Genomic DNA, 57,671 nt, shown 5'->3' with positions numbered 1-57,671 from the left:
CTTGATAGTTGGGTTTTGCCATTCCCCATTTTTAAAATCACATTCAAATAAATGATCAGTAAAAACAGAACCAAAATTTATGTTGTCAAAATCTACTTCGTTAATTTTTGTATTAGGTGCTTTTATAATTTCAATTTTGTTGGCTTGAGTTGTACTCATAATAATATGTTTTTTATTTTTTTGAATGTATAAATGAAGCTTAAGTATAAAATTTCACTTTATGATGAACTAAACTTTGATTTCTGCAAAATTAAATAAAAATGGACAAAAAACTTGCTAAAACTTTAATAATTGTTACTATTGAATAGGATTTTCATATATTCAAAAAAAAACTAAAAAAAAGACAATCATTTCTATGAAATATGCAATAAATCAAAGTTTTTTAAGGTTTTGTATGCTGTTTTTTGAGTAATTTTGGTTACTCATTGATTTGGATTCAATAAAAATATTTTAAGAAAAATTGAAAAGAGAAATTATACAAACCCAAGATGGTTCTACAACGATTCATTTGGAAGAATGGAATGAGAGTTATCATTCTAAACACGGAGCGATTCAAGAAGCCAAACACGTTTTTATCAAAAATGGACTTTCATTATTTAAAGATAAAACACTTTCTATTTTAGAAATAGGTTTTGGCACAGGACTCAATGCTTTTATTAGTTTTTTAGAAGCTCAAACAATGGGACAAACCATTAATTATGTTGGAGTAGAGGCTTATCCGGTTGCTGCTGAAGAAATTCTATCTATGAATTATGTAGATGAATTAAATGCTCAGCATCAATTGGCTGTATTTGAGCAGATGCATCAAAGCAATTGGGGTGAAAAAATAGAGTTAAGCGATCGTTTTTCGTTAACTAAACGAAAACAATTTTTTCAAGATATTGATGATGTGGTACAATTTGATTTGATTTATTTTGATGCTTTTGGTTATAGAGTACAGCCCGAGTTATGGAGTACTGAAATTTTTAAAAAAATGTATGACGCTTTAAAAGAAAACGGAGTTTTAGTAACTTATGCAGCCAGGGGAGTAGTAAAACGAAGTATGATTGAGGTAGGATTTAGAGTTGAAAAACTGGAAGGTCCTCCGGGAAAAAGAGAAATGTTTAGAGCTTTTAAGTAAAAAATTAGGAATGCATTATTTTTTAAGTCTGTAAATAATAATAATTGAAAAATAACGTTAAAGTGTAAAATGTGTTTTTAAAATTTGTATTTTTACAAAGCATTGAGAAAAAGATGTTTAACCTTAAACTATTGATACATTATGTCAAAAATTATGTTTGATTATACCAAATCGATATTAGAAAGAGTTAGTTTTGATCCTGTTCTTTTTTGTAAAGAACTAGAAAAAGCCATAAAAGCACTCTTGCCTTATGAATTACAGCAGTTAAAAGAGTGGTTAACATCTTTTATAATAGAAAAACCAGAGTTAAAACTTTCATTGTTAATTGTAAATATCTAAAGAAAAGGAATCTAAAAATAGATTCCTTTTTTATGCAATAAACATTTTTTCTATTATAAAAAGTGAAATGTTAAAATATATCAATTTGTAAGTTAAATTTTTTTAAATTTTTCAAAAAATGTATTTGAGCAGATTTATGTGTTTTTTAACGGTTTTTAAGTTGTAAGTTAAAATTTATTTTTTGTATATTACACTACTTTTATTTAGAATAACTTTAATACTATTAGATATGCCAAGAATGATATACGATTACACAAAGTCAATATTGGAAAGAGTTAGTTTTGCACCTGATCTATTTGTAAAAGAACTTAAAAAAGCGGTTAGGAATCTATTGCCACACGAAATAGAGCATCTTAGAAGTTGGCTTTTGTTTTTTACCAAAGAAAAACCCGAATTGCAAAAGTGTCTTTTTGTAGTAGAAAGAAATTAATCTAAAAAACAGAGTCAAGAAACTAAAAAATCTTGACTCTATTTTTTTTGAAGAGGGCTTATTATTTGAACGTTTTGAAAAACAATTGCTCCTTTAATTACTCCGGCTATAGTACTTCTTAAAGCTTCAATAATCTGTATTTTTAATTCACTTTTTGGAAAAATAAGACTTACTTCCCGGGCTGGTTTTGGTTCTACAAAATGGCGTAATTTAATTTTGTCAGATTCTTTTAAATCTAAAGTATGTAAATAAGGTAAAAGTGTGGTTCCTAAGCCTTCATCGGCAAGTTTTATTAATGTTTCAAAACTACCGCTTTCTATTTGAAAATGATTTCCTTCGTGTCTTGTATTGTTTTTACAAAGATTTAAAATTCCATCTCTAAAACAATGTCCGTCTTGTAGTAATAAAATTTCATCAAGATTTAAGTCGGATACTTCAATCTCCTTTTTTTGAAAGTTCTGATGGCTTTCAGGAATGTAAGCTACAAATGGCTCGAAGTATAAAACAATTTCCTTGATTTTTTCTTCCATCAATGGTGTAGCAGCAATTGCAGCATCTAAATGACCATTGTTAAGTTTGGCAATAATCTCTTGAGTGTTTAACTCTTCGATAATGAGTTTTACTTTAGGATGTTTTTTTATGAAATTATTTAAAAACATCGGCAACAAAGTAGGCATAATAGTAGGGATGATACCAAGTCTAAATTCGCCACCAATAAACCCTTTTTGTTGTTCTACGATGTCTTGAATTCTATCGGCTTCGTTGACAATATTTTTGGCTTGGTTAACAATTTTTTGACCAATATCAGTTAATTGAATGGGTTTTTTAGTTCTGTCGAAGATTTGAATACTAAGTTCGTCTTCAATTTTTTGAATTTGCATACTCAATGTAGGCTGTGTTACAAAACATTTTTCGGCAGCGAGAGTGAAGTTCTTGTGTTCGGCTACCGCCAATACATATTTAAGTTGTGTGATTGTCATAAATAGAGAATTTTGATGCAAATATAAAAACAATCAATTTAAGTTATGACTGAAAATGTAAAGAATTAAGAGTAGTAGGGGTGTTTTTATCGATATTCCTGTTTTGCTAATTATGTTAAAATTTTAAAAAAAATGCTGACGACTTGCATTTAATTTGTTTTTTTAAGTTTAATTTTACCGCTATGAAATTAATAGCACGATTTTTTTTATTTCTTTTCATAGCTTTTTTATCGACTCCTACCATTATAAAGTTGATAGAAAAGTCGACTGACACTTCTATGTTTTATAGTATGTCAGAGGAAGAGCTTGCAAAAAAAGAAGTGAAGAATTTAGTTTATATTGTTGCTTCTAATTCTACTTTTGAAATAAAAACAACTGCTGTTAGAAGTTTAATCCTTTCTGAAAATTTGTCGAAACACGATAATGTTTCACGAACTATATTTACTCCTCCTCCCGATAGGGCATAATACATTCAATTAGACTTTTTAGAGATTTTGACCGCAATTTTATGTATGGTCAAGGTTTACATGTAATTTATTGTAGTATTATGACAAGAAAAATTAATCTTTTTGCCAACCTTAAATCTGATTTTGCATCTGGTTTAGTGGTTTTCTTGGTGGCGTTACCATTGTGTTTAGGTATAGCAATGGCTTCTGGTGCACCGCTGTTTTCGGGTATTATTTCAGGTATTATTGGAGGAATTGTAGTTGGGTATTTGAGTCAATCACATATTAGTGTTTCCGGACCAGCTGCTGGATTAACGGCTATTGTTTTAACGGCAATAACTGATTTGGGTGCTTTTGATATCTTTTTATCGGCAGTTTTTATTGCGGGTTTAATTCAACTAGCATTAGGTTTTATTAAAGCAGGAAGTATATCAAATTATTTTCCAACGAATGTTATCGAAGGGATGCTTGCAGGTATTGGAATTATAATTATTCTAAAGCAACTTCCACATGCCTTTGGATATGATGCTGATTTCGAGGGGGATCAGTCTTTTTCTCAAGTTGATGGTGATAATACATTATCGTCATTGTTTCAAGTGTTTAATCATTTTCAATTAGGGGCAATAATTGTAACCTTAGTTTCTTTGGTAATACTTATTTCTTGGGATAAAGTTGCTTTTTTCAAGAAATTCAAATTGGTTCCCGGGGCTTTAATTGCCGTAATTTTTGGAATTGTTTTAAATGAAATTTTCATCAGCACAGGAAGTTCTCTGGCTATTGCTAAAGATCATTTGGTTTCCTTACCAGTGCCTACATCAATAGATGAATTTAAGGCAATTATTGTAGTACCTAATTTTGCAGGATTTACAAATCCGCAAGTTTGGACTGTGGGAATTACAATTGCCATTGTTGCTTCTATCGAAACATTATTGTGTATTGAGGCATCAGACAGATTAGATCCACAAAAAAGATATACTAATACCAATGTTGAATTAAAAGCACAAGGTATAGGGAATATTGTAAGCTCACTTTTAGGAGGTTTACCAATGACATCAGTAGTAGTTCGTTCTTCTGCCAATAGTAATGCAGGAGCTAAGTCTAAAATGTCAACTATTATTCATGGAGTATTATTGTTGTTGAGCGTTTTGATTATACCAGTGGTATTAAATAAAATTCCATTGGCAACTTTAGCAACGATTCTAATTTTAGTAGGTTACAAATTAGCAAAACCATCAACAATTAAACATTTCTGGGAAAAAGGAAAGTATCAGTTTGTTCCTTTTATAGCAACTATGATTGCTGTTGTTGCTACTGACTTGTTAAAAGGAGTAATGCTAGGAATTGTTATCAGTGTTATTTTTGTTTTGAAAGGAAATCTAAAAAGAGCGTATACTTTCAAGAAAGATGAATATGCTGATGGAGATATTATTCACATTGATTTAGCACAAGAAGTTTCTTTTCTGAATAAGGCTGCTATTAAGAGTACGTTGAGTTCTATTCCTGAAAATTCCAGTGTGGTTATTACTGCTCATGATACGGTATATATTGCTCATGATATTTTAGATTTAATCAAAGAATTTAAGTCAACAAGAGCTGTAGATGATAACATCAAGGTGAAATTGAAAGGCTTTAAAAAGGCGTATCAATTAGAGAACACTGACGAAGTACCTAATCATGTAACGATTGAACATTATTATGATGTTGCCAAGCGAGTAATGGTAAAAAAAGAGGTTTTTTAAAAAGCTATTATAAAAAACATAAGTTTGTATTCCTTTGTAGAATATGACAAAAAATTAAAAATAAAGTTAAACACAATAACATTAAATTAAGATGGTTGATTTTTATAAAAAAATATTAGATAATAATAAAGAATGGGTAGAAAGATCATTAGAAAAAGACCCTAATTATTTTGCTGATTTAGCAAAGGGACAAACACCACCCTTGTTATGGATAGGATGTTCAGACAGTCGTGTACCGGCAAATGAAATAATTGGTGCTAAGCCCGGAGAGGTTTTTGTACACAGAAACATTGCTAATATGGTAGTTCATTCGGATATGAATATGCTAAGTGTTTTGGATTATGCGGTTAATGTTTTAAAAGTAAAGCACGTAATTGTTTGTGGACATTATGGTTGCGGTGGTGTAAAAGCAGCAATGGGAAATCAATCTATAGGTATTATTGATAACTGGATTAGACACATTAAAGATGTGTACCGTATGCATAATATTTATCTGGATTCCATACAAGATGAAACAGAACGTTTTAATGCTTTTGTTGAAATTAATGCTAAAGAACAAGTTTTTGACTTGGCTAAAACATCTATCGTACAAAACGCCTGGAAAAACGGACAGGATTTAACTTTACACGGTTGGGTTTACGGTCTAAATTCAGGATTTGTAACTGATTTGGAGGTCAATATCAGTTCTAATCTTGAACTGGACGAAGTATATCAGTTGAGTTTATAAAAAAAGAAAATCGCCCTTGAGGCGATTTTTTTTTATTCATTATCCAGGTTTTCATTGAAAGCAGATGGGAGCAGGGTAGGGATAAATTTAATTAAAATAGGAAGTAATAAACTTCCTCCCGGAAGTAAAAAAATGGTTAGAGAAGGGATTGTTTTACAAATGTCTAATAACTGTTTTTTTACTTTCTTTTTTTCTTTTTCATCCAAATCTCTTCGGGTGGAATAAGCTAATAAAACCATTAATTCCTTACTTTGAATAATTTCCTTAAGTAATCTGTTTTTATTGCGGGTAACCAATGTAATAACACTTTGTGTGGTTTGATCGTAAAAATGTTTTACAGGATTTGAATAATTAAAATACGGAATTTCTTTTCGATATTTAGTTATAAAAGCATCCGTGTTGTGAATACTTTCCGTTACAAAATCAGCTGGTATTTTAAGGTTTTGGGCTAATTTATGTAAAAAGTAAATTTCTTCATTTTCAATTTCTCCATCGCTCCACAATGCCATTCCGGCCATGTCAATCAAATAATATTTTTCCAAATTAGAACTGAAATAGTCCAAATTGAGTTCGTCTATATTTTGAGTGTTAATTTTAGAAAATTTGCTGTAACGCACAGAAGCTTCAAAGAGTTTGATTAATAAATCGTCATAATTAGATTTATTGGTCTTGATTTTTAATCCTAAGGTAACCACGCTAATTACGGCTTCTTCGATTTTTTTTAAATATTTCTCCGGAATTTTTCCATGGATTAAATATTGTCTAAAAGCTAAAATATCTATGAAAAGCAGTGCATTAGTTACAATATGAGAAAAGTTTTTATTGATAATGTCCACATTAGTTTGAACTCTGGTATCAATAATTTTTTCCAGATTTAAAGAAGGAGAGCCATTTGGCAAGACTTTTTTAAATAAATTGAAGCCTTGAGGGTGCATATCATCATAAAAATCCAGACACTTTTTAATAAAAGCATTCGGATCAACGTCATGAGTTGTTAATCCATAAATGACATACAAGGTATTTAATAAGGAAACTTTAGGTATTTCATTTTGAACCCAGCCCTTAGTATCAACAAATGAGGGGGTTTCAAACGAAATAATATGACCGTAGATAAAACCTGTTGCTCTAATTTTTTTATAAAATAGATCATCATCCAAGAAAACATGCTGTTTCGTGAATTCTTGCTTGATAAAGAATTTATCAATCCAACCGGATGCAGAAGGGTTAATCATAGTTTTATTTTCATGCTACAAAGCTATGTTATTTTATAGTTTTGATGTTATCTAAAAATAAAAAAACCATCTCAATTTTGTTAAATTAAGATGGTTTCAAAATTTGTTATTGTAAGTTTATTTTATGATTGCTGTACAAGCTACTCTTGCTCCAGCATTTCCTGCTGGTTGAGAAGTAAAATCATCCGTTCCGTCATGAACAATCAATCCTTTGCCCAAGATGTCTTTGGTTTGATCTCCACAACCTATACACCATTCGTCAGTAGTTATTTTAATAGTTCCATTTCCTTTTTCGTTAGCTGTGAAATTACCAATATCGCCTTTGTGATATTCGCCAATTCCCCATTTCCCATGTTTTTTAAAGGTTGGATTCCAATGTCCTCCAGCCGAACTTCCATCAGCAGCTGAACAGTCTGATTTTTCATGGATGTGAATAGCGTGAATTCCTGGTTTTAATCCGGATAATTTTGCTTCGAATGTTACGTTTCCGTTCTTTTCAATAAAGGTAGCTGTTCCGGCAACACTACTGTTGCTTTTGGATTCGAATGCAATATCTAATTTTTTAGTGTCAGCTGATTTATTTTGAGGTTTACATCCAATAAAAAGAGTCGTTATACCTAGTGTAAGAAGAATAAATTTTTTCATGATTTTGTAGAATAGGTTTGAAACTATAAAAATAGCACAAAAAGTGCGAAAATCATATTAGTATTTCTATTTTGATTTTTCCCCGATAAAATGGTTTGTTGGCGATTTAAATAGGACATTAAAAGAAGTTAAACTGCCGTATATTCGGGTGATGTATTGTTGTAATTCGATTTTTTCGATTTCTTCTATTTTACTCGAATTTATTTTTTGTTCCATTACACGTAATCGGTCTCTGACCATTACTATTTTATGGAAAAAAGTGTCAATCGGAATTTCTTTTGATGCTAAACCTGCTTGACCAGGTTCTAGAATTATTTTTCCGCCTTTCCATTTATCTCCAATTGGAACAATTTCAGAAACATCAGACCATTTTTTTAGAAGATCACGTAAACTTTTCTCTACTTCAGAAAAACTTACGGTATCGACTTCGTTTTCAGTAGATTCAATAATTTCAAAACTATCATCTAATGCTATTGTTTCTAATCCGTTTTCTATAAATGTAACCCAATAGTCCGTTGATGAAACATTGGTAATTACTCCTTTTCCGTATTCAGGATGTTCAATTCGGGATCCTATTCCTAATATTTTCATGTGATTTTGTTTTTATCTAAAATAGGAACAATTTTTGTTATTTCAAAAGAATAAACTTCGTTTAATTGAAGGTTCTTATTTAGTTAATAGTCTTATATTTATAGAAGTTTATGTTTTGTAAATCAGCACTTATCGTATTAAATAAATAAAATTAGAAATTATGAAAACACATAAAATAGTTGTTTTGCTTTTGCTTTGTTGTTCTTTTTTCATGGGTTTTTCCCAAGAAAAAACTAAAAAACAATTGAGAGCAGAAAAAAGATTAGAAAAGGAACGAGAAGTAGAAAAATTGATTGACGCTAAAGAGTTTCAATTTGTAGCTCAAAATTCAAATTCACAAACTTTTAGAATGGTTGATTTGACCTCTAATCCCAATTTTGTAAAATTCAAAGCTGATTTTATTAAAAGTGAAATGCCTTTTTTTGGAAGAGGTTACAGCGGATTAGCTTATGGAGGTAGTGATACAGGACTTAAGTTTGAAGGAAAACCAGAAAAATTTGTAATAAATAAAGGGAAAAAAGGATATCAAATTGATGCGTCAGTCAAGGGGCAACAGGATTTTTTTGATATGACACTTTCTGTCTCTTTTGATGGCAGTGCAACATTATCAGTTACCAGCAATAATAGGAATCCTATTAGTTATTTTGGAGAAATAATGCCAATAAAAGTAGAAAAGAAAGAATGATTTTTTTTAAATTTAAAAACCGTCTCGTTTTATGACGAGACGGTTTTTTTATGTTTAATTCGAAAGCAATTTTTTTAAAAGCAGTATTTGTTTTCGGCAATAATTTTAGCGCTAATAGTCCTTCTGATTTCAACAATATTAGGCATATTAGTGTATTTGGTATAACGTCTCAGTCCCATTAACATCATGCGTTGTTCATCGCCTTCGGCAAAAGAAATAATGCTTTCTTTTCCTTTTTGAGTGACAATATCTACTGCTTTGTATAAATACAATTTAGCCATTGCTATTTGCTCTTTAATATTCGCTTCTCCTTGTTTTTTAGCTAATTTCTCCGTTCTTAAAATGGTAGATTCAGCCATGTAAATTTCGATTAAAATATCAGCAGAAGCAATCAATAATTGTTGGTGTTCGTCTAAATCAGGACCGTATTTTTGAACTGCACCACCAGCAACCATCAAGAATGCTTTTTTCAATTTGCTGATCATTTCTTTTTCTTCAGAAAATAATTCAGAATAGTCAGGTGTGTCAAATGATGGAATACCCATTAAATCTTCCTGCACTTTTGAAGCTGGGCCTAATAAATCCACATGACCTTTCATGGCTTTTTTGATTAGCATTCCTACTGAAAGCATTCGGTTGATTTCGTTAGTTCCTTCGTAAATTCTGGTAATTCTCGCATCACGCCAGGCACTTTCCATAGGAGTATCTTCTGAGAATCCCATTCCCCCAAAAATTTGAATACCTTCGTCAGAACAATTCTGAATGTCTTCAGAAACAGCTACTTTTAAGATAGCACATTCTATAGCAAATTCTTCTACGCCTTTTAGTTCAGCTTCTTGATGCGGAGCACCTTCGTCTTCGCGAATGGAAATCCGTTCTTCGATACTTTTGGCGGCTCTGTAAACGGCACTTTCTCCAGCATAACAGCTAGTAGCCATTTCGGCTAATTTGTATCGAATGGCACCAAATTTCGAAATAGGAACATTAAATTGCACTCTTTCATTCGAATATTTAGCAGATCCGGTAATGATTCTTCGTTGTGAATCTAAGCAGGCTGCAGCCAATTTAATTCGACCAACATTCAGTGCATTCATTGCTATTTTAAAACCATTTCCTCTTTCCGAAAGCATATTTTCTACAGGAACTTTAGTTTCATTAAAAAACACCTGTCTTGTTGATGAAGCACGGATTCCTAATTTATGTTCTTCTTCATTGGTAGAAATACCGTTTTCAGGATTGTTTTCGACAATAAAACCAGTAATGTTTTTATCGTCTTCAATTCGGGCAAAAACAATGAAAAGCGAACAAAATCCGGCGTTGGTAATCCACATTTTTTGCCCTGTAATTTTGTAATGCGTTCCATCTTCAGATAAAACGGCTTTTGTTTTGCCAGAATTAGCATCACTTCCTGCTCCAGGTTCGGTAAGGCAGTAAGCGCCAAACCATTCGCCAGAAGCTAGTTTTGGAACGTATTTTTGTTTTTGTTCTTCTGTTCCGTATAAAGTAATAGGCAATGTTCCAATTCCGGTATGTGCACCAAAGGCACTGGAAAATGAACCAGTTGCACCTGAAATGTAATCACAAACCAAAACGGTATCGACAAATCCCATTCCCATTCCGCCATAGGCTTCCGGAACAGAAATGCTCAAAAGTCCGAGTTCAGCAGCTTTGTGCATACATTCAACAGTAAAAGCAAAGTCTCTTTTTTCAAAGCGGTCTTTGTTAGGCCAAAGTTCTTTGTCAACAAATTCTTTGACCATGTCGCGCATCATTCTTTGTTCTTCAGAGAAATCTTCTGGAATAAAAATGTCTTCGCATTTCGTTTCTTTTACGAGGAATTGTCCTCCTCTTGTTTTGTCGTCCATGATTTATTTTTTTTAATGAGAAAATAGAATAAAGAGTATAGAATAGAGAAAATAGACTCTATTTTAGTCCATTTTGAAAACCCATAGTCATTCTTTGAAATTCTTCTACTTTTTTTTCTAATTGATTAAATGTTTGTTCGTTAATGTATTTTCGATGCTTTGCTACTATTAATTGAGTGTTTAATTCAAATGAAGAACCTAGAGAAATATCTATAAAATGGCTAAAAGACTTATCAGTTCTAGATGAACCTTCCGCAATATTACTAGGAATAGAAACGGAACATCGGCCTAATTGAGAACTTAAATCATATCTTTCGTGTTTTGGAAATTCTAAAAGAATGTCAGAAACATCATTTGCGATTTCTATTCCAAGTTGCCAAATTTTCAAGTTTTTATAGTTATGACGCATTTCTCTTTTTTAAGTCTATACTCTTTCTTCTCTGTTCTATTTTCTTCTAAAGTAATTCAAAAATCCCCGCTGCTCCTTGTCCTGTCCCCACGCACATAGTTACCATTCCGTATTTATTGCCACGGCGTTTCATTTCGTCAAACAATTGAACAGATAATTTTGCTCCCGTACAACCTAATGGATGCCCTAAAGCAATTGCGCCTCCGTTTACATTTACAATATCAGGATTCAAATCTAATTCTCTAATTACGGCTAAGGATTGTGAAGCAAAGGCTTCGTTTAATTCGATTAAATCAATGTCTTTTAATTGTAATCCCGCTTGTTTTAAAGCTTTTGGAATGGCTTTTACAGGGCCAATTCCCATAATTCTTGGTTCTACCCCAGCTGATGCGTAATTTACTAATCGTGCTATAGGTGTTAGGTTTAATTCTTTAACGAGTTCTTCGCTCATGATTAAAACAAAGGCGGCACCATCGCTCATTTGAGATGAAGTTCCTGCTGTTACACTTCCGTCAGCGGCAAAAACGGGTCTTAATTTAGCTAAGGCTTCAAGCGAAGTATCGGCTCTAGGGCCTTCATCTTTATTAACTACATAAGATTTTGTTTCTTTTTTACCATTGGCGTTGACAAAAGTTTGTTCGATAGTAATAGGAACAATTTGGTTATCAAATTTGCCTTCAGCCTGTGCTTTCAATGCTTTTTGATGCGAATGATAGCCGAATAAATCCTGATCTTCTCTGGAAATATTAAATTGTTTTGCTACGGCTTCGGCTGTTAGTCCCATTCCCCAGTAATAATCTTCGTGTCCTGCTTTGGCAACGGCATAATCGGGTGTAGGTCTGTAGCCGCCCATTGGAATAAAACTCATGCTTTCGGCACCACCGGCAATAATACAATCGGCCATTCCCGATTGGATTCGGGCAGTTGCCATTCCGATGGTTTCTATACCTGAGGCACAATATCGGTTTACTGTAACTCCAGGAACATCATTAATTTCTAATCCCATTAATGAGATTAGGCGTCCAAAATTCAAACCTTGTTCAGCTTCTGGCATGGCATTTCCTACCATGACATCATCAATGCGTTTTTTGTCGAAATCAGGCAATTCATTCATCATGTGTTGAATGGTTTCTGCTGCCAATTCATCAGGACGTTTGAAACGGAATACACCTTTTGGGGCTTTGCCCACGGCTGTTCGGTATGCTTTTACTATATAGGCTGTTTTCATAAGTATTGTATTAAGATTGGAGAATCAAGTATTAAGATTTTCCAATGTTTGTGTTTATTTTTTCTTTTAGAGATTTTTGAAATGAAAAATTCATATTTGAAACTTCTACTAATTGATTAATAGTTGGCTGTATAAGTTCTTCGTTAACAAGTTTAAGTCTTTTAGCAAGTATTAATTGAGTTATTAATTCAAAAGTTGAACCATTTGCAATTCCTAAAAACTGTATAAATTCTTTATCAGAATTTCTACCAGAACCTTCGGCAATATTTGAAGGAATTGATACTGCACATTTCTTTATTTGATGAATTAAATTAAATTTTTCATCATTTGGCAAGAATGAAGAAATTTCATAAACATGAACAGCAATATCCATTGCTTTTTGCCAAATCTTTAATTTTTCAAATTGATGCATAATAATTTATTATTTGATCTTAATACTTAATACTTAATTCTCAATTCTTAATTCTTGAAAAACTAATTTCTCAAAGGTTTCCCCGCTTTTAACATATATTGAATGCGTTCCATTGTTTTTCTTTCAGTACAAAGAGACAGGAAAGCTTCTCTTTCTAAATCGAGTAAGTATTGTTCGGAAACTAATGTTGGTTCCGATAAATCACCACCAGCCATAACGTAAGCCAGCTTGTTTGCAATTTTTTTATCGTGTTCTGAGATGTATTTTCCAGCAACCATTTGGTCAGTTCCGACTAGAAACATACCTAATGCTTGTTTTCCTAATACTTTAATATCATTTCGGCGAATCGGTTGGGTGTAACCCGCTTCAGCCATTAACAGCGCGTGTTTTTTAGCTTCAGCAATTTGACGGTCTTTATTCACTACAATAATATCCTTTCCGTGTTGTAATAAACCGGTATCAAAGGCTTCATATCCCGAAGTCGAAACTTTAGCCATAGCAATGGTCAAGAAATATTCCTGTAATGTGTTGAGTTCTACATCGTTTTTTCGAAATAAATCGGAGGCACGTAAAGTCAATTCTTTCGAACCACCACCACCAGGAATGACACCAACACCAAATTCCACCAATCCCATATAAGTTTCAGCAGCTGCAACCACTTTGTCGGCATGAAGACTCATTTCGCAACCGCCACCAAAAGTCATTCCGTGTGGTGCTACCACTACCGGAATCGAAGAGTAGCGCACGCGCATCATCGTGTCCTGAAACATTTTGATAGCCATATTCAACTCGTCATATTCCTGTTCTACTGCCATCATGAATATCATTCCAATATTGGCACCAACTGAAAAATTAGCAGCTTGATTTCCAATAACTAACCCTGAATATTCTTTTTCTGCTAAATCAATTCCTTTGTTGATGGCTTGCAATACATCGCCACCAATGGTATTCATTTTCGATTTGAATTCGATATTTAAAATTCCATCACCTAAATCTTCGATGATAGCACCACTATTACTCCATACTTTTTTGCTTTCGCGAATGTTGTTCAGGATGATAAAAGCATCTTGCCCGGGAACTTTAGTTTGCGATTTTGTTGCAATATCATAGAAATAAGTAGCACCTTCTTTTACAGAATAAAAACTGCTGTTTCCTGAAGCCAACATCTCATTTACCCAAGCAGCAGGAGTATGTCCTTCGGCTTTTATCATTTCGATTCCCTTTTCAACTCCGATGGCATCCCAAATTTCGAATGGACCATTTTCCCATCCAAAACCAGCTTTCATCGCATCATCGATTTTGTATAATTCGTCTGAAATTTCAGGAACTCTATTGGATACATAAGCAAATAAGGCAGCAAAACTTTTTCTGTAAAATTCGCCTGCTTTGTCTTGTCCTTTTATTAAAATTTTGAAACGGTCAATAGGCTTATCGATAGTTTTTGTAAGTTCTAAAGTAGCAAATGAAGCTTTTTTGGCTGCACGATATTCTAAAGTATTCAAATCTAATGAAAGAATGTCTTTGTCTACTTTTTTGTAAAAACCCTGTCCCGTTTTGCTTCCAAACCATTTGTTTTCAACCATTTTGGTGATGAATTCCGGAAGTTTAAACAATTCATGTGCTTCATCCTCAGGACAGTTTTCATAAATTCCATTGGCAACATGAACCAAAGTATCTAAACCTACCACATCAACGGTTCTAAAAGTAGCCGACTTTGGTCGGCCAATTACGGGTCCCGTCAATTTATCGACTTCTTCAATAGTTAAATTCATTTCTTTTACCAAATGAAACAAACTTTGGATTCCGAAAACTCCAATGCGGTTTCCAATGAAAGCAGGAGTGTCTTTGGCAACAACTGAAGTTTTTCCCAAGAATTTTTCGCCATAATTATTCAAAAAATCCAATACTTCAGTCGAAGTTTTTGGTCCCGGAATAATTTCGAATAATTTTAAGTAACGCGCAGGATTAAAAAAGTGTGTTCCGCAGAAGTGTTTTTGGAAATCTTCCGAACGTCCTTCACTCATAAAATGGATAGGAATTCCAGAAGTATTTGAAGTCACTAATGTACCCGTTGTTCTGTATTGGTCAATTTGTTCGAATACTAATTTTTTAATGTCCAAACGTTCTACGACAACTTCTATAATCCAATCTACATTGGCAATTTGCGCCATATCATCAGTGGTGTTTCCAGTGCTGATTCTGCTGGCAAATTTCTGGCTGTAAATAGGCGAGGGGTTCGATTTTAGCGAATTGCTCAAATGCTCATTTACAATTCGGTTTCTAACGGCTTTACTTTCCAGAGTGAGTCCCTTTTTGCTTTCCACTTCGGTAAGCTCTTTTGGGACAATGTCCAAAAGTAAAACCTCGACACCAATATTGGCAAAATGACAAGCAATTCCTGAACCCATGATTCCTGAACCGATTACTGCAACTTTTTTAATTGTACGTTTCATACGTTGTTACTATTTATTTTTATCTGAATATGTTATCGCCATTCTTGTTTTATTTCTTGTCTTTTTGAATCGTGGCGATTTCATTTTCGGTATTTCCAGATTGGTTAAATATTTCTTTATCGTGTATTAATTTGTTGATGGTTTCGGCAACTTCTATAAAGTTTTCCCATTTTTCATCAGAGATATGTTTTTTAATACTTTCATTAAATTGGATAACCGTACTTTTAGACAAGGCTCTTTTTTCTTTGCCATAGTCAGTAAGGTAAATTAATACACCCCGGCCGTCATTTGGATTTTTCTTTTTAACGATTAATCCTTTTTCTTCCATCGATTTCAAGGTACGGGTCAGGCTTGTGGGTTCCATTCCCATTTTAGGGCCTAGGGCAGTCGATGGCGTTCCTTTTTCTTTGTCGATACTTAATAATGCAAATCCAGTTGCCATTGTGGCGCCATACTTGGTAGCCTCTTCATTATACATTCTGGAAATAGCTTGCCAAGTTGCTCTTAAGATGTAATCTATCGTTTTGTTTTTCATGTGGCATGCTGATTAAGTTTCTGTCAAATAGAAAATCACTTTTTTATCAAAATCATTTTATTTTAATCTAAAAATTATGATATTAGCATAGTTGTTATTCCAAATATAAGAAATAATAGTATGCACGCATAATAAAAAACAACTATTTTTTTGTTAAAAAATGCTTTTGTTGCAAAAAAAAAAGAGATTGTTTCACTCAGTATGAAACAATCTCTTTTTTAGTTAAAAGTATAGACTTATTTAAAAGCTGTATATCTTTTTATACAGATCTTGATACTTTTCTAAAACGTTTTTGCGTTTTAATTTGAGTGTTGGGGTTAATTGTCCTCCCTCGATAGACCAAACATCAGGAGTGAGTTCAAAACGTTTTATTTGTTCCCAATGTCCAAATTTGGGATTAATCGTGTCGATTTCTTGTTGGATACGAGCAATAACTTTTTCGTTAGTAGCTATGGCTTGGTGTGTTTTATCGATTTCAATGTTATTCTTTTTAGCCCATTCGATTACAAAATCAAAATTAGGTTGGATGAATGCGGCAGGCATTTTTTGGCCTTCGCCAATAACCATAATTTGTTCTATAAAACGCGATTGCTTCATAGTATTTTCGATAAGCTGAGGCGCAATGTATTTCCCTCCCGAAGTTTTAAACATTTCTTTTTTACGGTCGGTGATTTTCAAGAAACCATCTGAATCCATGTTTCCAATGTCTCCCGTATGGAAATAACCATCGGTGATTACTTCATTGGTTAATTTTTCGTTTTTGTAATAGCCTATCATTACATTAGGTCCTTTACAAAGAATTTCCCCGTCTTCGGCAATTTTTACTTCGACATTGTCGATTACTTTGCCAACAGTTCCAATTCGGAAACCAAAATTTCGCATATCGTTTACAGCAATTACAGGCGAAGTTTCGGTTAAGCCATAGCCTTCCATAACGGGAATTCCAGCGGCTGCAAAAATTCGAGATAATCGGGTTTGTAAAGCGGCACTACCGGAAACCATTACTTCTAGTCTGCCTCCAAGTCCTTCCTGCCATTTGCTGAAAATGAGTTTTCGGGCAATTTTAAGCTGGAATTCATACCAAAAGCCATTCGCTCCATAAGGTTCGTATCGCAATCCTAAATCAATTGCCCAGAAGAATAATTTTCTTTTAATTCCGCTTAGTTCGGCTCCTTTAGCATAAATTTTATCGTATACTTTTTCGATTAATCGCGGAACGGCTGTGATTACGGTAGGTTGTACTTCTTTGATGTTTTCTCCAATTTTTTCTATGGATTCTCCAAAATATATTGAAACCCCATAATATTGGTATAAATACAGTACCATTCGTTCGAAAATATGGCAAATCGGTAAAAAGCTCAATGCGCGACTCGCTCCGGCTTTAAAAGGAATTCTAGGTGCGCTACCTAAAACATTCGATACAATATTTTGGTGCGAAAGCATTACTCCTTTAGGATTTCCAGTTGTCCCAGAGGTGTAAATAATAGTGGCTAAATCTTCGGTTTTGATACTGTTTTTTCGAGTTTCTACTTCTTCTTGATTGCTTTCGTCTTCGCCAAGTACTACTAATTCATTCCAATTTTTGCAATTGGCAATAGTATTGAAACTATAGATTGCTTTGAGATGAGTTAGCTTGTCTTTGATTAGGTTTATTTTTCTTAATACTTCTTCGTCAGAAACGAAACAATAACTAGCTTCACAATGATTGAGAATGTATTCGTAATCAGATTCAGAAATAGTAGGGTAGATAGGAACCGTTTGTGCTCCAGTTTGCAAAACACCTATATCCACAATATGCCATTCGGGCCTGTTATTAGAAGAAATGATGGCAATTTTATCGTCTTTTTTTATTCCCAGGCGCAAAAGTGCTCTTGAAATGCTATTGGCTTTAGCAATATATTCTTGTGTAGATATTTTTACCCACACACCATTTTGCTTTGAAGCCAAAGCATCTGGAATTGTAGTAAACTCATTTTGTTGATGATACGGAAAATCAAAAATTCGGGTAATTGAAGTCATGTTTACAGTTTTGGAATCCTATGCAAAATATAAAAAAAATACCGAAATTCCTTTTTTTAGCAGTTAAATAAAGTGAAAGTATAGCTAATTAGTGTTTGGGAAAATGACTTATTTATTGGTTATCCGCGTATTCTTTACTTCTTTCTCCCAGGATGAACATTTTCTTTTTTTCGAAGTGAATTGAAAAGTGGGCACTTATCCAGTTTCCAGTAGTATTGGTTGTTGTATTTGCTTCTTTATTTTTGTACCAAAGCGTGTAAACTGCATAATTGAACCCTTTTTTATACATGGGTACTCCGTTTTCAAAACATTCAATTCCCCAACTTATATTTGCTTTAGATAAATCATGTTGTTGAAAAATTCCCAAGCCATCAGGATTTAATTGTACAATTGGTTCTTTGTCTCCTTCAAATAAATAAGTTCCTGAAATGGGATAATCGATAGAGGTAGTGATATAATGTTCACCGTCTTGAGTGGTGATTTTTTCTGATTTATTTTGGGAATAAATTGTTGTCGCTAAGAATAGCAATACGATTGAAAGAAATGGAGCGGGTTTCATTTTTAGTGTTTTTGTCTGCAATCTAAAACAATTGAGTTTAAAATTATAAAGTTTCATCGTTTTTATAATTAAAAAAAGGTCAGTTGTTTTTGTTGTAATCTGCTTAGTTAAGAAAAAAGAATCACAACTATTAATTTAAAACTATATTTGCAGCCTTGGTATTTGCCAAGTAATAATACACGTTATTTTTATGATGATGAAGGAAGAAATAGGGATTATGAGTGCAATATCTTCGGAAGAAATAGATAAATGCATTGCCATATTATCCCAATTGAATACAGATACAGATCAGATTTTTGAGATTCCAAAAGAGCAAAGAAAGGCTTTAATCAAGGCTGCAGGAATGTTTTCCAGACCAGACAGAGACGAGCTTTCCCGTAGAAAAAAAGATGGAAAATTAGCAGCTAAACGCAAAATGGAAAAGCGGGATCGAACTGCCCGAAAGGAGACAGGAATTCGTCATGCACGTGAAGCAAGTATTTTTGTTGCACCAAAATTATTAGCCTTTAATGATTTGGCCCACAAAGAACAATTAGAACTGGAAACGCCCAGAAATTGTTATGTATGTAAAACGGAATTTACTAAAATGCATCACTTTTATGATACGATGTGTCCCGATTGTGGCGATTTTAATTATGCCAAACGTTTTCAGACTGCTGATGTCAAAGGACAAATTGCAGTGATTACAGGTTCCCGATTAAAAATTGGATACCATATTACATTGATGTTATTGCGCGGAGGTGCTACTGTTGTTGCTACGACTCGTTTTCCAGTTGATTCGGCTTTACGTTTTGCTAAGGAAGATGATTTTATGGATTGGGGACATCGCTTAAAAATTCACGGATTGGATTTGCGACATATTCCTAGCGTAGAGATTTTTTGCAATTTTATTGAGCAAAAATACGGTCGATTGGATATTCTTATCAATAATGCAGCACAAACAGTAAGACGACCTGCTGGGTTTTATACTCATTTAATGGAAAATGAAGAACGTTCCATTACGTCTTTACCTAAGCAAGCTCAGGAATTATTACTAGACCATATTAATTGTTTGGATGAATTGAAAGTGTTGACATCAACCGCTTCTTCTAATCAAAATATGCCGGTAACCTGGCATGGACCTGAACCTGGGATTGGTTTGCGGGCTTCCGCCAAATTATCTCAGATCCCCTATAGTTTTGACAATACGCTTGTGGCCAATGAAGTTTTCCCGGAAGGAGAACTCGATGCCGATTTACAGCAAGTAGATTTAAGAAAAACCAATAGCTGGCGTTTGAAATTAGGACAAATTGAAACGACTGAGATGATTGAAGTGCAGCTTGTTAATTCTGTAGCGCCTTTTGTGTTGTGTAATCGTCTTTCAGAAGTAATGAAAAAAGATAACACGGGCAAAAAACATATCATAAACGTTTCGGCAATGGAAGGAAAGTTTTACCGTGATTTCAAGGAAGACCGTCATCCGCATACTAATATGGCCAAAGCTGCTTTGAATATGCTTACGCATACGGCTGCTGGAACTTTAGCTAAAGACGGAATTTTTATGAATGCTGTAGATACGGGTTGGGTAACCGATGAAGATCCTGCCGAATTAGCAAAAAGGAAACAGGAATTAGAAGATTTTCAACCGCCTTTAGATATTGTTGATGGTGCGGCAAGAGTAATGGATCCTTTGTTTGATGGAATAAACACAGGGAAACATTGGTGTGGGAAATTCTTGAAAGACTATAATCCTATTCCATGGTAAATGTTTTCTAAATCACATTATATAAGTGTAAAGAGATATAATTACAAACCACAATAGACTTAAATTCTATTGTGGTTTTTTTATTATTCATTGTAAGAAAAATTTAAGAAACTATAGGTTTTATCTATTGTGAAAATATTTTTGATAGTGAAATTTGCGTAAATTAGCATTGCAACTTTAAGAAAATTATAAAAGATAAATAATTATGGAAAACACAAACAATTCAAACGGTGGAGGCAAATGTCCGTTTTCAGGAGGTGCTCCAAAGCAAAGCGCGGGTTCGGGTACAACAAATAATGACTGGTGGCCAAATCAGTTAAAACTGAACATATTACGTCAGCATGCGAATTTTTCTAATCCAATGGGAGCCGATTTTAATTATGCTGAGGAATTTAAATCGCTTGACTTAGCTGCTGTAAAAAAAGATATTTTTGATTTAATGACAAGCTCTCAAGACTGGTGGCCTGCTGATTATGGACATTATGGACCATTCTTTATTCGAATGGCATGGCATAGTGCAGGAACTTATCGTATAGGTGATGGTAGAGGAGGAGCAAGTTCAGGTTCACAACGTTTTGCTCCATTGAATAGTTGGCCCGATAATGTTAATTTAGATAAGGCTCGATTGCTGTTATGGCCAATTAAAAAGAAATATGGAAAGAAAATTTCATGGGCTGATTTAATGATATTGGCAGGAAACTGCGCTTTAGAATCTATGGGATTGGAAACTTTTGGTTTTGGAGGAGGACGTGAAGATATTTGGGAAACCGAACAAGATATTTATTGGGGAGTAGAGGCAAAATGGTTAGATGATCAACGTTATACAGGAGATCGTGAATTAGAAAATCCTTTGGCTGCGGTTCAAATGGGATTGATTTATGTAAATCCGGAAGGGCCAAACGGAAATCCAGATCCAGTGGCTTCGGCAAGAGACATTCGAGAAACTTTTGGTCGAATGGCAATGAATGATGAGGAAACAGTTGCTTTAGTAGCAGGAGGACATACTTTTGGAAAAACACATGGTGCCGCTGATCCTGGTCAATATGTAGCTGCTGAACCAGCAGGAGCGGGTATTGAAGAACAAGGTATGGGATGGAAAAACACCTTTGGCAGTGGAAGTGGTGAAGATACTATATCGAGTGGACTAGAAGGATCCTGGACAACTACACCAACAAAATGGAGTAATAATTATTTTGAAAATCTTTTTGGTTTCGAATGGGAATTGACCAAAAGTCCAGCAGGAGCACACCAATGGAAACCTAAAAATGGTGCAGGATTAGGAACTGTTCCCGATGCACATAATCCATCAAAAAGTCATGCACCAACGATGCTTACTGCCGATTTAGCTTTACGGTTTGATCCAATTTATGAAAAGATTGCGAGAAATTTTTATGAAAATCCGGATCAGTTGGCTGATGCTTTTGCTCGTGCGTGGTATAAGTTAACACACCGTGATATGGGGCCAATTGCCCGTTATCTTGGGTCAGAAGTGCCTAAGGAAGAATTAATTTGGCAAGACCCAATTCCAGCTGTAACTCATAAACTAATTGATGCCACTGATGTTTCTTCGCTTAAAGCAAAAATACTAGATTCAGGATTGTCTGTGTCTGAGTTAGTATCGACTGCCTGGGCTTCGGCATCTACTTTTAGAGGTTCAGACAAACGTGGGGGAGCCAATGGTGCCCGCATTCGATTAGCTCCTCAAAAAAATTGGGAAGTCAATAATCCAGCGCAATTAACCAAAGTAATTTCAAAATTAGAAGGAATTCAAGCGGCATTTAACGCTGCGCAATCAGACGGAAAGAAAGTTTCACTTGCTGATTTAATTGTTTTGGGAGGTGGTGCAGCCATTGAAAAAGCTGCAAATAGTGCAGGACATAAAATAGCTGTTCCATTTTCAGCAGGAAGAACTGATGCAACCCAGGAACAAACTGATGTAGCATCTTTTGCTGTTTTAGAGCCTATTGCTGATGGATTCCGTAATTATTTGAAAACAAAATATACTGTATCAGCCGAAGAATTATTTGTTGATAAAGCCCAATTGATGACACTTTCAGTTCCTGAATTAACGGTATTAATAGGCGGAATGCGTGTGTTGAATACTAATTTCGATCAATCAAATCTGGGAGTATTTACTGCTAGTCCAGAAGTATTGACTAATGATTTCTTTGTGAATTTGTTGGATTTTGATACCACTTGGAAATCGACTTCAGGAGATCAAGATGTTTTTGAGGGTCGCGACCGAAAATCAGGTGCAGTGAAATGGACTGCAAGTCGTGTTGATCTTATTTTTGGTTCTAATTCTGAGTTGAGAGCTATTGCTGAGGTTTATGGATGTGCTGATTCTAAAGAAAAATTCGTGAAAGATTTTGTGGCAGCATGGAGTAAAGTCATGAATTTAGACCGTTTTGATTTGGTTTAGTTTTTATATTTAAATTGAAAAATCCCATCTCGTTCTAAAAAATGAGATGGGATTTTTTTTGTAATTCTAGCTCAGAATCGAGTTAGACTATTTTATAAATTTTGGTAATATCTTTTAAGATTTCATCAAAATCAATTTTCAAGTCAATTAATTCTCCTGAGTGAATGTCAAAAACCCAACCATAAACTTTTAGATTACGTTCTGTATTTGCTTTTTGTACTTCGGCAGTTTTAATCACATTAATACATTGTTCTTGCACGTTTAATTCAACAAGTCTTTTGTATTTTTCTCCTTCGTTAGTAATAGCATCAAGCTCTTTTCTGTGAATTCGATACACATCTCTAATATTTCTCAACCATGGATTAAGGATTCCTAAATCAGATTGTTGCATTGCAGCAAGAACACCACCGCAACCATAATGGCCGCAAACTACAATGTGATTTACTTTTAAACTAGTTACAGCATAATTAATAACAGACATCGAATTCAAGTCGGTATTAGGAACCATATTAGCAATGTTTCTGTGAACAAAAACTTCACCAGGTTGTAAGCCCATAACTTCTTCGGCAGTAACACGACTATCAGAACAACCAATATAAAGGATTTCAGGTGATTGTCCAGCGCCTAATTTGTCAAAATAAGCAGGGTCGGTTTGCAGTTGTCTAGCTATCCACTTTTTGTTGTTTTCAAAAATTTGTTTGATGTCCATGTTTTGTATTTTTTTTCAAATATAAGGGGTAATTGTAATGAAAAAAAGAAGACTCTTGTAATCTCACAAAAAAGCCCCAAGTTTTTATATTGCTGTATGGAAGTGTTAAGGTTTTACTGTTAGCTAAAATATATTCAATATAAATTAGCTTTTTGTATTCTAAAAACAGGATTATAGTTTGAGCTTTCAGGATATATTTTGCAATCTTTGAACTCAAAAAAAAAGCTATATGAGTAAGACAAAAGTAATAATCAATAATAATGGTTCAATAAAAATTGAGGGTGATTTCGAAATTATGGACTGTGATGGAAACGTTTACGGATTAGAAGGAAGAACAGCTTTAGGACTTTGCCGTTGTGGATTATCTTCTAACAAACCTTTTTGTGACGGTTCTCACCGTAATAATTTTGCACATGAACCTAAGGCATTTGATTTGCCACCAATGAAAAAATAAAATTTCACATTATATAAAAAAGCTGCATTATGAAATGCAGCTTTTTTGTTTCTCTTTTAAGATTAGTAAAGAATTTTATCCTTCAATTTTTGCAGAAAGTTCAAACCAGCGTTCTTCTTTGGTTTCCATCTTATTGATGATGTTTTCCAGTCCTTTTATTTTTTTAAAAATAGTATATTTTTACACAAAGATTCACAAAGTAAAGCACAAAGAAAAAAATATTGTAATTCCGTTGTAGTTTATTGTGTTTCTTCGTTGTGGACACGAGTAATATGTTTACTGGGAACATTTAATTTTAATTGTATCTTTTAAATGATTGCCAATATTTGTCTTTGTAAATGTGATAATCGATTTGAAACTTCATCGAATACTTTTGTTGGGTATTGAAAAATACTTTTGAAGTTTGGCGAAAATCTTTGCAAGCAAAATAAATTTCTCTTTCTCCATTTGCAGTTTCTCTACCGATGTTTAAATAACCATCAAAGTCTTTTAATTCTTGCATTATTTCTTCTTCAATTTCATTTAACGTTTTATAGTCATTGTCATTTGGCATTCCATTATTGTTTTTTCCATTATATTTTAGTTTGAATATAGCAATCCAAGGATGTGATGCTTTATTATTCCAATTTAATAATTCGTCATTAATTACAGCTAATAATTTATTTCCGTTTTCTAATTCTGCTTCAAGAGCGATATAGTTATCATTTTCAGTATTATACCGAACACCTTCATATTTTTCTATAAATTCTTTTTGTCGCCAAATTAGAAAGTCTTTTAGTTTTGTAATTGGAACAAGTTCTTTTTGTGCTTCTGGTTTTCCAATTATTGTAATTTTGTCGATATTATTTATAAAATCAAGTTCTCCTAAATAATTTTCTATAAAAATATAAGTACCATTTATTATTGTTGTTCTGTTTTCTTGATTTAAGTCGTTATGAATGATTGTGATGTCAATTTCGTCTGGGTATTCATTTAGTTCATTGTCGTAAAAATAAATGTTTTCGGAATTAAAGGTATAGTCAGCCATTTTTATAGCTGTATCATTGATATTGGAAGAAGGTTTTAGTGCAGTAAATCTCCATTGTTCTATTTTAGGAGCACTTGCAATTAATTCTTCTGCGAATACCACATTTTTTATATTTCCATCAACGGTAATAATTAATTCGGCAGTTTCGTTATTATACATGCCAGTTAAAAAGAAAAAACCTTCTTTTAGTTCCTCTAGTTTAGGGGATAGTTTATTAAAGAATCCTTTTTCGATGTTGTTATGATTTTTGACTATTTCAAAAAAAACTTTTTCGTTTTTTTGAAACCAGTTCCAAAAGTCTGAATATGATTTTATGGGTTCGTCTTTTTTACGGAAGATACTTTTTATGAAATTCATTATTTGTCATTTTTTTGTTTTCAAATATATTAAAAAATCTTACAAATTGATGAGTTGGATTTTATTTGTTCTACGTTTGAGAATAATACAGAAACACCCACAACAAAATAAGTTTTGCTGTGGGTGTTTCTGTATTTAAAAAATTAATTAACCGTCTTAATTGAATACTGATTATCCTTCAATTTTTGCCGAAAGCTCAAACCAGCGTTCTTCTTTGGTTTCCATCTTATTGATGATATTTTCCAGTTCTTTTGCTTTTTTCTCGATGTCTACGTCAGCTATTTTTCCTTCTGAAAATAATTGTTCGATTTTAGTTTTTTCGATTTCTAAATCTTTAATTTCTTTCTCTATTTTTTGATATTCTTTTTGCTCGTTAAAAGTGAGATTTCCTGTTGGATTTTTTTGTTTCCATTCCTTTTTCTCAGTTTTATTGTCCTCTTTTTGAGCTACATCGGCACTGTCTTCATAGCTTCTAAAATCGGAGTAGTTTCCAGGGAAAGTTTCAATTTCACCTTGTCCTCTAAAAACAAATAACTGATCTACAATTTTATCCATAAAATACCTATCGTGAGAAACGACAAGTAAACAACCAGGGTAATCCATCAAAAAACTTTCCAGAACGTTCAATGTTACGATATCCAAATCGTTAGTAGGTTCATCCAGAATTAAAAAGTTGGGATTCTGAATCAAAACGGTACATAGATATAAACGTTTCAGTTCGCCACCACTCAATCGGTCTACAAAATCATATTGCTTTTTGGAATCAAAAAGGAAACGCTCCAATAATTGGGAAGCCGAAATTAATCGTCCTTTCATTAACGGGATAAATTCTCCGTACTCTTTAATGACATCAATAACTCGTTGTCCCGGTTTTGGGTTGATTCCGCTTTGAGTATAATAACCAATTTTTATGGTTTCGCCAATAATTACTCTTCCGCTATCAAGAGGCAAGGTTCCGGTAACTAAATTTAAGAAAGTTGATTTTCCTGTTCCGTTTTTACCAATAATTCCAATGCGTTCTCCAGGTTGAAAATCAAAACTAAAATGATCTAAAATCACATGATTGTTGAATTTCTTAGAAATTTTATGAAGCTCGATAATCTTGCTTCCCATGCGTTCCATGTTGATTTCGAGTTCTACTTTGTTTTCTTTACGGCGACTTTGTGCTTTTTCTTTAATTACATAAAAATCATCCTGACGCGATTTAGATTTGGTTGTTCTGGCTTTCGGTTGGCGACGCATCCATTCTAATTCTTTTACAAACAAGTTTTGTGCTTTGTCTACACTCGCATTTTCAGAAGCGATGCGTTCTTCTTTTTTCTCTAAATAATAAGAGTAATTTCCTTTATATTGGTATATTTTTCCGTTGTCGAGTTCGATGATTTCGTTACACACACGCTCCAAAAAGAAACGGTCGTGCGTAACCATAAACAAGGTGATGTTTTCTTTAGCAAAATAAGACTCTAACCATTCAATCATCTCTAGGTCTAAGTGGTTGGTAGGCTCATCTAAGATCAATAAATCAGGACGGTTAATCAAAATAATAGCTAGAGAAAGACGCTTTTTTTGTCCTCCAGAAAGATTTTTTACTTTCAGTTTAAAATCTTCCAGCTTTAATTTGAACAAAATTTGTTTGTATTGGGTTTCAAAATCCCAGGCATTATGCTGATCCATTCCATCAAAAGCTTTTTGATAGGCTTCTTCGTCTTCTGGATTTTCTAATGCTTTTTCGTAAGCTTCAATGATCTTTAAGGTTTCATTGTCGGATGCAAAAATACTTTCTTCAATTGTCAATTCATCTTGTAAATTATTGTCTTGAGAAAGAAATGCCATTCGGATGCTTTTACGCAAGATAACCTGCCCAGTATCAGGTTCGTCAAAACCATTGATGATGTTCATTATGGTTGTTTTTCCTGAACCATTTTTGGCTATAAAGGCAATTTTTTGGTCTTTGTTGATTCCAAAAGAAATGTTTTCAAAAAGGGTTCTTTCTCCAAAAGATTTGGATATATTTTCGACAGATAAATAATTCACAGCTGTAATTTTTTTGGCAAAAGTAAGCTATTAAATAACTAATTGCGAATTGTTTGTTTTAATCCGTTTTGAATTTATCAAGATAATGCGATAAATAACGGCTTAAATCCAGTTGATGTAATTTTTGAGGAACATTGATAATCGGTTTTCTTTCAAAATTTTCATTGCTGAGGTAATAGAGTAATCCATCATGAGTACTGATGCCTTCTATTTGATGGAAAGGTAATTTTAATTTAATTTTTCTCTTATTGCCCGAAAAGAAATTGAAGTCTTTAAAATCATATAAAAGATATAAAAATGGAGCCAATGATTTATCGTATCCACACAATACAACTAGGTTTTTTTGCGGCAAATAAGTAGCTCCAGTAATTAATCCTTTTGTGTCATAGCTTTCTTTTAGTCTTGCAATATAATTTCCGGGTATTTTAGGTAATGCATATACGCTAGTCTTTTTTTGTTCCCACTGTTTTGTAAATAGGTAGATGCTATCGGTAGTGGCAATAAAAGCTTCACAATCAAAATTAGTGGTATTGGGTTTTGTATTGGAAAAGTCAGTTTGATTAGAATAAGAAAATGAAATCGTATCTATTATTGGAATATTCGATTTAAGAGATTTTTTTTCAATTCTTAAAATATGCAAATCTTTGTTGTTTCCAGAAACGTTATTTCCAAAATCGCCTATATAGAAATAACTACTGTCTTGTGTAATTTCTTCCCAATCTCTATTGATTACATTCTTGAGTTGGATTTGGTTTTTAATAACTCCCGTGCTGTCAATTCCATAGATAGTGGTATCTGTATCGTCATTGATAGTCCATAAAAGATTTTCGCTTTGTACTAAACCGGAAGTTTCTTTTAATACATTATCTAAAGGTACAGAATAGCTCGGTTTTATTTTGACAACATCATATTTACAACTTCCGTCATTAATGGTGGCCAGCGGGTTGTAGTTTTTAGAAAGCGAATCAGTACAACCTAAAATTTGTGATTGGATTTGGCTAATTGAAAATAGGAAGAGTAATAAGAATGCTTTTTTCAATGGGATGCAATAATTTAGGAATAGGTTTATTTTGTTATTCAAAAGTAAGCGATTTTTATGGATTGATTATTTAATCATCTCAATTCAGGCTTTCGTATTTTTAAAAAAATGACTATTTTTAGAAGTGAAAAAATGAAAATAACAGTTTTGCTATCGTCATTACATAGGTTTGAGTTAATTTATTGTAAAAAAGAATCAGTTAGTGCGCTTGTTTTTTTGTCGAATTGGTAAAAAACGATGTGTTTCGGATTTGATTTTTATTAATAATTTGATTATTGTTTTGAAAATGAGTTGCTTGTTATAATTAATGTAGGAAAGCTGCATTTAATATAATTTATGTTTTAAGAATTTAGTAATTTCGCAAACAGAAATTAAAAAACTACCTTTTAGGTTAACAATATGGCAAGATTCGAATTAAAGCTTCCAAGAATGGGAGAAAGTGTCGCAGAAGCAACCATTACAAACTGGTTGAAACAAGTAGGCGATAAAATTGAAGCCGATGAGGCAGTGCTAGAAGTTGCTACCGATAAAGTAGATAGTGAAGTACCTAGCGAAGTTTCGGGTGTTTTAATAGAACAATTGTTTTCAAAAGATGATTTGGTTGAGGTAGGACAAACTATTGCAATCATTGAAACAGAAGGAGAGGATGAAGATGCACAGATTGAGATTGAAGAAACAATAGCACCAGAAATAATTGAAGAAGTAACAAAAACAATTGAAATTGCAAAAGAAAGTGTTGCTGCTCCAACGATAACGAATAGTAATTCGGAAAAATTCTTTTCGCCATTAGTAAAAAATATTGCTGCTGCCGAAGGTATTGGAATGGCCGAATTAGAGCAAATTCCCGGTACAGGAAGTGATGGAAGAGTAACTAAGAATGATATTTTAGAATACCTGAAAAATAGAACTGAGGCTCCTCAAGCTGAAGCTGTAAAAGAAGTTGTTGAGGCTGTTCCATCAAAATCGACTGCACCTGTTTCTATAAGTGGTGGAGACGAAATTATTGAAATGGATAGAATGCGCAAGTTGATTGCGGGTTATATGCAGGCTTCGATTCAAACTTCGGTACACGTACAATCTTTTATTGAGGTTGATGTGACTAATATTGTAAAATGGCGCGATAAACATAAAAACGAGTTTGAAAAAAGAGAAGGGGAGAAATTGACTTTTACACCTATCTTTATGGAAGCCGTGGCCAAAGCGTTGAAAGATTTTCCTGGAATGAATATTTCAGTTGATGGCGATTATATCATTAAAAAGAAAAATATCAATCTGGGTATGGCAGCTGCTTTGCCAAATGGTAATTTGATTGTTCCTGTAATAAAAAATGCCGATCAGCTGAATTTGGTAGGTATGGCTAAGGCAGTGAATGATTTAGGAATTCGTGCTAAATTAGGGAAACTAAAACCAGACGAGACTAAAGGCGGGACGTATACGGTAACGAATGTGGGTTCTTTTGGAAGTGTTTTTGGTACGCCAATTATCAATCAGCCGGAAGTAGGGATTTTAGCATTAGGTGCTATCCGAAAAGTACCAGCAGTAATAGAAACTCCAGAAGGAGATTTTATTGGAATTCGTCAAAAAATGTTTTTAACACATAGTTACGATCATCGTATAATTGACGGAGCTTTAGGAGGTATGTTTGTAAAAAGAGTTGCCGAATATTTAGAGGCTTTTGATATTACCAGAACAATATAGTTTTGAAATTTTCATAAACAAACCCGATAGTTTTCAAAAAGCTGTCGGGTTTTCTTTTTATAACTCTTGTTTAAATTAAACTCAAAACTTTATATTTGTAGCTATATATTATAAAAATGGAATTAAAACTCAATAGACCGATTTGCTTTTTTGATCTTGAAACTACAGGAATTGATATTGGAAAAGACAGAATTGTGGAAATCTCAATATTTAAAGTTTTTCCAAACGGAAATAAAGAAAGCAAAACCTGGCTGGTGAATCCTACTATTCCAATTCCACCGCAAACTACCGCAGTTCATGGAATTACTGACGAAAAAGTAGCTAATGAGCCTACTTTTAATGAACTGGCTACTCAGGTTTACAATATGATAAAAGACAGTGATTTGGCTGGATTTAATTCAGATCGATTTGATATTCCGCTTTTGGCAGAAGAATTGCTTCGTGCGGGAGTGGACTTTGATATGAAAAACAGAGTGTCTGTTGATGTTCAAACGATTTTCCATAAAAAAGAAGAGCGTACTTTGAGTGCTGCTTTAAAGTTTTATTGTGGTCAAAGTTTAGAAAATGCCCATTCGGCAGAAGCAGATACAATGGCAACTTACGAAATATTGAAAGCACAATTAGAGCGTTATCCTGATTTAGAAAACGACATGAAATTCTTATCTGAATTTACAACCAGAAAAAAAATAGCTGATTTTGCCGGAATGATTTCTTTTGATAAAGATGGAAATGAGATATTTACTTTTGGAAAACACAAAGGAGTAAAAGTGGATGTTATTTTAGAAAAAGAACCGGGTTATTTTAGTTGGGTTCAAAATGCTGATTTTCCTTTGTACACTAAAAAGGTATTGACAGCAATAAAATTAAGAAAGTTAAATACGAAATAAGTTGGGAGTAAGGAGTTGGAAGTTAGAAGAAGTTTGTTCTAACTTCCAACTTCCTACTTCTAGCTCCTAACTCAAAAAAATGAAAATAATTTGTATTGGTCGCAATTATGCGAATCATATCGAAGAATTACAAAACGAACGTCCGACTGAACCTGTCATTTTTATCAAGCCAGATTCGGCGATATTGTTAAAACAACATCCTTTTGTGCTTCCTGAATTTTCAGAAGATGTACAGCATGAAGTTGAGGTTATTGTTAAGATTAATAAAGTAGGGAAGTACATCGATGCCAAATTTGCTCATAAATATTATGATGAGATAAGTGTGGGGATTGATTTTACTGCTCGAGATTTGCAAAATACCTTAAAGGCAAAAGGTTTGCCTTGGGAAAAAGCAAAAGCTTTTGATGGTTCGGCTGTGATTGGTGATTTTTTAAAGAAAGAACAGTTTAGTTCGTTAGAAAATCTTACTTTTGAATTGAAAAATAATAATCAAACCGTTCAGGAAGGTAATGTAAATATGATGTTGTGGAAAATAGATGAGTTAATTGCTTATGTTTCACAGTATTTTACTTTAAAAATTGGAGATATTATTTTTACAGGAACTCCTAAAGGGGTGGCAAAGGTAAATCCAGACGACGTTTTGGAAGGATATTTAGAAGGACAGAAACTATTTAGAATACAAATAAAATAATGGCTTTAAACTATAACTTAGCAAAAGTATACGCAATTTCTGATAATGATACAGAATTTGTAAACGAAATTCTAACCTTGTTTGTAAATGATGTTCCAGAAGATTTGGCGCAAATTAAAGAAGGGATTAAGAAGAAAGATCATAAGCATGCCTATGCTTATGCACATAAAATCAAGCCAACTTTAGACTTGTTGGGTATGACGGTAGCTTTTGAGGAAATTCTTCAGGTAGAAGCCTGGACTAAAGAAGAAGGCAAAAGAAAAGATATTGAACATACTTTTGATAGTATAAAAACTCAGGTTAAAGAAGCAATTAAGGAGATTAAGAAAGACTTTGATTTATAATTTTAGGTCTCCAATTTTTTAAATAAAAAAACAACAAGAATCAACATTCAATTTTTTTGAATGTTGATTTTATTTTATAAGGATTTTAAATTATCAGATTAATAGATGAAAGCAACCATTGTTACTATAGGAGATGAGATTTTAATAGGACAAATTATAGATACTAATTCGGGGTTTATTGCAAAATCCCTGGACAAAATAGGAGTAGAGATTCATGAGATGATTTCTATTAGTGATGATAAACAACACATCTTAGATACTTTTGTAAAATTGCAAAACAAGGTCGATTTGGTCATTATTACTGGAGGTTTGGGGCCAACAAAAGATGATGTCACTAAAAAAACATTCTGCGATTATTTTGAAGATGAGTTAATTGTAGATCAGGAGGTTTTAAAGCATGTTACACAGTTAATTGAAGGTTTTTATAAGCGTACTATTACCCAAATCAATAAAGATCAAGCATTAGTTCCATCACGTTGTACCGTACTTCATAATCAGGTGGGGACAGCTCCGGGAATGTGGATGAAAAAAGAAAATACGGTTTTTGTTTCGCTGCCGGGAGTTCCTTTTGAAATGAAATATTTGGTAGAGAATGAGATAATTCCAAAGGTTGTCAAAGAGTATGATCGTCCTTATATTATCCATAAAACGATTCTTACGTATGGACAAGGCGAAAGTATGGTGGCGGAACGAATTGAAGATTGGGAAAATAGTTTGCCTGAATTTATTAAGTTAGCTTATTTGCCAGCTCCGGGAAGAGTGCGTTTGCGTCTTTCGGCAAGAGGAAAGGATAAAGAAGAATTAGAAAAAACAATTGATTCTTATGTGGTTTCTTTAGATGCTATTATCAATGATATTATTGTTGGTTTCGAAGAAGATGAAACGATTGAGGTTTTAGTAGGTAAAATGCTGAAAAAACAGCAGAAAACCATTGCTACGGCTGAGAGTTGTACAGGAGGTCAAATAGCGGCAAGTTTATCATCGGTAGCGGGTGCTTCTAATTATTTTAAAGGAAGTGTGGTTTCTTACGCAACTGAAACTAAGATAACTGTATTGGGGATTCCAGAAAAATTAATCGAAGAATATTCGGTTGTAAGTGCTGAGGTGGCTAAAGCCATGGCGTTGAATGTTAAGAAGCTATTAAACACGGATTACGCAATTGCAACAACAGGAAATGCCGGACCCACAAAAGGAGATGAAAAAGCCGAATTAGGGAGTGTTTTTATTGCTTTGGCAACTCCAAATGAGGTAATCGTAGAAGAGTTTAATTTTGGTCAACCACGTGAGAAAGTGATAGATAGAGCATTGATTAAAAGTTTAGAAATACTAAAGAAAGAAATTTTTAAAAATGTCTTGTAATTTTTTTGTTTGAACCGTTTATTTTTCTTTTCTTTGCACCCTGATTTTGAATAACGATATAAAAGATAAGTATAATGTCAAGAGTTTGTGACCTTACAGGTAAAAGAGCGATGGTAGGAAATAACGTTTCTCACGCTATGAATAAAACTAAGAGAAAGTTTTCTGTAAACTTAGTTAAAAAGCGTTTTTATCTTCCAGAAGAAGATAGATGGATTACTCTTAGAGTAGCAGCATCTACGATAAAAACAATTAATAAAAATGGAATTGACGCTGTTTTGAAAAAAGCACAGTCTCAAGGATTTATTAAATAATCTTTATTTCCTAAATAAATATATAGCAAGATGGCAAAGAAAGGTAATAGAATCCAGGTAATTTTAGAATGTACTGAGCACAAAGCTTCAGGCGTAGCGGGTACTTCAAGATACATAACAACAAAGAACAAGAAAAACACTCCAGACAGATTGGAAATTAAAAAATTCAACCCTGTATTGAAGAAAGTAACTGTTCACAAAGAAATTAAGTAATAATTAGAAATTTTAATGCAAAATCTCAAAATGCTTACATTTAGAGAGAGTTTATTAAAATTCAAATAACATTTAAATCATGGCAAAGAAAACCGTAGCATCGTTACAAACTTCTTCTAAGAGATTATCAAAAGCCATTAAAATGGTTAAATCTCCAAAAACTGGCGCATATACTTTCGTAGAAACTATCGTTGCACCTGAATTAGTTGATGAATTCTTGAAAAAGAAATAATTAATAAAAGCATATATAGAAAAGCTACTTTCTTCAGGAAGTAGCTTTTTTATTTTCTATATTTACTCTTTGAAAGTGGTATTAGTATTTATTGGCTAATCCCTCTTGTTATTAATACTGTATATACGATGAGTTTTTTTAAAAGAATATTTTCTACAGAGAAAAAGGACCCGAGCATAAGCGAACAGGCGAAGCAAACCTTAGATAAAGGTCTGGAAAAAACAAAAACTACTTTCTTTTCTAAACTAAGTAAAGCAATAGTAGGGAAGTCTAAGGTTGATGATGATGTTTTGGATAACTTAGAAGAAATTCTTGTTTCTTCTGATGTAGGTGTTGATACTACTTTAAAAATAATAACCCGTATAGAAAAACGTGTGTCTGAAGACAAGTATTTAGGTACTTCAGAACTAAATCAAATTCTACAAGAAGAAATTGCAGCTTTGCTTTCAGAAACTAATACTGGTGAAGCAACTGAATTTGTAATTCCGGTTAATATAAAACCATATGTTTTAATGGTTGTTGGAGTTAACGGAGTGGGTAAAACAACTACTATTGGAAAACTGGCTTACCAATTTAAAAAGCAAGGTTACAAAGTGGTTCTTGGGGCAGCCGATACTTTTAGAGCTGCTGCTATTGACCAATTACAAATTTGGGCTGATAGAGTTGATGTGCCAATTGTAAGACAGAATATGGGTTCTGATCCAGCCTCTGTCGCTTTTGATACATTACAATCAGCTGTGGCACAAGATGCCGATATTGTAATTATTGATACTGCAGGACGTTTGCATAACAAGGTTAATTTGATGAATGAATTGTCAAAAGTAAAACGCGTAATGCAAAAAGTAGTTGCCGATGCACCTCATGATGTGTTGTTAGTTCTTGATGGTTCAACCGGTCAAAATGCTTTTGAGCAAGCCAAGCAATTTACTGCTGCAACCGAAGTAACTTCATTAGCTGTGACTAAACTTGACGGTACTGCCAAAGGTGGTGTTGTTATTGGAATTTCAGATCAATTTCAAATTCCTGTAAAATACATTGGAGTTGGTGAGGGTATTGAAGATTTACAAGTCTTTAATAAATTTGAATTTATCGATAGTTTCTTTAAATAAAAAATAAATATGTTTTCTTCATTTAAAAATATAACGCCTGTAGCTTTCTATTTTGCAAGTGTTATCAGTTTTGTTTTAGCCAATGTTTTAAAAGATAAAAGTTTGTCTTTTTATTATATTTTGTTGGTTTTGGGTATAGGATTCTTTTTTATGGGAATGTTAAAAAGGATACGTTCTAAACGATAATTACTGATATAAAGCATTTATTTTTTGCCAAAGTGTATTGTCAAAATCAGACAAGGCTAGATTAACATTGTCGGCTGCGTCTCCCATTCTAATTACCACCATTTTTTTACTTGGAATGACATAGATTTTCTGGTCATTTTTGCCCAATGCCATGAACATATCATTTGGTTCGTTTGGAATGATGCTTCCTGATAATTGCAGTTGGCTTTGTGGTAAATGGTAACTCGATTTTCCGTTCAACCACCATAAATAACCGTAAGAAAGATTAATATTTTGGGAAGTTGTAGTAGCTGAATTGAAAAAAGCTTCATTTAAAATAATGTTATTTTCCCATTTTCCTTTGTTTAACATCAATAAACCAAAGCGGGCCATACTTCTAGTGGTACTGAAATAGACAATATTGTTGTCTAGAGGTAACCAAGTTCCATTCATTCCAATTTTATCTCGAAGTCTTGTGTTGAAATAATTGCTCCAACTTTGTCCTGTGGCTTGAGCAATAACATCTTGCAATTTTACATATACATTATGATATGCCCAACGTGTTCCTGCATCGGCTTTGTAGGTTAGACTCGACGGGGAAACATCATCACCATTGGCAATATCTTCAATTCCCGATGTCATAGTGAGTAAGTTTTTGCAACTGATTAGATTTTCTTTTGCTAAAGTCTCAGATGTCCATCCTGTACCAATATAATCCGATACTTTATTGTTTGTATTGATAAAACCTTCTTGTTCTGCAATTCCAGTGAGTGTTGCTGTCAATGTTTTTCCCGCACTTGCCCAATACCAATTAGTAGTTGCCGAATGTCCATTGAAATAATTTTCCATTACAATGCGTCCGTTGACTAGAATCATAAAAGATTTAGAATGTTTAAGCTCTAAATAATCTAATAAGGGTTGGACTGCTTCTTGTTTCCATCCTAAATCAGCAATAGATTTGGTTTCCCAATTTGTTCCTGTTAGTGGAGGGAAATATAGGTTTTCTGTAGTAGTTGAAGGAGAGCTGGTTTCAGAAGTACAATTCACAAATAGGCAAAGACTAAGGAAACTAAGGAGTATTTTTGACATGATTTTACAGTTTTAGTTCTAACTACTTTAAGACCAAAAATATATAAAATAGTTTAAGTGGGCTTTGAATTTTTTATAAAAGTTAACTTTAATAAAGCTAACTTTGTCTCAGTAATCACAGTAGTTAATTAAAAGTATTTATGATGAAAAACAGTTTTAAAATTCTTTTTGTATGCTTGTTTTTAGTGTCTTGTCAACAAAAAATTACTCCTGAAGATATTAGTAAATTGAATGGATATTGGGAAATTGAGAAGGTGAGTTTTAAAGAAGGTGAGGATAAGGAATACAAGATGAATGAGAATTTTGATTTTTTTGAAATAGCCAATAATAAAGGAATTCGAAGAAAGGTAAGACCGCAATTTGATGGTACTTTTTTAGTGAATGATGACTACGAAAAAGTGAATGTACGATTTGAAAAAGAGCACGTTTATTTAGATTATACAACGGCTTATGCCAAGTGGAGCGAAGAATTAGTAAGTATTTCAGATGATGAAATGCTGATTAAAAATGATCAAAATAAAGAATACCAATATAAAAAAGCAGGACCAATAAATTTATTAGGAGATGGCGAAAAGACTAAATAATCAAAGTACTGTAGGCGATGTTTTGAAGCAAATTATTCAAGTGAATAAGTTGCAGTCAGGAATGGACGGAATTAACGTAAAGGAAGCTTGGCAAAATTTAATGGGTAACGGCGTAAACAGCTACACCCGTAATGTGGTTTTAAAAGGCAGTACTTTGTATGTGGAATTAACATCATCGGTATTAAGAGAAGAACTAAGCCACGGAAAATCTAAAATTGTAGCGATGATTAATGAAGAATTGCGTCGCGATGTGGTGAAAGAGGTGGTTCTTAGGTAGTGGTCAGTGTTCAGATTTTTAGTAATCAGTTATTATCAAATAAAAAAATCCCGTCTTGTTCTAAAAAACGAGACGGGATTTCTTTTTTATCTGCGACTTTCAACTGTGACTGAACACTAAAATTTGATTACTGAATACTAAAATTGTTCTCTTCCTGCAAAATGAAAAGCACTTTCTATAGTAGCATTTTCGTCACTGTCAGAACCGTGAACAGCATTTTCACCCATTGAAGTAGCGTATAATTTACGGATAGTTCCTTCGGCAGCATCAGCTGGATTTGTAGCACCAATAAGTGTTCTGAAATCTAAAACTGCATTTTCTTTTTCTAATATGGCTGCAACAATAGGTCCGCTAGACATGAATTCTACTAATTCTCCGTAGAAAGGTCTTGCTGCGTGTACTGCATAAAAAGCTTGAGCATCGGCTACAGTAAGTTGGGTTAACTTTAGCGATACAATTTTAAAGCCGTTATTGTTAATCATTGCAAGTATGTTTCCAATGTGTCCATTAGCGACAGCATCGGGCTTAATCATGGTAAAAGTTCTGTTGGTAGTCATTTTAAATTTAATTTTTTATAAAAGTAGTTTTTTTTTAACATCTACGAATTTTATTTCGCCAAAATACCGCTTCTTTTTTGGAATTTTATAATCCAATAATGTCAAATCGCTGTTCCAGAGGATTAAGGCGTTCGATAAGTTTAGCAATTAAATGTTCACCACTTTCTATATAGAATTCAGAAAAATTGGCTTGCCTTTCTTGTAAACTTTGATTAGGGAATAATTCGTTTTGCAAATCAGTGATACGCGTTAGGGTATCTTTTAGTTTTAATTTTTCAGCTTTAAGCAAACGTTTTTCCAGATTTTCAAGACCTTTGATTTGTTTTATCTCCTGCGCTTTTACTGCTCCCACAAATGAAGGATCTGTTTTTGTTGTGATCTCATTCAGGATACTAAATTGTGTTTGTAATTGCGTTTTCAAAAGTGATAAATCAATATCTATTTCTGATAATATTTGGACTTTATTGTTTACTAAATCGCTTTGTTTTGAGAATAAATCATTCCAACTAAGATTTAATTTATCGGCTTTTTTAAGTTGTTTTTCGGTAGCTAAAAGAACTGAATTACGAACTAAAAGTATTGGAAAGCTAATTTTTACCGCATCAAAAAAAGATTTTAATTCGAGCCAATAAGCGATTTCTCCGCCTCCGCCAATGTAGCAAAGATTAGGCAGAATTACTTCCTGGTACAAAGGACGCATAATTACATTAGGACTGAATTTTTCAGGATTGCTTTCTGCTAATGTTAAAATCTCAGTTTCAGAAAACTCAATTTTAGTATTGTTTACACTATATTTTCCATTTTCATAAATAATGCGTTCTCTTAAGTTGTCTTCGATATAAAACAAATTGATTTCTCTAGGATTTACTTGAATAGTATATTCTTTTAGTTTTTCAATTGTTTCATGTACTTTTTTGTGAGCTGTCTGCTGAATTAATTCTTCCTTAATATAAGGAATAAAGTTTCTTTTCAAATCAGCATTATCGGCATCAATAATTACTAAACCATGTGCGCTAAATAGTGCATTAGCTAAATAACGGGTAGCATCGGCAAGATTGCCATGATTTAAATAAGCTTCTTGAAATAGTTTTTTTAATTTTTCGGCATTGGTGCTTGAACCTAATTCTTGTGAAAATATTTCGAAAAAATCAGCTAAGCCTTCGGTTGAAAGTCTTCCCACGGGACCAGTACTTTCTGCATTCCAACGGAATTTTTTCCCTTTAAAATTAAAGTAATTGATTTCTTCAAAATCATGGTCTTCGGTTGCCATCCAATAAATGGGAACAAAATTATAAGCAGGATATTTTACTTTTAATTCGGTTGTTAAATTGATGACAGAGATAATTTTGTATAGAAAATACAAAGGACCAGAAAACAAATTTAATTGATGTCCGGTAGTGACTGTAAAAGTGTTGTTGACTTTTAAAGATTCTATATTTTGCTGGGTTAGATGCGAAATTTCAATTTCAGCATATTGTTTTTGGAGAACTGAAACTAGGCTCGCTCTATGGCTATTATTAAAATTATTCTGTTTTTCGACTATTTGTGCTTCAAAATTTTCAAATGTTGGAAACCGATTATATAAGGATTGTAACTTTGGATTTTGGTCTAAATAATCATTCATCAAAGGAGTGAAATATCCTGATTTTTGATAGCTGATACAGTCGTTGGGCATGTTTGAATTTGTTTTGAGTAAAATTACCAAAAAATATTGGAACTAAATATTTGTGGCATTCAAAAATAAGGAGGACTTTTGCAAGATTTTAAACCTAATTTTTTGATGATGAAAGAACATCCGAATAAAATAAACTCATTGAAACACATTCTTTTTGGTAGTTTGATTGGAACAACCATAGAGTTTTTTGACTTCTATATTTTTGCCAACGCAGCTGTTTTGGTTTTTCCGCAATTGTTTTTCCCCGGATCCGATAGTACCACTTCTACTTTAGAATCTTTGGCGACTTTTTCTATTGCTTTTTTATCCAGACCTTTAGGTTCAGCGGTTTTTGGACATTATGGAGATAAGGTAGGACGAAAAGTTACTTTGGTTGTTGCCTTGTTAACAATGGGTATTTCGACAGTGAGTATTGGTTTTTTACCAAGTTATGCCAGTATTGGTATAGCCGCTCCTTTGTTGTTGATGTTGTGCCGATTTGGCCAAGGTGTTGGATTAGGAGGCGAATGGGGTGGAGCTGTTTTATTGGCGATCGAAAATGCACCACCTAACAAACGTGCTTGGTACGGAATGTTTCCACAATTAGGGGCGCCAATAGGTTTGCTGCTTTCGGGAGGTACATTTTTACTGCTAACCGATAACATGAGTAGTGCTGATTTTATGGATTATGGATGGAGAATTCCATTTATTACCAGTTCTCTTTTGGTAATCGTAGGTTTTTATATCCGATTAAAAATTACTGAAACTCCTGCTTTTGAAAATTCTAAGGTTGAACAGCAGGAAGTGAAGGTTCCATTTTTTACTTTGTTGAAATCATACAAGAATCAACTAATTTTTGGAACTTTTGCTGCTATTACAACCTTTTTGGTTTTTTATTTGATGACGGTTTTTACACTAAGTTGGGCAACTTCTGATTTGGGTTTTACCAAAAGAGATGCCTTGTTAATCCAATTGTTTTCGGTATTGTTTTTTGCATTGTTTATTCCTATTTCGGCCTTGGTTGCTGATAAGATTGGACGTCGAAAAATGCTTATTCTTACCACAATTGCAATTGCCATTTTTGGATTTTTCTTCTCTTATTTTCTTAATTCAGGAAGTACAGTCTTAGTTACCACTTTTGTTTGTATGGGAATGTCTTTGATGGGATTCACTTATGGACCTTTAGGAACTTTCTTGTCTGAATTGTTTCCTACTACCGTTCGTTATTCAGGAGCATCATTAACTTTTAATATGGCAGGAATCCTTGGAGCAGCTTTTGCGCCAATGATTGCTATTTGGTTAGCAACACATTATAGTTTGACTTATGTTGGTTTTTACTTGACCATTGCTGCTTGTATTTCTTTGTTTTCGTTATTAATGATTAGTAAAGAGGAACATAAGTTTTAAATTATTTTCACCACATAGTTCGCGAAGATTTACAGAAAGGGAGCAAAGTTTATTAAACTTTGCTCCCTTTGTTTTTGTGTTTGAGTTTATTTTTTTAAACTAAAATGTCCTTTATATTCTTTTCCGTCAGCTCTGGTTACTATGAACCAATAATCGGTGGCGGGTAATTCTTGATTGTTAAATTGACCATTCCAAGAGGAATTGGGATGTAATTCTTTTAATAGTTTTCCGTATCGGTCAAATATTTTGATAATGATATTTTTTTCGTTATCCGAAAATTTAATCTTCCAAGTATCATTATAACCATCGCCATTTGGGGTGAAAAATTTAGGATACATGAGCAGGTAAACTTCATCAGTAACAGTTCCACAACCATTTTTATCTCTTACTAAGACGGTATATTCTCCGCTTATAACATTCGAGAATTCATTACTATCTTGAAATTGTGTGCCATCTATAGAATATTCATAATCTCCTTCGCCAGTAACGAATACTTTAATTATGTTTTGATTATCTGTCCAATCTGTTGTTTCTATTGAGTTAATTGTAGCAATAGTTGATTTTTTTACAGTAAAATCTTTGGTGCTTGAGCATGAAATAGAATCATAGTCATTCGTTACAGTTACAGAATAATTACCAGGATTTTGAATTGTAATGGTTGGTGAGGTTTCACCTGTTGACCAAAGGTAGTTGTCATATCCCAATCCTGCATTTACAGTAATGGAACTGCCTTCGCAAATAGGCATAATATTATCTATTGGAATTACAGGCTTGCTATATAAATTTAAACTTAATTCAACCACTTGATGGCAACCATTGGGAGAATCAATTCGGACAAATACGGTATAAGAACCAGTAGGTAATACATAATTACTGATATTATTGATTCTGTTATTTGCTATTTGGTTTTCAGCAGCAGCAACTGAAGTATAGTACGAAAAACTATTGTCCGATGGATTGGTAATCAAATTTGGATTAAATTCGGATAGATTAATAGTTTCTCGTCCATCGTTGTTTTCATCGCAGAATTCTACTTTATAATCATTAGCGTTTAAAGTATTGATTAAAGTTGTGTTTACTGCTAGTTTATTGATACTTTCACAATTGTTGATGCTTTGTGTGGCATAGTAAGTTGCATTGTTACTGATAAGAGTTGTCTTTGCTAATTCTATATTCGAGCTATTGTACCATTTTATATTTGTTCCAGCAATTTCGATATTATTTAAAGTGGCGTTTTGAGTACTACAAAAACTTTGATTGGAATCTCCTGTTGGAGCAGAGGTATTTTGAATGTTTATTAAAACAGCTATTCTTTCGCTTTCGCAACCATTTATAGTTTGTGAAGCATAATAGGTTTTGCCATTTTGTAACGAAGACGTATTGGAAAGTAGATTTCCATTGGTCAAAGTATCATACCATTTAATGTTTTGTCCCGTAATTGTAATTGAACTTAAAGTTGCATTTTGTTGGATGCAGAAGGTTTGAGGAGAGGTAGTTGTAGGTTGAGCAGGTTTGGGGAGAGTATAGAGTTTTAAACTAGTTTCAACAAAGCAATAAGGGTTATTGTTAAAATAACTTTTTATTCTAATATTTTCTTCGTTTTTAATTGTATTAGTATATGGGTTAGGAAGTGGGCTAGGTAATAGATTCCCATTACCGTCAACGTATTCAATTATTAAATCTGTTTGGTTACCTAATATTGTTGAGTTAATATTTGATGTATCAAAGGAATTTGAAATTCCAGAACCAGAAATAGTTTCGCAGCTATAAATTGGAGCTACTGCGTGAAGAGTAGGTTGATTATTTATTTTTATATCTTTTTCTAAAGTCTGACTTTCACTGCCACAGTTTATCGTAGCAGTTACATGATAAATTCCAGTAGCAGAAAATTGATGCTGCGGATTACTTATTATTGAAGTGTTATTAATTGTTGAGTTTGGATCGTCAAAATTCCATAATATAGAATCAAAAGTTCCTTTTACTTCAAACATTGTTGGTGTATTAAAACATGTGTTTTCAACAATAATTTCGCCTGAATTAATTGATGAATCCAGCTTTAGTTTATATAGTAACCCATTGATTGAATTGTTTCCACTACGACTTTGTATTGTAGAATTATTGATTTTAAGAGGGAAACTTTGAAAATTTGAAGTAAGAAAAAGATCATTCCCGTAAAATAAAATCTGTCCTGCTGCATCGAGAGATGAGCCTGATGAGTAATAATTTGTGCCTGATGATTTTAATATAAATTGGGGTTCGAAAGTATTTAAGTCAATTTTAAAAAGAACTAATTCTTCGCTATTGCTTCTTGAGGTAATGGTCGTGTTGGGAAATGTCATTGTTCCATTAAAACTAGATAAAATAAATAATTCATTATTTTTTTCAGCCATAAATGATTTATTTAATTGTCTTTCACTACTATTCCATTCACTAGGATAAGCTAATAAAGAATTATTATTAACTTGTTTGAAATGTTCTAAATTACCATTTGAAGTGTTAAATTCAGTTAAAATAGACTGAAATATACCATTGCTTAGTGAATTGGTTGTAAATTGGTTTCCAAGAATATTTATAGTTCTGTCAAAACAGCCCCATAAATACAATTTATCGTTTATTGGATTATAATGAAGTATGGTAGGTCTATAAGAAGTTGTATTTGCAATTTTACCATTATTAGAAATTTCTTTTTGCCATACAATTTCTAAATCTGAATTTATTTTATCAATGAATGAGTATGTAATATTGGGATCAGTTCTTGCAAAATATATATTTCCATTTTTATCAATTTCAGTGGTTTTTACAAGATCATTTCCAGTACCGTATTTTTTTGCGTCTATCAAGTTTCCGGAGATATCAAATTTTGCAATGAATGCTCGTCCATAATAAGCTGGATCATTTAATGAAATTTGGTTATTTATTTTTATATTATTAATAAATGTACCAGTTATATATATATGGCCTTGATTAAAAAATATTTTATTTGAAATTCCTTTTGTTACGCCAATTTTCCGATTCCATATAATGTTACCATTACTAGATAGCTTGTAAAGATTTAGACCAAAATATAATTCTAAACCATTAACATAGTATGGCTCTATGCCATTATTGTAATTTCCACCTAGAGTTTCGGTAACCAATGTGTATAAATTTCCCTGTTCATCTATAGTTAAGCAATTAGCAAATGCAGCACTTCCAAAATCTTTTTTCCAAATTAAATTACAATTTAAATCATATTTATGGATGCCAGGTGTTGCTGTTACATATATAGCATTATTTGTTTTATTCAAATCATAAACTCCACCGCCAGTCCATTCGCCATATGTTTTTGCACAATCAAAACATTGACTTTGCATTGTAAATGAAAAAGTTAAAAATAAAAAGAGTAATATTTTTTTCATTGTATAAAATTTCTTTAAAAGAATGATTTTCAAATGTAATCAAATACTCGCAAACTTTCCTGTACTTTCTCATGGAAATTAAAGCTGTAAAAACTTTCAATCAGCATTGGAATAGAAACTAAAATTATCCCTTATTTTTGCACAAAACATTTCCCTTTGAAAACCAAACTCTTCCTTATCACGCCGCCTTTTACCCAACTGAATACACCGTATCCGGCAACTGCTTATATCAAAGGGTTTCTGAATACAAAAGGAATCGAGTCGGTTCAGGCAGATTTAGGAATTGAGGTGATTTTAAAGTTGTTTTCGAAAGAAGGACTGTCGGCTATTTTTGATCAAGTAACGACAAACAACAAACCAAAAACTACAAACACTCAAAGGATTTTTGCTTTACAAGACGAATATGTTAAAACCATAGATTCGGTAATTGCTTTTTTGCAAGGAAAAAATCCAACTTTGGCATTACAGATTTGTCAGGAAGATTACTTGCCCGAAGCTTCTCGTTTTACACAATTGGAAGAATTGGATTGGGCTTTTGGAAGTATGGGAACGCAGGATAAGGCCAAGCATTTGGCAACCTTGTATCTCGAAGACATCTCTGATTTTATTGTTGAATGTGTTGATGCTAATTTTGGTTTCAGCCGTTATGCCGAACGTTTAGGTCGAAGTGCCAATTCTTTTGACGAATTGTACGAAGCCTTACAGCAGGAATCTACTTATATTGATACAGTTTTACTTTCGATTCTGAAAGAACGAATCGAAACGATTCAACCTACTTTCTTTTTGATTTCAGTTCCATTTCCAGGGAATTTATACTCGGCTTTTCGTTCGGCTCAATGGGTAAAACAACATCATCCTGAAATTAAAATTTCTATGGGTGGCGGTTTCCCCAATACCGAATTACGTTCACTGTCAGATGCAAGAGTTTTTGAGTTTTTTGACTTTATTACTTTGGATGATGGCGAAGTTCCAATAGAGGAATTAATTTCCAGTATTGAAAATCCAGATTACAACTCTTTTAAAAGAACTTTCCTTTTAGAAGAAGGAAAAGTAGTTTATAAAAATAATTCTACTAAACCCGATTACAAACAATCTCAAGTGGGTACGCCAGATTATTCGGATTTGTTGTTGAATAAATACATTTCGGTAATCGAAATTGTAAATCCAATGCACCGTATGTGGAGCGATGGTCGTTGGAATAAACTCACCATGGCACACGGTTGTTATTGGGGGAAATGTACGTTTTGCGATATTTCATTAGATTATATTAAGGTTTACGAACCAGTAGCTGCCAGTTTGCTTTGCGATAGAATGGAAGAGATGATTACTCAAACGGGTGAAAATGGATTTCATTTTGTAGATGAAGCTGCACCACCAGCCTTGATGCGTGCATTAGCTCTCGAAATTCTTCGCAGAAAATTGTCGGTGACTTGGTGGACTAACATTCGATTCGAAAAAAGTTTTACCCAAGATTTAGCCTTATTATTGAAGGCTTCAGGTTGTATTGCTGTTTCGGGTGGACTCGAAGTAGCATCTGATCGCTTGTTGAAATTGATTGACAAAGGCGTGACAGTCGAACAAGTGGCGCGTGTAACCCGTAATTTTACTGAAGCCGGTATCATGGTACATGCTTATTTAATGTACGGTTATCCAACACAAACGGTTCAGGAAACAGTAGATAGTCTCGAAATGGTACGTCAATTGTTTGAAGCAGGAATTTTGCAATCTGGGTTTTGGCATCAATTTGCCATGACGGCGCACAGTCCTGTGGGATTGTATCCGGAGAAATTTGGAGTGGTAAAAGAAACTGAAGCCATTGGAACTTTCGCTAATAATGATATTAATTATACTGATTCAACAGGAATTGATCACGATAAGTTTAGTTTTGGTTTAAAAAAATCCTTGTTTAATTATATGCACGGAATCTGTTTTGATTTCGAATTGCAAGAATGGTTTGATTTTAAAATTCCCAGAACCAAAATCCCTGAAGATTTTATTTTCAATGCATTAGAATCGGATGTTAATTTCACTATTAAACCTACGGCTAAAATAGTTTGGATTGGTGGAAAACCATCTGTTGAAAATTTTACTAAGACTAAGAAAGGCAATTCATGGGAAATGATGAGTTTGACTTTTCACGATAAGAAAGAAAGTTTTGTTATTCAAACTAATAAAGCAGAAGGAGAGTGGTTAGTAACAATTCTTCAAAAGATTACTGTTTTGAATACTAAAACCTATTCTTTTCAAGAATTAAAAGCCAATTTTGAATTGAATTTAGAAAATTTTGAATTGTTTTGGTATTCTAAACCTATTAATACCTTACGTGAATTTGGACTTTTAGTTTTGTAATAAGTCCTCTTTAGATATGGTGAATTCTTAATTAATCTGTTTTCTTTAATATGAGTTAAATAAAGCAAAGTAGTATAGTCTCTATATTTTATAGTATTTAACAATACATGTTTCTGTAATAGAAAGCCTCCTTTTGGGAGGTTTTTTGTTTTGTTTGGTTTTGTTGCCCTTTTTACCGGAGTTGATGTTTTTTTTTTTATTTATTTTTTGTTGTACCCTATTGTTTTTTAGGGGTGTTTTTGTTTTTAATGTGTTAAAAGGTGTTTTTTATGTTTTTTAAGTGTTGTTTTTTGGTTTAAGTATGTTTTTTAAGGGGTTTTGTGGTTTTTTATGTGAGAATAATCTTTTTTTTGATGTTGAAAAATGAAGAAAATGTATTTTTTTTTAATTGAATCTCGATTTTTGATAATTCTGCGTAAAAATAGGTAAAAAGTTATATTATTTCGTTTTTGTGAAAGTAAAAGTCGATAAATTTGCCTCAACGAAGAAGTTAAAAATATATTAAAAACTAAGAATAATATGTTAATATCGTCTTTTAGGTAGAAATAGTTTAAATAACCAAAACAAATTAAACATGAAAAAAGTAATTTTTATTTTAGCTTTAGCACTGACAGGAAGCATGACATTTGCACAAGACACTCCGTTAGAAATTTCAGGTTCTGCAGATGTTTACTACAAATACGATTTTTCAAAAATGGCAAATATTCCAACTAGTTTTGCAACAGATCAGAATTCAGTGTCTTTGGGGATGATTGATGTTGCTTTGAAGAAAACTACGGGTAAGACTTCTTTCGTGGGTGAAGTTTCTTTTGGACCAAGAGGGCAATATCAATCGATTCCAAATGGTGATGGAACAGATGTTAATTCTTTCCACATCCAAAATTTGTACGCTACTTATAAAGCTACAGATAAATTAAGTTTCACAGCAGGTTACATGGGAACTTTTATTGGATATGAGGTAATTTCGCCACTGGCAAATTTCCATTATTCAACTTCTTATTTGTTTACTAATGGACCATTCCAAAATGCAGGGGTAAAAGTAAATTATGCTATTTCTGACAAAGTAGGTATCATGGTAGGTGCTTTCAATGATACTTGGAATAATTATAAAGCAAATTCAATAAAAGGATTAAGTACAATAGGAGCCCAATTGTCGTTTGCTCCTACAGAAAAAGTAAGTGCTTATCTTAATTTTATGGACGGATCAGAGTCAGGGACTATAGTTGATTTAACAGCTACTTTTCAATTGACTGAAAAATTCAAGTTAGGTTTGAATGCTGCTGATTTTCAACATGGTAATGCGTTGTCTTATGATTATACTGGTGTAGCTTTATATCCTTCGATAGCAGTAACGGATAAGTTTGGTTTAGGTTTAAGAGCTGAGTATTTTGATTTTAAAAACTTATATGTAGGTGATTCGTCTGTAACAGCTTTTACATTATCAGCTAACTTAAAATCTGGCGGATTGACTGTTATTCCTGAATTTAGATTAGATTCAGGTAAAGATAAAATGTTTGTTGACTCTGATTTAGCTCCAACAAAATCTGCTTCTCAAGTTTCAGTAGCTTTAGTTTATGGATTCTAAGAATTGCCAAAATTCAAAATATAATAAGTGATAATTTTTTTTTTACTGCCAAGGTACTTTATGTATTTTGGCAGTTTTTTTATGAATATATTGGGCTTAAATTATAGTTGATGGCGAGGCATTTTTGAGTGTATTTTATACCATTTAGAATTATAAACAGTTTTTTTATTTACTTCACCCCAACCCTCTCCAAAGGAGAGGGAGTTGGAAAATCGGATTATTTTATAATTCTAAATGGTATTACTTTTAACTTCCAAAGGGGTTGACATAGATCACGCAAATTGATACCGATTGATTTGGGGTAATCTTTTAAGTCTGAAGCTAATAAAAGAAGAATTTCAACTATGGTGGCTTTAGTTTTGTTAATTTAAAGAAGTTCGTTCGTAGTGGTTTTCTCTTACTTAGGCATAAAAAAAGTTCTTTGATGTTTTTCAAAGAACTTTTCTAATTTTTAAACTACTTATTATTGTTTTAGATAAATAGAATAAATGGTATTGATAGTGTTTTGATCTAAAATAGCATTGGTTTCTTCGGGCATATAATGCAATTTAAAAGCAGTAATTGCGGCACTTAAATTCTTAGTATTATAACCAATAATTTGTAATGCTAATTCAGGATTAAAATCGAAAGGAGCTAAAGGAATCGTATCGTCTTTCCATATACCAAATCCATTCTCGGCTAAAGTTTTCCAAGGAAATAAAGCACTAGGATCTTTTTTTCGACTAGGAGCAATGTCTGAATGACCAATAATATTTTGAACAGGAATGTTGTAGTCTTTTTTTAACTTACTCAATAAAGCCATTAAACTGGTTATTTGAGCTTCAGAAAAAGGTTCGCTACCATTATTGTCTAATTCGATCCCTATAGAAGAAGAATTTATATCAGTGTTTTTACCCCATGAACTTGTTCCGGCATGCCAGGCACGTAAATAGTCGTTTAGCATTTGTACCACATGTCCATCATCGGCAATTACATAATGTGAACTTACTTGTGCACTTACTTTTGTAAAAGTTTTAATCGTTTGTTGAATAGAATCTTGTGCTGTATGATGAATGATGATAAAATTAGGCTTACGAAGATTGAAATTTACAGTACTAATCCATTCCGTGTGAATTCCATTGTCTAGTTGGGTGGAACCTACTTTAAAAATACTATCTTTAAAAGTATATAATTGTTTGGTATAGACACTATCAATGTTTATGATTGTCTTTTTTACAATAGGTAGTGGTTCTGGTTCTTTATTCGAAATTTGTTCCTTGAAAGATTTTAATTTAGTATCGTATTCTTTCTCACTCTTTTTATAAGGATTTGTTGAGCATGATGTAATAATGATTATTGCAGGAATTAAATAACTAAGATGTTTTTTCATTTTAAATTTATTTTATTAAAAAAGGAAAACTATTAGTCTTCCTTTTTTGATTTTTTCTTTTTCTCTTTTTTATTATTTCCGCCCTCTTCTTTGAGTGCCTTGTATTTTTGTTTTTGCTCTTCGTTTAAATATTCATTTACCTTTCTTTCATTAACTTCAAAAAGCGCTTTTATTTCAATTGATTTTTCGGCTTGTCCTAATTTTTCGTCTTTCATTATGGCTGTTTGCGATTTGATAATGTCAGTATATACATTTCCAATGGCAATAGTTTGCAATTCGTCAAGATTTAATTCAGGTTTTAATTTTTCCATTATTTTACTAACGGTTACTTCTACAGGGATTTCTTTGGGTTTTGAAGCAGTTTGATCCATCTGGCTCATGCTGTTTCTGCTCATTCCCATACCGCCACCGCCATAACCGTTGCCATATCCATTTCCGTAACCATATTGAGCAAATGCAGTATTAAAGGATATTGTTATAAACGCTAATACGAAGAAAAAAAGTGTCTTGTTCATGTTTATTTTTTTTAAATAGCTAAAATTAGTTTTTATGCTGGTTCTCCATAAAGGTCAAATTCTGTTGCTTCTATGATTTTAATCATAGCAAAATCGCCTGTTTTTAAATAATATTTTGAAGCGTCAATCAATACTTCATTATCTACATCCGGGCTGTCAAATTCAGTACGACCTACAAAATGTTCTCCTTCTTTTCTGTCGATAATACATTTAAATACTTGTCCCACTTTTTCTTGATTTAAATCCCATGAAATTTGCGATTGTAATTCCATTATTTCATTGGCACGATCTTGTTTTACATCGTCCGGAACATCGTCTTCAAGTAAATAAGCGTGGGTGTTTTCTTCGTGAGAATATGCAAAACATCCCATTCGGTCAAATTTCATTTCTTGAACAAAGTCTTTCAAGATTTCGAAATCTTCCTGAGTTTCTCCTGGATAACCTACAATTAATGTAGTACGAATTGCCATTCCTGGAACTGCTGCTCTAAAGTCTTTTAATAGCTGAGTTGTTTTAGCCTGAGTTGTACCGCGACGCATCGATTTCAAAATAGAATCAGAAATATGTTGTAACGGAATATCTATATAATTGCAAATCTTAGGTTCGCGTTTCATTAATTCCAAAACATCCATAGGGAAACCAGTAGGGAAGGCGTAATGCAAACGAATCCATTCGATTCCTTCTACTTTTGTCAAAGCTTCCAGTAATTCGGCAAGATTTCGTTTTTTATAAATGTCAAGACCGTAATAAGTTAAATCCTGAGCAATCAAAATCAATTCCTTTACACCGTCTCTGGCTAAACCTTGAGCTTCTTTTACTAATTTTTCAATAGGTTGCGAAACGTGTGCACCACGCATAATAGGAATAGCACAAAAACTACAAGGTCTATCACAGCCTTCGGCAATTTTTAAATAGGCATAATTTTTAGGAGTTGTTGTCAAACGCTCGCCTAATAATTCATGTTTATAATCGGCTCCTAAAGCTTTTAACAGTTGAGGTAATTCAGTAGTTCCAAAAAACTGATCTACATTAGGGATTTCTTTTTCTAAATCAGGTCTGTATCGCTCCGATAAACATCCAGTTACAAAAACTTTGTCAACCAAACCTTTTTCTTTCTTGTCAGCGTATTCCAAAATCATATTTACCGATTCTGCTTTTGCATTATCAATAAAACCGCAAGTATTGATTACAATAATATTCCCTTCTCTCTCAGCAGGAGCTTCGTGTTCCACCTCTTTTCCGTTGGCGCGAAGTTGTCCCATTAATACCTCACTATCGTATATGTTTTTTGAACATCCTAGGGTAATTACATTTATTTTATTCTTTTTTAAAGACTTGGTTCTCATAGTTTTGTAAATTGGATGGCAAAATTACGTTTTTTTATTCAAATTGAACTTGTTTCCTTGCCATTTAGCTATTTTTTTATGGAGCTATTCGGGCTGTCCATTGCAAACGAAGTTCACTGAACTCCTATTAAGATAAAAGTATAGTGAAGTAATCTCCCGAAGAAAAATCGGGAGGATTTCCATTGTCATCACGGCTAAAAAAATAACCGTCTTGTTTCTAATAAAGACAAGACGGTTGTTTTTTAGTAATTATAATTCAAATAACAGCGTTAAGGAAACCGTGTTAGTGATGGAATTGATATTGGCTCTGTCAGTCAAACCTTGGCTAAAGAAAGCTTGTTGCGAATTTCTTTCGGCGTAAGCATAAGATAAATCCGCTCTGGTGCTTCCAAAATTATAACCTAAACCTCCCGAATAACCATTCAAGTCACCTATAGTTGTTTTGTTTTTATAAGGACTTTGTTCAAAACGATAACCGGCTCTTAAGCTCAATCTTTCAATTTTGTATTCTCCACCTATTCTTACTTCGTTAGTCCTGGAAAGTGTTTTGTCTATTTCATTGTTTACACCTTGGTAGTAACTGTCGTATTCAGGTTTAAATCTAATGTTGCCATAATTTTTACGGCTATAGTCAATGCTTATGAGTCCTGTTTTTCCAAACACATAGGCAAAACTTCCTGTCAATTTTCCTGGAGTTTGTAATTTATAAGGAGCGTAAACATTAGTAACATTTGGGTCAACCACATCAGGATCTAGAGGTCCAGTTGTTGAATTGGCACTTACTGCTACTAAAGTTTGAGTTAGCTCATCATTCAGTTTGTACCATGTTGGTGATTCATAAGAAAGACCTACTCGTGCTTCATTAGTTATTTTACCAATGATTCCAAGTTGGAATGAAAAACCAGAACCATAAGTATACAAATTATTGTTGAATTGAACTTTGTTTACTCTGTAACTAGTAGGTTCTAAAGTGTTGTCATTGTCTTCGTAAAAAACGGATGATTGAGTGTAATCAACAAAATGAGAGTTCAAGTTGATCCCTATGAAAAATTTATCATTGCAAGAAGCAGCTGCGTTAAAAGATAGTTTTCCGTTGTAACCATTAGTGGAAACAGTGTTTTCTTGATAGTAATTGCCTCCTTCAGCAATATTTGAGATGTATGAGTTGGTGTTAGGGTCAGCATTTGCGGGATCAATAATAAAGGCATTGTAACCTAAGAAAGCTTGTTGGGATGCGTGGCTTAAATTTTCGTAATAGGAATCTTTAAAGCTATTTAAAGGAATACCGTTTGCATAGCTTAAAAAATAATTCCCAATTGAATTTGTTGGATTGATTCCAAAAGAGCCAATAGTATTATCGAAGTTGTTTTTGTTATCATAATTTATGGCTAAAGAAAACTTTTTCCACCCTTCATTGTTTCTATTGTTGTTATTAAAAACAAATACTAATCCAGCTTGGTTAAAGTCAAAAGAATTGTTTTTTTCTGTATTTGTCGAACCAAAATAAGTAGAATTGTTTTTGGTATTAGTATTGCTTGCTGTTATTGCCATTTGATTATTTGCAAATATAGCAGAACCAGCAGGGTTAACATTTATGGAAGATAAATCTCCTCCTAAGGCCCCAAAAGCACCACTCATAGCTCTGAAACGGGCAGTTCCATTTAAGTTTTCTTGACTGAAACGTACAGCGTCACTTATTTCTTGAGATTGTGCAATACCAAAAGAAAGTACAGATAGTATTAAAAATAGTTTTTTTTTCATTTTAGTGATTTTTTTTAATGATTATTTATCTTCTACTTCCTCCTGATGATCTTGAACTACTTCCTCCACTGCTGTTTCCGCCTCCTCCGCTATAAGATCTGCCACTGCTTTCACTTCCGTAAGAAGGACTACTGTAGGATCTAGTAGGGGTGGAACTTTCGCTTCTTGAATAGTTGCTTTGTTGTCTATTGCTGTTGTAGTCGTTGTTTTGACTTTGAGTTGTTCCTCTTCTGGTTATTGTTTGAGTGTTGTTATTGCTATTAGAGCTGTTGTAGGTTCTGGGGTTTGTAAAGGTGTTATTTCTACTTGTGCTAACTCCATTTGTAGAATAGCTTCTATCTGTAGAATAATTTCTGCTTGTCGAATAGCTTCTGGTAGGAGCGTAGTCTCTGTTTGTACTTGTTGAGTTAGTTACAGTAGATCCTCTTCTGCCTGGTGCGTAAGAACGATAGTTATTACTGCTAGGGCGATTGTAATAGTAGCTGTTGTAACCATAATAAGGATAATTCCATCCATAGTTATATGGGTAGTAATTGTAACCCCAGCTATTCCATCCATATCCATAATAGTAAGGAGAGTTCCATCCGAAAGAAAAAGAATAAGGATATCCCCATCCTGAATATCCAAAACCGTAATTTAATCCCCAGTAATTGGAATAAACGTTCACATCTGCTTTGGTGTAATTATTTCCCCAATCACCATAGTTTGAGTAAGCGCTGTTGTTGTTTGTAGGATTGTTATCACTGTAGTTGTCAATATCGGTAAAGGTTTCAGGGGTTTGATTGTCGTTTTGTAGCGAACTAAAATAATCTTTATAATAATTGTCTGAAGATGTATTTCTTTCTACATTTCTGTTGTTTGAAGCGCCATAAATCCCATCTCTTTCGTAATAGGAGCTATTTTGATAAGAACCACATGAAACCATAAAAAGGCTCAGTAATCCAATACAGAGATAATTTTGCACTTCTTTGGATGAAAAAATATTAGTTTTCATATCTATTGGGTTTTTTATTGTTGCACATTACAAAAATAGTTAGTTTTGCCAAACTATTTAGTTAAATAAAACAAAACAAAATTTGTGCCAAACTATTCAATATGAGTAAGAACCTTACTACAAGATCAGAAGATTATTCAAAATGGTATAATGAGCTGGTTGTAAAAGCTGATTTAGCCGAAAATTCAGGAGTTAGAGGCTGTATGGTCATTAAACCTTATGGTTATGCAATTTGGGAGAAAATGCAAGCCGAGTTAGATAGAATGTTTAAAGAAACAGGGCATCAAAATGCTTATTTCCCTTTATTTGTTCCTAAAAGTATGTTTGAAGCCGAGGAAAAAAATGCCGAAGGTTTTGCTAAAGAATGTGCTGTGGTAACACATTATAGATTAAAAAATGATCCTGATAGACCAGGAAAGTTAATGGTTGATCCAAATGCTAAGTTAGAAGAGGAGCTTATTGTCCGTCCTACAAGTGAAGCTATTATTTGGTCTACATATAAAGGATGGGTGCAATCTTATAGAGATTTACCTTTGTTGATTAACCAATGGGCTAATGTAGTTCGATGGGAAATGCGTACGCGTTTGTTTTTAAGAACTGCTGAGTTTTTATGGCAAGAAGGGCATACTGCACACGCAACAAGAAAGGAAGCTATCGAGGAATCAGAGAAAATGATGAATGTATATGCTGATTTTGCACAAAACTTTATGGCAATTCCTGTTGTTAAAGGATTGAAAACCGAAACAGAACGTTTTGCTGGTGCTGAGGAGACCTATTGTATTGAGGCTTTGATGCAAGATGGAAAAGCGCTTCAGGCAGGAACTTCGCACTTTTTAGGACAAAATTTTGCTGAAGCTTTTGATGTGAAGTTTGCTAATGCCGAAGGAAAGCAAGAATATGTATGGGGGACTTCTTGGGGAGTTTCTACCCGATTGATGGGAGCCTTAGTTATGACGCACTCTGATGATCAAGGATTAGTGTTACCTCCTAATTTAGCTCCAATACAAGTAGTGATTGTTCCTATATATAAGTCAGAGGAGCAATTAACACAAATAACGCAAGAAGTAGATAAGTTAATTGTTGATTTACGTAAACTGGGTATTTCGGTGAAGTTTGATGATAGAACTACGCAAAAGCCAGGTTTTAAATTTGCAGAATGGGAATTAAAAGGAGTTCCGGTGCGAATAGCTGTTGGTCCAAAAGATCTTGAAAATGGAACTTATGAAGTAGCAAGAAGAGATACTTTAACTAAAGAAGTGAAGTCTAAAGATGGAATTGCGACTTTTATAAGCGATTTATTAGAGCAAATTCAAAAAGATTTGTTTGATAAGGCATTAAATTACAGAGAGGCTCATATTACCGAGGCAAATAGTTTTGATGAGTTTAAACAAGTTTTAGACACAAAAGGAGGTTTTGTATCAGCGCATTGGGATGGAACTGCAGTCACTGAAGAAAAGATTAAAGATCTTACTAAAGCGACTATAAGATGTGTTCCTTTGGATAGGATAAAAGAGGCGGGAAGCTGTGTATTCACTGGGAATCCTTCTGTAGGAAGAGTGTTTTTTGCGAAAGCATATTAAAAAAATTTTTTTTTTTCGCATCTGCTATTGTACGTTTCAAAAATAGTTGTATTTTTGCATCCGCATTAGAGAAGCAGGCCCGTTCGTCTATCGGTTAGGACGCATGGTTTTCATCCATGTAAGAGCGGTTCGATTCCGCTACGGGCTACTATTTTTTTTGCAGATTAAAGTAATCCTGAACTCAGAGGGGAGAAAATGGCCCGTTCGTCTATCGGTTAGGACGCATGGTTTTCATCCATGTAAGAGCGGTTCGATTCCGCTACGGGCTACAAAAAGATTAAAGTTACCCTGAACTTAGAGGGGGGAATGGCCCGTTCGTCTATCGGTTAGGACGCATGGTTTTCATCCATGTAAGAGCGGTTCGATTCCGCTACGGGCTACAATTCAATTGTAGTAGATTGAAAAGAACTAGAGGATAAGGTCCGTTCGTCTAGGGGTTAGGACGCCAAGATTTCGTCTTGGTAACAGGGGTTCGATTCCCTTACGGACTACAAAAAAAAGTAAAAGATAAAAAAGCAATAAAATGGCAAATCATAAATCAGCTCTAAAAAGAATTAGAAGTAACGAAAAGAAAAGAGTGTTAAACAGATATCAGCACAAAACTACTCGTAATGCTATCAAGGCGTTAAGAATAGCTACTGATAAATCTGATGCTACTTCTAAATTGTCAAATGTTATTTCTATGATTGATAAGTTAGCTAAAAAGAATATTATCCATGATAATAAAGCTTCTAACTTGAAATCAAAGTTAACTAAATTTGTAAGCAAATTGTAGTACTGCAATTTTGATATATTTAAAAGCCTCTTTCTTTCGAAAGAGGCTTTTTTCGTATGTGTTCAGGATTGTTGGGAGGTCTGTGTTTGTGGAACAGGACTTTGTTTAGAGATGCAACATTATCCAGATTCTCCAAATCAAAAAGATTTCCCAGCTACGGTTTTAAACCCGGGAGAAAACTATAAAATAAAAACTTCTTTCAAGTTTTTTACTAAGTAAAATTAGGAAACAGAATTTGTTTGATTTGTAAAACCTGTCTCGTTCTAAACGAGGCAGGTTTTTTTGTGCTTTTGAATGAAGTTGATTTTGTACATATATATAAGAGTGATTTTTTGAAGCTATTTCCCGCTATCCGCTATATCTCTTGTGTCCGCTGTCGCTACCACAAGAGGGTGCCGCTACCACCTGCCTGTCGGCAGGCAGGTCGGGGCTAGTGAATCGTGCTTGAAATAGTGATATGTACTATATATAATAGTATAGTTTATTAGGAAAGTCTTTGTGGGCTTTGTGTTTTCTTGGTGTTCTTTGTGTTTAAAATAGCGTTAACAACTCTAAAAACTTACAAAACTAAAAAATAAGTTTCACGTTTTCAGTTGATTAAAAAATACTTTCAAAATACTTTATAAAAGTTATTGTCAAAACGAATAAAGGTTCTACTTTTGCACCCGCAACAGCGATAGACGTTCTAAGAAATACTGACAAGAAGATTGATGATTGTGTTAAAATAAAAGTCAAAAAAAGCTTGTGAGACAATAATTAGAATTCTATCTTTGCGCCCCGCAAATGTGGTAAGTTCCTTGAGAGACTGGTAAGAAATTGAAAAGAAAAGAAGAGTAAAATTTTCTAAAAAAAAACTTTAAAAATTTCTTGCGAGATTAAAAAGAAGTTGTACTTTTGCACCCGCTTCGAGAAACACATCAAATGTGAAAAACGAAGAGAAATAATAAGAAGAACACGTTCCTAGACATATTGAATTGACAGCCGTTCTGATGCAAATCAGAACAAAAGAATAAGAGTAATAGAATCGAGAGATTAGAATAAACCACTAGAATCTTCAGTCAAAAATAAATAGAGTTAAAGCAATTTAACTCGCATAATATACGATGAAGAGTTTGATCCTGGCTCAGGATGAACGCTAGCGGCAGGCTTAACACATGCAAGTCGAGGGGTATTGGTTTTCGGACCAAGAGACCGGCGCACGGGTGCGTAACGCGTATGCAAT

At 33.4% G+C, this 57,671-nt stretch carries 53 protein-coding genes, 4 tRNA genes and 1 rRNA gene (1 of these 58 running past the window's edge); 32 read left to right on the top strand and 26 right to left on the bottom strand.

Features of this window, described 5'->3' with window-relative positions:
• Positions 1–159, bottom strand: the 5' portion of a protein-coding gene (locus tag GTZ96_RS10335; RefSeq protein WP_161643778.1) for a branched-chain amino acid aminotransferase. Its footprint begins 909 nt before the window's first position; only the first 159 of its 1,068 coding nucleotides appear in the window; the start codon lies at positions 157–159; the stop codon falls past the left edge of the window.
• Between the two features lie 301 nt (positions 160–460).
• Here GTZ96_RS10335 and mnmD point away from each other — a divergent pair, with 301 nt between their 5' ends.
• The 3 genes from mnmD (at position 461) to GTZ96_RS10320 (ending at position 1,889) form a co-directional block, all read left to right on the top strand.
• Entirely contained in the window at positions 461–1,120 is a 660-nt protein-coding gene (gene mnmD, locus GTZ96_RS10330) for a tRNA (5-methylaminomethyl-2-thiouridine)(34)-methyltransferase MnmD (RefSeq protein ID WP_161643776.1), read from the top strand.
• A 141-nt stretch (positions 1,121–1,261) separates the two neighbouring features.
• Positions 1,262–1,459, top strand: a complete 198-nt coding sequence (locus GTZ96_RS10325) for a hypothetical protein (RefSeq protein ID WP_161643774.1) — start codon at positions 1,262–1,264, stop codon at positions 1,457–1,459.
• 229 nt (positions 1,460–1,688) lie between these two features.
• On the top strand, positions 1,689–1,889 hold the full coding sequence (locus GTZ96_RS10320) for a hypothetical protein (RefSeq protein ID WP_181033173.1): 201 nt from the start codon (positions 1,689–1,691) through the stop codon (positions 1,887–1,889).
• Positions 1,890–1,927: 38 nt separating this feature from the next.
• Here the strand turns inward: GTZ96_RS10320 and GTZ96_RS10315 are convergent, their stop codons facing one another.
• Complete coding sequence (locus tag GTZ96_RS10315) at positions 1,928–2,869, bottom strand: LysR substrate-binding domain-containing protein (RefSeq protein ID WP_161643772.1); 942 nt, start codon at positions 2,867–2,869, stop codon at positions 1,928–1,930.
• Between the two features lie 182 nt (positions 2,870–3,051).
• Between GTZ96_RS10315 and GTZ96_RS10310 the strand changes: the two genes are divergently transcribed.
• The 3 genes from GTZ96_RS10310 (at position 3,052) to can (ending at position 5,781) form a co-directional block, all read left to right on the top strand.
• The gene (locus GTZ96_RS10310) at positions 3,052–3,336 is read left to right on the top strand and encodes a hypothetical protein (RefSeq protein ID WP_161643770.1); all 285 of its coding nucleotides are present in this window, start codon (positions 3,052–3,054) and stop codon (positions 3,334–3,336) included.
• Between the two features lie 80 nt (positions 3,337–3,416).
• Entirely contained in the window at positions 3,417–5,054 is a 1,638-nt protein-coding gene (locus GTZ96_RS10305; protein ID WP_161643768.1) for a SulP family inorganic anion transporter, read from the top strand.
• Positions 5,055–5,145: 91 nt separating this feature from the next.
• Positions 5,146–5,781 carry a carbonate dehydratase gene (gene can / locus GTZ96_RS10300; protein ID WP_161643766.1) on the top strand — a complete coding sequence of 212 codons (636 nt, stop codon included), beginning with the start codon at positions 5,146–5,148 and terminating at the stop codon, positions 5,779–5,781.
• Positions 5,782–5,813: 32 nt separating this feature from the next.
• Here can and GTZ96_RS10295 read toward each other — a convergent pair whose 3' ends face one another.
• From GTZ96_RS10295 to GTZ96_RS10285, 3 genes are all read right to left on the bottom strand, one after another.
• Positions 5,814–7,013: an LETM1-related biofilm-associated protein gene (locus tag GTZ96_RS10295; protein ID WP_161643764.1), complete on the bottom strand. Its 1,200-nt coding sequence runs from the start codon at positions 7,011–7,013 to the stop codon at positions 5,814–5,816.
• A gap of 117 nt (positions 7,014–7,130) precedes the next feature.
• On the bottom strand, positions 7,131–7,658 hold the full coding sequence (locus tag GTZ96_RS10290; RefSeq protein ID WP_161643762.1) for a superoxide dismutase family protein: 528 nt from the start codon (positions 7,656–7,658) through the stop codon (positions 7,131–7,133).
• A gap of 66 nt (positions 7,659–7,724) precedes the next feature.
• Complete coding sequence (locus GTZ96_RS10285) at positions 7,725–8,249, bottom strand: hypothetical protein (protein ID WP_161643760.1); 525 nt, start codon at positions 8,247–8,249, stop codon at positions 7,725–7,727.
• A 160-nt stretch (positions 8,250–8,409) separates the two neighbouring features.
• On the opposite strand from GTZ96_RS10285, the gene GTZ96_RS10280 reads away from it, so the two are divergent.
• Positions 8,410–8,934 (top strand): DUF4251 domain-containing protein, encoded by a 525-nt coding sequence (locus GTZ96_RS10280; RefSeq protein ID WP_161643758.1) that lies wholly within the window; start codon positions 8,410–8,412, stop codon positions 8,932–8,934.
• Positions 8,935–9,008: 74 nt separating this feature from the next.
• Here the strand turns inward: GTZ96_RS10280 and GTZ96_RS10275 are convergent, their stop codons facing one another.
• The 8 genes from GTZ96_RS10275 to GTZ96_RS10240 form a co-directional block, all read right to left on the bottom strand.
• Positions 9,009–10,799, bottom strand: coding sequence for an acyl-CoA dehydrogenase family protein (locus tag GTZ96_RS10275; protein ID WP_161643755.1), 1,791 nt, complete (start codon positions 10,797–10,799; stop codon positions 9,009–9,011).
• Between the two features lie 58 nt (positions 10,800–10,857).
• Positions 10,858–11,208 carry a four helix bundle protein gene (locus GTZ96_RS10270; RefSeq protein ID WP_161643753.1) on the bottom strand — a complete coding sequence of 117 codons (351 nt, stop codon included), beginning with the start codon at positions 11,206–11,208 and terminating at the stop codon, positions 10,858–10,860.
• A 46-nt stretch (positions 11,209–11,254) separates the two neighbouring features.
• Positions 11,255–12,436 carry an acetyl-CoA C-acyltransferase gene (locus tag GTZ96_RS10265; RefSeq protein ID WP_161643750.1) on the bottom strand — a complete coding sequence of 394 codons (1,182 nt, stop codon included), beginning with the start codon at positions 12,434–12,436 and terminating at the stop codon, positions 11,255–11,257.
• Positions 12,437–12,467: 31 nt separating this feature from the next.
• Positions 12,468–12,848, bottom strand: a complete 381-nt coding sequence (locus GTZ96_RS10260) for a four helix bundle protein (protein WP_161643748.1) — start codon at positions 12,846–12,848, stop codon at positions 12,468–12,470.
• Positions 12,849–12,910: 62 nt separating this feature from the next.
• On the bottom strand, positions 12,911–15,301 hold the full coding sequence (locus tag GTZ96_RS10255) for a 3-hydroxyacyl-CoA dehydrogenase/enoyl-CoA hydratase family protein (protein WP_161643746.1): 2,391 nt from the start codon (positions 15,299–15,301) through the stop codon (positions 12,911–12,913).
• A 49-nt stretch (positions 15,302–15,350) separates the two neighbouring features.
• Positions 15,351–15,836: a MarR family winged helix-turn-helix transcriptional regulator gene (locus GTZ96_RS10250; RefSeq protein WP_161643744.1), complete on the bottom strand. Its 486-nt coding sequence runs from the start codon at positions 15,834–15,836 to the stop codon at positions 15,351–15,353.
• A 240-nt stretch (positions 15,837–16,076) separates the two neighbouring features.
• On the bottom strand, positions 16,077–17,855 hold the full coding sequence (locus tag GTZ96_RS10245) for an AMP-dependent synthetase/ligase (RefSeq protein WP_161643742.1): 1,779 nt from the start codon (positions 17,853–17,855) through the stop codon (positions 16,077–16,079).
• 112 nt (positions 17,856–17,967) lie between these two features.
• On the bottom strand, positions 17,968–18,414 hold the full coding sequence (locus GTZ96_RS10240; protein ID WP_161643740.1) for a hypothetical protein: 447 nt from the start codon (positions 18,412–18,414) through the stop codon (positions 17,968–17,970).
• Positions 18,415–18,631: 217 nt separating this feature from the next.
• Here GTZ96_RS10240 and GTZ96_RS10235 point away from each other — a divergent pair, with 217 nt between their 5' ends.
• A complete protein-coding gene (locus GTZ96_RS10235; protein WP_235972952.1) occupies positions 18,632–20,158 on the top strand; it encodes an SDR family NAD(P)-dependent oxidoreductase in 1,527 nt (508 codons plus the stop codon).
• Positions 20,159–20,363: 205 nt separating this feature from the next.
• The gene (gene katG / locus GTZ96_RS10230; RefSeq protein WP_181033172.1) at positions 20,364–22,580 is read left to right on the top strand and encodes a catalase/peroxidase HPI; all 2,217 of its coding nucleotides are present in this window, start codon (positions 20,364–20,366) and stop codon (positions 22,578–22,580) included.
• An 82-nt stretch (positions 22,581–22,662) separates the two neighbouring features.
• On the opposite strand, the gene GTZ96_RS10225 is transcribed toward katG, so the two are convergent.
• Positions 22,663–23,289, bottom strand: coding sequence for a carbonic anhydrase (locus tag GTZ96_RS10225; protein WP_161643738.1), 627 nt, complete (start codon positions 23,287–23,289; stop codon positions 22,663–22,665).
• Positions 23,290–23,518: 229 nt separating this feature from the next.
• Between GTZ96_RS10225 and GTZ96_RS10220 the strand changes: the two genes are divergently transcribed.
• The gene (locus tag GTZ96_RS10220; RefSeq protein WP_128194061.1) at positions 23,519–23,743 is read left to right on the top strand and encodes a CDGSH iron-sulfur domain-containing protein; all 225 of its coding nucleotides are present in this window, start codon (positions 23,519–23,521) and stop codon (positions 23,741–23,743) included.
• 295 nt (positions 23,744–24,038) lie between these two features.
• Here GTZ96_RS10220 and GTZ96_RS10215 read toward each other — a convergent pair whose 3' ends face one another.
• From GTZ96_RS10215 to GTZ96_RS10205, 3 genes are all read right to left on the bottom strand, one after another.
• On the bottom strand, positions 24,039–25,127 hold the full coding sequence (locus GTZ96_RS10215; RefSeq protein ID WP_161643736.1) for a DUF695 domain-containing protein: 1,089 nt from the start codon (positions 25,125–25,127) through the stop codon (positions 24,039–24,041).
• Positions 25,128–25,298: 171 nt separating this feature from the next.
• Positions 25,299–27,161: an ABC-F family ATP-binding cassette domain-containing protein gene (locus GTZ96_RS10210; RefSeq protein WP_161643734.1), complete on the bottom strand. Its 1,863-nt coding sequence runs from the start codon at positions 27,159–27,161 to the stop codon at positions 25,299–25,301.
• A 58-nt stretch (positions 27,162–27,219) separates the two neighbouring features.
• Positions 27,220–28,200, bottom strand: coding sequence for a T9SS C-terminal target domain-containing protein (locus GTZ96_RS10205; protein WP_161643732.1), 981 nt, complete (start codon positions 28,198–28,200; stop codon positions 27,220–27,222).
• Between the two features lie 399 nt (positions 28,201–28,599).
• Between GTZ96_RS10205 and GTZ96_RS10200 the strand changes: the two genes are divergently transcribed.
• The 9 genes from GTZ96_RS10200 (at position 28,600) to ftsY (ending at position 35,044) form a co-directional block, all read left to right on the top strand.
• A complete protein-coding gene (locus tag GTZ96_RS10200) occupies positions 28,600–29,898 on the top strand; it encodes a dihydrolipoamide acetyltransferase family protein (protein ID WP_161643730.1) in 1,299 nt (432 codons plus the stop codon).
• A gap of 116 nt (positions 29,899–30,014) precedes the next feature.
• Positions 30,015–30,785 carry a 3'-5' exonuclease gene (locus GTZ96_RS10195; protein ID WP_161643728.1) on the top strand — a complete coding sequence of 257 codons (771 nt, stop codon included), beginning with the start codon at positions 30,015–30,017 and terminating at the stop codon, positions 30,783–30,785.
• A gap of 79 nt (positions 30,786–30,864) precedes the next feature.
• Positions 30,865–31,476: a fumarylacetoacetate hydrolase family protein gene (locus tag GTZ96_RS10190; protein ID WP_161643726.1), complete on the top strand. Its 612-nt coding sequence runs from the start codon at positions 30,865–30,867 to the stop codon at positions 31,474–31,476.
• Positions 31,476–31,820: an Hpt domain-containing protein gene (locus GTZ96_RS10185; protein ID WP_161643724.1), complete on the top strand. Its 345-nt coding sequence runs from the start codon at positions 31,476–31,478 to the stop codon at positions 31,818–31,820. Before GTZ96_RS10190 ends, GTZ96_RS10185 begins: the two co-directional genes overlap by 1 nt.
• A 105-nt stretch (positions 31,821–31,925) precedes the next feature.
• The gene (locus GTZ96_RS10180; RefSeq protein ID WP_161643722.1) at positions 31,926–33,179 is read left to right on the top strand and encodes a competence/damage-inducible protein A; all 1,254 of its coding nucleotides are present in this window, start codon (positions 31,926–31,928) and stop codon (positions 33,177–33,179) included.
• A 74-nt stretch (positions 33,180–33,253) separates the two neighbouring features.
• On the top strand, positions 33,254–33,490 hold the full coding sequence (rpmB, locus tag GTZ96_RS10175) for a 50S ribosomal protein L28 (RefSeq protein ID WP_035660225.1): 237 nt from the start codon (positions 33,254–33,256) through the stop codon (positions 33,488–33,490).
• 30 nt (positions 33,491–33,520) lie between these two features.
• Positions 33,521–33,703 (top strand): 50S ribosomal protein L33, encoded by a 183-nt coding sequence (gene rpmG / locus GTZ96_RS10170; protein WP_035660223.1) that lies wholly within the window; start codon positions 33,521–33,523, stop codon positions 33,701–33,703.
• Between the two features lie 79 nt (positions 33,704–33,782).
• Positions 33,783–33,935: a DUF4295 domain-containing protein gene (locus tag GTZ96_RS10165; RefSeq protein WP_081824680.1), complete on the top strand. Its 153-nt coding sequence runs from the start codon at positions 33,783–33,785 to the stop codon at positions 33,933–33,935.
• Positions 33,936–34,063: 128 nt separating this feature from the next.
• Positions 34,064–35,044 carry a signal recognition particle-docking protein FtsY gene (gene ftsY, locus GTZ96_RS10160; protein WP_161643720.1) on the top strand — a complete coding sequence of 327 codons (981 nt, stop codon included), beginning with the start codon at positions 34,064–34,066 and terminating at the stop codon, positions 35,042–35,044.
• 186 nt (positions 35,045–35,230) lie between these two features.
• Here ftsY and GTZ96_RS10155 read toward each other — a convergent pair whose 3' ends face one another.
• Positions 35,231–36,298 carry a serine hydrolase domain-containing protein gene (locus GTZ96_RS10155; RefSeq protein WP_161643718.1) on the bottom strand — a complete coding sequence of 356 codons (1,068 nt, stop codon included), beginning with the start codon at positions 36,296–36,298 and terminating at the stop codon, positions 35,231–35,233.
• 140 nt (positions 36,299–36,438) lie between these two features.
• Between GTZ96_RS10155 and GTZ96_RS10150 the strand changes: the two genes are divergently transcribed.
• Both GTZ96_RS10150 and GTZ96_RS10145 read left to right on the top strand, forming a co-directional pair.
• On the top strand, positions 36,439–36,882 hold the full coding sequence (locus GTZ96_RS10150; protein ID WP_235972950.1) for a hypothetical protein: 444 nt from the start codon (positions 36,439–36,441) through the stop codon (positions 36,880–36,882).
• The gene (locus tag GTZ96_RS10145; protein ID WP_128194051.1) at positions 36,863–37,159 is read left to right on the top strand and encodes a DUF721 domain-containing protein; all 297 of its coding nucleotides are present in this window, start codon (positions 36,863–36,865) and stop codon (positions 37,157–37,159) included. The genes GTZ96_RS10150 and GTZ96_RS10145 overlap by 20 nt, the downstream gene beginning before the upstream one ends.
• Before the next feature lie 137 nt (positions 37,160–37,296).
• On the opposite strand, the gene GTZ96_RS10140 is transcribed toward GTZ96_RS10145, so the two are convergent.
• Positions 37,297–37,716 (bottom strand): nucleoside-diphosphate kinase, encoded by a 420-nt coding sequence (locus GTZ96_RS10140; RefSeq protein ID WP_161643716.1) that lies wholly within the window; start codon positions 37,714–37,716, stop codon positions 37,297–37,299.
• Between the two features lie 85 nt (positions 37,717–37,801).
• Positions 37,802–39,391 (bottom strand): bacillithiol biosynthesis cysteine-adding enzyme BshC, encoded by a 1,590-nt coding sequence (bshC, locus tag GTZ96_RS10135; RefSeq protein WP_161643714.1) that lies wholly within the window; start codon positions 39,389–39,391, stop codon positions 37,802–37,804.
• Positions 39,392–39,496: 105 nt separating this feature from the next.
• Between bshC and GTZ96_RS10130 the strand changes: the two genes are divergently transcribed.
• Positions 39,497–40,777, top strand: a complete 1,281-nt coding sequence (locus GTZ96_RS10130; RefSeq protein ID WP_235972948.1) for an MFS transporter — start codon at positions 39,497–39,499, stop codon at positions 40,775–40,777.
• An 86-nt stretch (positions 40,778–40,863) separates the two neighbouring features.
• Here GTZ96_RS10130 and GTZ96_RS10125 read toward each other — a convergent pair whose 3' ends face one another.
• Complete coding sequence (locus GTZ96_RS10125) at positions 40,864–44,175, bottom strand: T9SS type B sorting domain-containing protein (protein WP_161643712.1); 3,312 nt, start codon at positions 44,173–44,175, stop codon at positions 40,864–40,866.
• A gap of 156 nt (positions 44,176–44,331) precedes the next feature.
• Between GTZ96_RS10125 and GTZ96_RS10120 the strand changes: the two genes are divergently transcribed.
• Both GTZ96_RS10120 and GTZ96_RS10115 read left to right on the top strand, forming a co-directional pair.
• Positions 44,332–46,524: a B12-binding domain-containing radical SAM protein gene (locus tag GTZ96_RS10120; RefSeq protein WP_161643710.1), complete on the top strand. Its 2,193-nt coding sequence runs from the start codon at positions 44,332–44,334 to the stop codon at positions 46,522–46,524.
• A 574-nt stretch (positions 46,525–47,098) separates the two neighbouring features.
• Entirely contained in the window at positions 47,099–48,109 is a 1,011-nt protein-coding gene (locus tag GTZ96_RS10115; protein ID WP_161643708.1) for a porin, read from the top strand.
• A 463-nt stretch (positions 48,110–48,572) separates the two neighbouring features.
• Here the strand turns inward: GTZ96_RS10115 and GTZ96_RS10110 are convergent, their stop codons facing one another.
• The 5 genes from GTZ96_RS10110 to GTZ96_RS10090 form a co-directional block, all read right to left on the bottom strand.
• Entirely contained in the window at positions 48,573–49,478 is a 906-nt protein-coding gene (locus GTZ96_RS10110; RefSeq protein WP_161643706.1) for an N-acetylmuramoyl-L-alanine amidase, read from the bottom strand.
• Between the two features lie 32 nt (positions 49,479–49,510).
• Complete coding sequence (locus tag GTZ96_RS10105; RefSeq protein WP_161643704.1) at positions 49,511–49,993, bottom strand: hypothetical protein; 483 nt, start codon at positions 49,991–49,993, stop codon at positions 49,511–49,513.
• A 32-nt stretch (positions 49,994–50,025) separates the two neighbouring features.
• Entirely contained in the window at positions 50,026–51,339 is a 1,314-nt protein-coding gene (gene rimO / locus GTZ96_RS10100; RefSeq protein WP_161643702.1) for a 30S ribosomal protein S12 methylthiotransferase RimO, read from the bottom strand.
• Between the two features lie 249 nt (positions 51,340–51,588).
• The gene (locus GTZ96_RS10095; protein ID WP_161643700.1) at positions 51,589–53,100 is read right to left on the bottom strand and encodes an OmpP1/FadL family transporter; all 1,512 of its coding nucleotides are present in this window, start codon (positions 53,098–53,100) and stop codon (positions 51,589–51,591) included.
• A gap of 25 nt (positions 53,101–53,125) precedes the next feature.
• The gene (locus GTZ96_RS10090; RefSeq protein WP_161643698.1) at positions 53,126–54,094 is read right to left on the bottom strand and encodes a hypothetical protein; all 969 of its coding nucleotides are present in this window, start codon (positions 54,092–54,094) and stop codon (positions 53,126–53,128) included.
• A 101-nt stretch (positions 54,095–54,195) separates the two neighbouring features.
• Between GTZ96_RS10090 and proS the strand changes: the two genes are divergently transcribed.
• From proS to GTZ96_RS10050, 8 genes are all read left to right on the top strand, one after another.
• The gene (gene proS, locus GTZ96_RS10085) at positions 54,196–55,674 is read left to right on the top strand and encodes a proline--tRNA ligase (RefSeq protein ID WP_161643696.1); all 1,479 of its coding nucleotides are present in this window, start codon (positions 54,196–54,198) and stop codon (positions 55,672–55,674) included.
• Between the two features lie 76 nt (positions 55,675–55,750).
• A tRNA-Glu gene (locus GTZ96_RS10080) sits at positions 55,751–55,822 on the top strand.
• 49 nt (positions 55,823–55,871) lie between these two features.
• Positions 55,872–55,943: transfer RNA gene (locus tag GTZ96_RS10075), tRNA-Glu, on the top strand.
• Between the two features lie 39 nt (positions 55,944–55,982).
• A tRNA-Glu gene (locus GTZ96_RS10070) sits at positions 55,983–56,054 on the top strand.
• Between the two features lie 39 nt (positions 56,055–56,093).
• A tRNA-Glu gene (locus tag GTZ96_RS10065) sits at positions 56,094–56,165 on the top strand.
• 32 nt (positions 56,166–56,197) lie between these two features.
• The gene (rpsT, locus tag GTZ96_RS10060) at positions 56,198–56,449 is read left to right on the top strand and encodes a 30S ribosomal protein S20 (protein WP_161643694.1); all 252 of its coding nucleotides are present in this window, start codon (positions 56,198–56,200) and stop codon (positions 56,447–56,449) included.
• 15 nt (positions 56,450–56,464) lie between these two features.
• Positions 56,465–56,668 (top strand): aldose epimerase family protein, encoded by a 204-nt coding sequence (locus tag GTZ96_RS10055; protein WP_317168898.1) that lies wholly within the window; start codon positions 56,465–56,467, stop codon positions 56,666–56,668.
• Positions 56,669–57,549: 881 nt separating this feature from the next.
• Positions 57,550–57,671 (top strand): 16S ribosomal RNA (locus GTZ96_RS10050); the annotation flags it as partial.

This window comes from Flavobacterium undicola (assembly GCF_009909155.2).
Taxonomy (GTDB): Bacteria; Bacteroidota; Bacteroidia; order Flavobacteriales; family Flavobacteriaceae; genus Flavobacterium; species Flavobacterium undicola.
The sequence above is the reverse complement of the archived record's forward strand: the minus strand, read 5'-3'. Positions and strand labels throughout refer to the sequence as shown.

What these genes read in the sequence shown, in the direction of transcription:
- GTZ96_RS10325 (WP_161643774.1), top strand. Translation starts at nt 1,262, where the DNA reads ATGTCAAAAATTATGTTTGATTATACCAAATCGATATTAGAAAGAGTT.
- GTZ96_RS10320 (WP_181033173.1), top strand. Translation starts at nt 1,689, where the DNA reads ATGCCAAGAATGATATACGATTACACAAAGTCAATATTGGAAAGAGTT.
- GTZ96_RS10315 (WP_161643772.1), bottom strand. Translation starts at nt 2,869, where the DNA reads ATGACAATCACACAACTTAAATATGTATTGGCGGTAGCCGAACACAAG.
- GTZ96_RS10310 (WP_161643770.1), top strand. Translation starts at nt 3,052, where the DNA reads ATGAAATTAATAGCACGATTTTTTTTATTTCTTTTCATAGCTTTTTTA.
- GTZ96_RS10305 (WP_161643768.1), top strand. Translation starts at nt 3,417, where the DNA reads ATGACAAGAAAAATTAATCTTTTTGCCAACCTTAAATCTGATTTTGCA.
- can (WP_161643766.1), top strand. Translation starts at nt 5,146, where the DNA reads ATGGTTGATTTTTATAAAAAAATATTAGATAATAATAAAGAATGGGTA.
- GTZ96_RS10295 (WP_161643764.1), bottom strand. Translation starts at nt 7,013, where the DNA reads ATGATTAACCCTTCTGCATCCGGTTGGATTGATAAATTCTTTATCAAG.
- GTZ96_RS10290 (WP_161643762.1), bottom strand. Translation starts at nt 7,658, where the DNA reads ATGAAAAAATTTATTCTTCTTACACTAGGTATAACGACTCTTTTTATT.
- GTZ96_RS10285 (WP_161643760.1), bottom strand. Translation starts at nt 8,249, where the DNA reads ATGAAAATATTAGGAATAGGATCCCGAATTGAACATCCTGAATACGGA.
- GTZ96_RS10280 (WP_161643758.1), top strand. Translation starts at nt 8,410, where the DNA reads ATGAAAACACATAAAATAGTTGTTTTGCTTTTGCTTTGTTGTTCTTTT.
- GTZ96_RS10275 (WP_161643755.1), bottom strand. Translation starts at nt 10,799, where the DNA reads ATGGACGACAAAACAAGAGGAGGACAATTCCTCGTAAAAGAAACGAAA.
- GTZ96_RS10270 (WP_161643753.1), bottom strand. Translation starts at nt 11,208, where the DNA reads ATGCGTCATAACTATAAAAACTTGAAAATTTGGCAACTTGGAATAGAA.
- GTZ96_RS10265 (WP_161643750.1), bottom strand. Translation starts at nt 12,436, where the DNA reads ATGAAAACAGCCTATATAGTAAAAGCATACCGAACAGCCGTGGGCAAA.
- GTZ96_RS10260 (WP_161643748.1), bottom strand. Translation starts at nt 12,848, where the DNA reads ATGCATCAATTTGAAAAATTAAAGATTTGGCAAAAAGCAATGGATATT.
- GTZ96_RS10255 (WP_161643746.1), bottom strand. Translation starts at nt 15,301, where the DNA reads ATGAAACGTACAATTAAAAAAGTTGCAGTAATCGGTTCAGGAATCATG.
- GTZ96_RS10250 (WP_161643744.1), bottom strand. Translation starts at nt 15,836, where the DNA reads ATGAAAAACAAAACGATAGATTACATCTTAAGAGCAACTTGGCAAGCT.
- GTZ96_RS10245 (WP_161643742.1), bottom strand. Translation starts at nt 17,855, where the DNA reads ATGACTTCAATTACCCGAATTTTTGATTTTCCGTATCATCAACAAAAT.
- GTZ96_RS10240 (WP_161643740.1), bottom strand. Translation starts at nt 18,414, where the DNA reads ATGAAACCCGCTCCATTTCTTTCAATCGTATTGCTATTCTTAGCGACA.
- GTZ96_RS10235 (WP_235972952.1), top strand. Translation starts at nt 18,632, where the DNA reads ATGAGTGCAATATCTTCGGAAGAAATAGATAAATGCATTGCCATATTA.
- katG (WP_181033172.1), top strand. Translation starts at nt 20,364, where the DNA reads ATGGAAAACACAAACAATTCAAACGGTGGAGGCAAATGTCCGTTTTCA.
- GTZ96_RS10225 (WP_161643738.1), bottom strand. Translation starts at nt 23,289, where the DNA reads ATGGACATCAAACAAATTTTTGAAAACAACAAAAAGTGGATAGCTAGA.
- GTZ96_RS10220 (WP_128194061.1), top strand. Translation starts at nt 23,519, where the DNA reads ATGAGTAAGACAAAAGTAATAATCAATAATAATGGTTCAATAAAAATT.
- GTZ96_RS10215 (WP_161643736.1), bottom strand. Translation starts at nt 25,127, where the DNA reads ATGAATTTCATAAAAAGTATCTTCCGTAAAAAAGACGAACCCATAAAA.
- GTZ96_RS10200 (WP_161643730.1), top strand. Translation starts at nt 28,600, where the DNA reads ATGGCAAGATTCGAATTAAAGCTTCCAAGAATGGGAGAAAGTGTCGCA.
- GTZ96_RS10195 (WP_161643728.1), top strand. Translation starts at nt 30,015, where the DNA reads ATGGAATTAAAACTCAATAGACCGATTTGCTTTTTTGATCTTGAAACT.
- GTZ96_RS10190 (WP_161643726.1), top strand. Translation starts at nt 30,865, where the DNA reads ATGAAAATAATTTGTATTGGTCGCAATTATGCGAATCATATCGAAGAA.
- GTZ96_RS10185 (WP_161643724.1), top strand. Translation starts at nt 31,476, where the DNA reads ATGGCTTTAAACTATAACTTAGCAAAAGTATACGCAATTTCTGATAAT.
- GTZ96_RS10180 (WP_161643722.1), top strand. Translation starts at nt 31,926, where the DNA reads ATGAAAGCAACCATTGTTACTATAGGAGATGAGATTTTAATAGGACAA.
- rpmB (WP_035660225.1), top strand. Translation starts at nt 33,254, where the DNA reads ATGTCAAGAGTTTGTGACCTTACAGGTAAAAGAGCGATGGTAGGAAAT.
- rpmG (WP_035660223.1), top strand. Translation starts at nt 33,521, where the DNA reads ATGGCAAAGAAAGGTAATAGAATCCAGGTAATTTTAGAATGTACTGAG.
- GTZ96_RS10165 (WP_081824680.1), top strand. Translation starts at nt 33,783, where the DNA reads ATGGCAAAGAAAACCGTAGCATCGTTACAAACTTCTTCTAAGAGATTA.
- ftsY (WP_161643720.1), top strand. Translation starts at nt 34,064, where the DNA reads ATGAGTTTTTTTAAAAGAATATTTTCTACAGAGAAAAAGGACCCGAGC.
- GTZ96_RS10155 (WP_161643718.1), bottom strand. Translation starts at nt 36,298, where the DNA reads ATGTCAAAAATACTCCTTAGTTTCCTTAGTCTTTGCCTATTTGTGAAT.
- GTZ96_RS10150 (WP_235972950.1), top strand. Translation starts at nt 36,439, where the DNA reads ATGATGAAAAACAGTTTTAAAATTCTTTTTGTATGCTTGTTTTTAGTG.
- GTZ96_RS10145 (WP_128194051.1), top strand. Translation starts at nt 36,863, where the DNA reads ATGGCGAAAAGACTAAATAATCAAAGTACTGTAGGCGATGTTTTGAAG.
- GTZ96_RS10140 (WP_161643716.1), bottom strand. Translation starts at nt 37,716, where the DNA reads ATGACTACCAACAGAACTTTTACCATGATTAAGCCCGATGCTGTCGCT.
- bshC (WP_161643714.1), bottom strand. Translation starts at nt 39,391, where the DNA reads ATGCCCAACGACTGTATCAGCTATCAAAAATCAGGATATTTCACTCCT.
- GTZ96_RS10130 (WP_235972948.1), top strand. Translation starts at nt 39,497, where the DNA reads ATGATGAAAGAACATCCGAATAAAATAAACTCATTGAAACACATTCTT.
- GTZ96_RS10125 (WP_161643712.1), bottom strand. Translation starts at nt 44,175, where the DNA reads ATGAAAAAAATATTACTCTTTTTATTTTTAACTTTTTCATTTACAATG.
- GTZ96_RS10115 (WP_161643708.1), top strand. Translation starts at nt 47,099, where the DNA reads ATGAAAAAAGTAATTTTTATTTTAGCTTTAGCACTGACAGGAAGCATG.
- GTZ96_RS10110 (WP_161643706.1), bottom strand. Translation starts at nt 49,478, where the DNA reads ATGAAAAAACATCTTAGTTATTTAATTCCTGCAATAATCATTATTACA.
- GTZ96_RS10105 (WP_161643704.1), bottom strand. Translation starts at nt 49,993, where the DNA reads ATGAACAAGACACTTTTTTTCTTCGTATTAGCGTTTATAACAATATCC.
- rimO (WP_161643702.1), bottom strand. Translation starts at nt 51,339, where the DNA reads ATGAGAACCAAGTCTTTAAAAAAGAATAAAATAAATGTAATTACCCTA.
- GTZ96_RS10095 (WP_161643700.1), bottom strand. Translation starts at nt 53,100, where the DNA reads ATGAAAAAAAAACTATTTTTAATACTATCTGTACTTTCTTTTGGTATT.
- GTZ96_RS10090 (WP_161643698.1), bottom strand. Translation starts at nt 54,094, where the DNA reads ATGAAAACTAATATTTTTTCATCCAAAGAAGTGCAAAATTATCTCTGT.
- proS (WP_161643696.1), top strand. Translation starts at nt 54,196, where the DNA reads ATGAGTAAGAACCTTACTACAAGATCAGAAGATTATTCAAAATGGTAT.
- rpsT (WP_161643694.1), top strand. Translation starts at nt 56,198, where the DNA reads ATGGCAAATCATAAATCAGCTCTAAAAAGAATTAGAAGTAACGAAAAG.